51 protein-coding genes, 2 tRNA genes, 1 other RNA gene and 1 pseudogene are annotated in these 43,534 nt (G+C 54.6%); 29 read left to right on the top strand and 26 right to left on the bottom strand.

Going from position 1 to position 43,534, the window contains the following annotated elements; translation table 11 throughout:
- The first annotated feature begins 115 nt into the window (after positions 1–115).
- The 3 genes from OC597_RS26100 to pnuC all read left to right on the top strand — a co-directional run bounded on the left by OC597_RS26100 (position 116) and on the right by pnuC (position 2,292).
- A non-coding RNA gene (locus OC597_RS26100) (RtT sRNA) lies at positions 116–240 on the top strand.
- Between the two features lie 243 nt (positions 241–483).
- On the top strand, positions 484–1,545 hold the full coding sequence (gene nadA / locus OC597_RS26095; RefSeq protein WP_261251826.1) for a quinolinate synthase NadA: 1,062 nt from the start codon (positions 484–486) through the stop codon (positions 1,543–1,545).
- Positions 1,546–1,566: 21 nt separating this feature from the next.
- Positions 1,567–2,292 carry a nicotinamide riboside transporter PnuC gene (gene pnuC / locus OC597_RS26090; protein ID WP_135315570.1) on the top strand — a complete coding sequence of 242 codons (726 nt, stop codon included), beginning with the start codon at positions 1,567–1,569 and terminating at the stop codon, positions 2,290–2,292.
- Between the two features lie 38 nt (positions 2,293–2,330).
- Here the strand turns inward: pnuC and zitB are convergent, their stop codons facing one another.
- From zitB to OC597_RS26075, 3 genes are read right to left on the bottom strand one after another with little or no spacing between them, the layout of a single operon-like run.
- Entirely contained in the window at positions 2,331–3,281 is a 951-nt protein-coding gene (gene zitB / locus OC597_RS26085) for a CDF family zinc transporter ZitB (protein WP_261283879.1), read from the bottom strand.
- Entirely contained in the window at positions 3,281–6,496 is a 3,216-nt protein-coding gene (locus tag OC597_RS26080; RefSeq protein ID WP_262211118.1) for an ATP-binding protein, read from the bottom strand. The genes zitB and OC597_RS26080 overlap by 1 nt, the downstream gene beginning before the upstream one ends.
- On the bottom strand, positions 6,493–7,098 hold the full coding sequence (locus OC597_RS26075) for a response regulator (RefSeq protein ID WP_262211117.1): 606 nt from the start codon (positions 7,096–7,098) through the stop codon (positions 6,493–6,495). Before OC597_RS26075 ends, OC597_RS26080 begins: the two co-directional genes overlap by 4 nt.
- A gap of 205 nt (positions 7,099–7,303) precedes the next feature.
- Here OC597_RS26075 and aroG point away from each other — a divergent pair, with 205 nt between their 5' ends.
- Positions 7,304–8,359, top strand: a complete 1,056-nt coding sequence (aroG, locus tag OC597_RS26070; protein WP_112350076.1) for a 3-deoxy-7-phosphoheptulonate synthase AroG — start codon at positions 7,304–7,306, stop codon at positions 8,357–8,359.
- Between the two features lie 70 nt (positions 8,360–8,429).
- Here aroG and gpmA read toward each other — a convergent pair whose 3' ends face one another.
- The 9 genes from gpmA to modE form a co-directional block, all read right to left on the bottom strand.
- A complete protein-coding gene (gene gpmA / locus OC597_RS26065; RefSeq protein ID WP_085115640.1) occupies positions 8,430–9,182 on the bottom strand; it encodes a 2,3-diphosphoglycerate-dependent phosphoglycerate mutase in 753 nt (250 codons plus the stop codon).
- A gap of 214 nt (positions 9,183–9,396) precedes the next feature.
- The gene (locus OC597_RS26060) at positions 9,397–9,735 is read right to left on the bottom strand and encodes a PsiF family protein (RefSeq protein WP_261251831.1); all 339 of its coding nucleotides are present in this window, start codon (positions 9,733–9,735) and stop codon (positions 9,397–9,399) included.
- A 196-nt stretch (positions 9,736–9,931) separates the two neighbouring features.
- Entirely contained in the window at positions 9,932–10,975 is a 1,044-nt protein-coding gene (galM, locus tag OC597_RS26055) for a galactose-1-epimerase (protein ID WP_262211116.1), read from the bottom strand.
- Entirely contained in the window at positions 10,969–12,120 is a 1,152-nt protein-coding gene (galK, locus tag OC597_RS26050) for a galactokinase (protein WP_261463073.1), read from the bottom strand. The genes galM and galK overlap by 7 nt, the downstream gene beginning before the upstream one ends.
- On the bottom strand, positions 12,117–13,169 hold the full coding sequence (gene galT, locus OC597_RS26045; protein WP_262211115.1) for a galactose-1-phosphate uridylyltransferase: 1,053 nt from the start codon (positions 13,167–13,169) through the stop codon (positions 12,117–12,119). Before galT ends, galK begins: the two co-directional genes overlap by 4 nt.
- A 283-nt stretch (positions 13,170–13,452) precedes the next feature.
- Complete coding sequence (locus OC597_RS26040; protein ID WP_261463074.1) at positions 13,453–14,274, bottom strand: CPBP family intramembrane glutamic endopeptidase; 822 nt, start codon at positions 14,272–14,274, stop codon at positions 13,453–13,455.
- Between the two features lie 152 nt (positions 14,275–14,426).
- On the bottom strand, positions 14,427–14,999 hold the full coding sequence (locus OC597_RS26035) for a cysteine hydrolase family protein (protein ID WP_261463075.1): 573 nt from the start codon (positions 14,997–14,999) through the stop codon (positions 14,427–14,429).
- A gap of 130 nt (positions 15,000–15,129) precedes the next feature.
- The gene (gene modF, locus OC597_RS26030; RefSeq protein ID WP_262211114.1) at positions 15,130–16,602 is read right to left on the bottom strand and encodes a molybdate ABC transporter ATP-binding protein ModF; all 1,473 of its coding nucleotides are present in this window, start codon (positions 16,600–16,602) and stop codon (positions 15,130–15,132) included.
- Positions 16,603–16,692: 90 nt separating this feature from the next.
- Positions 16,693–17,484 carry a molybdenum-dependent transcriptional regulator gene (gene modE / locus OC597_RS26025; protein ID WP_261251838.1) on the bottom strand — a complete coding sequence of 264 codons (792 nt, stop codon included), beginning with the start codon at positions 17,482–17,484 and terminating at the stop codon, positions 16,693–16,695.
- A gap of 203 nt (positions 17,485–17,687) precedes the next feature.
- Between modE and OC597_RS26020 the strand changes: the two genes are divergently transcribed.
- The 9 genes from OC597_RS26020 to modC all read left to right on the top strand — a co-directional run bounded on the left by OC597_RS26020 (position 17,688) and on the right by modC (position 26,447).
- Entirely contained in the window at positions 17,688–19,853 is a 2,166-nt protein-coding gene (locus OC597_RS26020; RefSeq protein WP_262211113.1) for a TonB-dependent siderophore receptor, read from the top strand.
- A 7-nt stretch (positions 19,854–19,860) separates the two neighbouring features.
- Positions 19,861–20,862 carry an ABC transporter substrate-binding protein gene (locus tag OC597_RS26015; RefSeq protein ID WP_262211112.1) on the top strand — a complete coding sequence of 334 codons (1,002 nt, stop codon included), beginning with the start codon at positions 19,861–19,863 and terminating at the stop codon, positions 20,860–20,862.
- A gap of 1 nt (position 20,863) precedes the next feature.
- The gene (locus OC597_RS26010) at positions 20,864–21,619 is read left to right on the top strand and encodes a class I SAM-dependent methyltransferase (protein ID WP_261283889.1); all 756 of its coding nucleotides are present in this window, start codon (positions 20,864–20,866) and stop codon (positions 21,617–21,619) included.
- 1 nt (position 21,620) lies between these two features.
- Positions 21,621–22,667: a FecCD family ABC transporter permease gene (locus OC597_RS26005; RefSeq protein WP_262211111.1), complete on the top strand. Its 1,047-nt coding sequence runs from the start codon at positions 21,621–21,623 to the stop codon at positions 22,665–22,667.
- A gap of 14 nt (positions 22,668–22,681) precedes the next feature.
- Entirely contained in the window at positions 22,682–23,449 is a 768-nt protein-coding gene (locus OC597_RS26000; RefSeq protein WP_410071728.1) for an ABC transporter ATP-binding protein, read from the top strand.
- 169 nt (positions 23,450–23,618) lie between these two features.
- Positions 23,619–23,762 (top strand): AcrZ family multidrug efflux pump-associated protein, encoded by a 144-nt coding sequence (locus tag OC597_RS25995; protein ID WP_085115649.1) that lies wholly within the window; start codon positions 23,619–23,621, stop codon positions 23,760–23,762.
- Between the two features lie 157 nt (positions 23,763–23,919).
- Positions 23,920–24,693 (top strand): molybdate ABC transporter substrate-binding protein, encoded by a 774-nt coding sequence (gene modA, locus OC597_RS25990; RefSeq protein ID WP_099065155.1) that lies wholly within the window; start codon positions 23,920–23,922, stop codon positions 24,691–24,693.
- Complete coding sequence (modB, locus tag OC597_RS25985) at positions 24,690–25,379, top strand: molybdate ABC transporter permease subunit (RefSeq protein WP_099065156.1); 690 nt, start codon at positions 24,690–24,692, stop codon at positions 25,377–25,379. The genes modA and modB overlap by 4 nt, the downstream gene beginning before the upstream one ends.
- Entirely contained in the window at positions 25,380–26,447 is a 1,068-nt protein-coding gene (gene modC, locus OC597_RS25980; protein WP_207976031.1) for a molybdenum ABC transporter ATP-binding protein ModC, read from the top strand. It abuts the gene before it with no gap.
- A 33-nt stretch (positions 26,448–26,480) separates the two neighbouring features.
- Here modC and OC597_RS25975 read toward each other — a convergent pair whose 3' ends face one another.
- From OC597_RS25975 to OC597_RS25920, 12 genes and pseudogenes are all read right to left on the bottom strand, one after another.
- Complete coding sequence (locus tag OC597_RS25975; RefSeq protein WP_261251845.1) at positions 26,481–27,305, bottom strand: pyridoxal phosphatase; 825 nt, start codon at positions 27,303–27,305, stop codon at positions 26,481–26,483.
- A 128-nt stretch (positions 27,306–27,433) separates the two neighbouring features.
- The gene (locus tag OC597_RS25970; protein WP_062790486.1) at positions 27,434–27,685 is read right to left on the bottom strand and encodes a pyocin activator PrtN family protein; all 252 of its coding nucleotides are present in this window, start codon (positions 27,683–27,685) and stop codon (positions 27,434–27,436) included.
- Positions 27,686–27,741: 56 nt separating this feature from the next.
- Complete coding sequence (locus OC597_RS25965; protein ID WP_262211109.1) at positions 27,742–28,086, bottom strand: hypothetical protein; 345 nt, start codon at positions 28,084–28,086, stop codon at positions 27,742–27,744.
- Entirely contained in the window at positions 28,079–28,729 is a 651-nt protein-coding gene (locus OC597_RS25960; protein ID WP_262211108.1) for a hypothetical protein, read from the bottom strand. Before OC597_RS25960 ends, OC597_RS25965 begins: the two co-directional genes overlap by 8 nt.
- Positions 28,726–29,073: a hypothetical protein gene (locus tag OC597_RS25955; RefSeq protein ID WP_262211107.1), complete on the bottom strand. Its 348-nt coding sequence runs from the start codon at positions 29,071–29,073 to the stop codon at positions 28,726–28,728. Before OC597_RS25955 ends, OC597_RS25960 begins: the two co-directional genes overlap by 4 nt.
- A pseudogene (locus OC597_RS25950) lies at positions 29,070–29,483 on the bottom strand (hypothetical protein); the annotation flags it as partial. The pseudogene OC597_RS25950 and the gene OC597_RS25955, both read right to left, overlap by 4 nt.
- Positions 29,484–29,749: 266 nt before the next feature.
- Entirely contained in the window at positions 29,750–30,676 is a 927-nt protein-coding gene (locus tag OC597_RS25945; RefSeq protein ID WP_262211106.1) for a DNA cytosine methyltransferase, read from the bottom strand.
- On the bottom strand, positions 30,673–30,966 hold the full coding sequence (locus OC597_RS25940) for a hypothetical protein (RefSeq protein WP_262211105.1): 294 nt from the start codon (positions 30,964–30,966) through the stop codon (positions 30,673–30,675). The genes OC597_RS25945 and OC597_RS25940 overlap by 4 nt, the downstream gene beginning before the upstream one ends.
- A gap of 1 nt (position 30,967) precedes the next feature.
- Positions 30,968–31,300 carry a hypothetical protein gene (locus OC597_RS25935; protein WP_262211104.1) on the bottom strand — a complete coding sequence of 111 codons (333 nt, stop codon included), beginning with the start codon at positions 31,298–31,300 and terminating at the stop codon, positions 30,968–30,970.
- Positions 31,297–31,917 (bottom strand): 3'-5' exonuclease, encoded by a 621-nt coding sequence (locus OC597_RS25930; RefSeq protein ID WP_262211103.1) that lies wholly within the window; start codon positions 31,915–31,917, stop codon positions 31,297–31,299. Before OC597_RS25930 ends, OC597_RS25935 begins: the two co-directional genes overlap by 4 nt.
- Entirely contained in the window at positions 31,917–32,447 is a 531-nt protein-coding gene (locus tag OC597_RS25925) for an HD family hydrolase (RefSeq protein WP_262211102.1), read from the bottom strand. Before OC597_RS25925 ends, OC597_RS25930 begins: the two co-directional genes overlap by 1 nt.
- Before the next feature lie 1,181 nt (positions 32,448–33,628).
- Positions 33,629–34,294: a helix-turn-helix domain-containing protein gene (locus OC597_RS25920; protein ID WP_261159119.1), complete on the bottom strand. Its 666-nt coding sequence runs from the start codon at positions 34,292–34,294 to the stop codon at positions 33,629–33,631.
- Positions 34,295–34,323: 29 nt separating this feature from the next.
- On the opposite strand from OC597_RS25920, the gene OC597_RS25915 reads away from it, so the two are divergent.
- The 10 genes from OC597_RS25915 (at position 34,324) to OC597_RS25870 (ending at position 39,885) form a co-directional block, all read left to right on the top strand.
- Positions 34,324–34,581 (top strand): transcriptional regulator, encoded by a 258-nt coding sequence (locus OC597_RS25915; RefSeq protein ID WP_261286059.1) that lies wholly within the window; start codon positions 34,324–34,326, stop codon positions 34,579–34,581.
- A gap of 27 nt (positions 34,582–34,608) precedes the next feature.
- A complete protein-coding gene (locus OC597_RS25910; protein WP_262211101.1) occupies positions 34,609–35,142 on the top strand; it encodes a YmfL family putative regulatory protein in 534 nt (177 codons plus the stop codon).
- A 198-nt stretch (positions 35,143–35,340) separates the two neighbouring features.
- The gene (locus OC597_RS25905) at positions 35,341–36,261 is read left to right on the top strand and encodes a conserved phage C-terminal domain-containing protein (protein WP_262211100.1); all 921 of its coding nucleotides are present in this window, start codon (positions 35,341–35,343) and stop codon (positions 36,259–36,261) included.
- Positions 36,242–36,979, top strand: coding sequence for an ATP-binding protein (locus OC597_RS25900; protein ID WP_262211099.1), 738 nt, complete (start codon positions 36,242–36,244; stop codon positions 36,977–36,979). The genes OC597_RS25905 and OC597_RS25900 overlap by 20 nt, the downstream gene beginning before the upstream one ends.
- Positions 36,976–37,323 carry a hypothetical protein gene (locus OC597_RS25895; protein ID WP_262211098.1) on the top strand — a complete coding sequence of 116 codons (348 nt, stop codon included), beginning with the start codon at positions 36,976–36,978 and terminating at the stop codon, positions 37,321–37,323. Before OC597_RS25900 ends, OC597_RS25895 begins: the two co-directional genes overlap by 4 nt.
- Complete coding sequence (locus OC597_RS25890) at positions 37,320–37,547, top strand: hypothetical protein (protein WP_262211097.1); 228 nt, start codon at positions 37,320–37,322, stop codon at positions 37,545–37,547. Before OC597_RS25895 ends, OC597_RS25890 begins: the two co-directional genes overlap by 4 nt.
- Positions 37,544–38,113, top strand: coding sequence for an MT-A70 family methyltransferase (locus tag OC597_RS25885; protein ID WP_261162326.1), 570 nt, complete (start codon positions 37,544–37,546; stop codon positions 38,111–38,113). The genes OC597_RS25890 and OC597_RS25885 overlap by 4 nt, the downstream gene beginning before the upstream one ends.
- Positions 38,110–38,481, top strand: a complete 372-nt coding sequence (locus OC597_RS25880) for a RusA family crossover junction endodeoxyribonuclease (RefSeq protein ID WP_262211096.1) — start codon at positions 38,110–38,112, stop codon at positions 38,479–38,481. Before OC597_RS25885 ends, OC597_RS25880 begins: the two co-directional genes overlap by 4 nt.
- A complete protein-coding gene (locus OC597_RS25875) occupies positions 38,478–39,476 on the top strand; it encodes a DUF968 domain-containing protein (RefSeq protein WP_262211095.1) in 999 nt (332 codons plus the stop codon). Before OC597_RS25880 ends, OC597_RS25875 begins: the two co-directional genes overlap by 4 nt.
- 52 nt (positions 39,477–39,528) lie before the next feature.
- Positions 39,529–39,885 carry an antiterminator Q family protein gene (locus OC597_RS25870; RefSeq protein WP_262211094.1) on the top strand — a complete coding sequence of 119 codons (357 nt, stop codon included), beginning with the start codon at positions 39,529–39,531 and terminating at the stop codon, positions 39,883–39,885.
- A 29-nt stretch (positions 39,886–39,914) separates the two neighbouring features.
- Here the strand turns inward: OC597_RS25870 and OC597_RS25865 are convergent, their stop codons facing one another.
- Positions 39,915–40,745 carry a DUF3037 domain-containing protein gene (locus OC597_RS25865; protein WP_262211093.1) on the bottom strand — a complete coding sequence of 277 codons (831 nt, stop codon included), beginning with the start codon at positions 40,743–40,745 and terminating at the stop codon, positions 39,915–39,917.
- Complete coding sequence (locus tag OC597_RS25860) at positions 40,742–41,476, bottom strand: HipA family kinase (RefSeq protein ID WP_262211092.1); 735 nt, start codon at positions 41,474–41,476, stop codon at positions 40,742–40,744. Before OC597_RS25860 ends, OC597_RS25865 begins: the two co-directional genes overlap by 4 nt.
- 286 nt (positions 41,477–41,762) lie before the next feature.
- Here OC597_RS25860 and OC597_RS25855 point away from each other — a divergent pair.
- The 6 genes from OC597_RS25855 to OC597_RS25830 form a co-directional block, all read left to right on the top strand.
- A tRNA-Arg gene (locus tag OC597_RS25855) sits at positions 41,763–41,839 on the top strand.
- Positions 41,840–41,841: 2 nt separating this feature from the next.
- Positions 41,842–41,915 (top strand) — tRNA-Gln (locus OC597_RS25850).
- Between the two features lie 319 nt (positions 41,916–42,234).
- Positions 42,235–42,609: a putative holin gene (locus OC597_RS25845; protein ID WP_013813826.1), complete on the top strand. Its 375-nt coding sequence runs from the start codon at positions 42,235–42,237 to the stop codon at positions 42,607–42,609.
- A complete protein-coding gene (locus OC597_RS25840) occupies positions 42,599–42,877 on the top strand; it encodes a phage holin family protein (RefSeq protein WP_262211091.1) in 279 nt (92 codons plus the stop codon). The genes OC597_RS25845 and OC597_RS25840 overlap by 11 nt, the downstream gene beginning before the upstream one ends.
- Positions 42,878–42,883: 6 nt before the next feature.
- Positions 42,884–43,270 (top strand): M15 family metallopeptidase, encoded by a 387-nt coding sequence (locus OC597_RS25835; RefSeq protein ID WP_262211090.1) that lies wholly within the window; start codon positions 42,884–42,886, stop codon positions 43,268–43,270.
- A partial coding sequence (locus OC597_RS25830) for a DUF2570 family protein (RefSeq protein WP_262211089.1) occupies positions 43,267–43,534 on the top strand: 268 nt, incomplete at its 3' end. The genes OC597_RS25835 and OC597_RS25830, both read left to right, overlap by 4 nt.

The raw sequence follows: 43,534 nt of genomic DNA, 5'->3' as shown, positions 1-43,534 counted from the left end.
CGTTAGCTCAGTTGGTAGAGCAGTTGACTTTTAATCAATTGGTCGCAGGTTCGAATCCCGCACGGCCCACCATTTCACAGAGTACCTCAGCACTTTTCCCAAACTTGAATATCGCATAACGCACGAACCGTGTGGGTGAGATCCTGCGTTCAGGTTCGAGCATCGCGCAGCGATACGACAACGCGCAGCGTTGCCCGTAGGGTGAGGCCAAAGGCCGAATCAATCCCGTACGGTATCCCGGTTTGCCTCCAGCATCTTCAATCCGTTTTATCCGTTTATCCCTTTTAGTACCCAGCATCCTCCCTTTCTTTGCCCTTTACCCTTCCAAATTTTTAATGAATTAAACATCTTCCGCGCAAATATAAAATATCAGCGGACTTTTCGCACAAATGCAGGTATTTTGTTTAGTATATAAAACGAAGGGGGTTGCGATGGGGTGATACCCGGGCAGCAGACACCCAGCCTAGCACAGAGATTGCAGCGATGAGTGAAATGTTTGATGTTAATGCGGCGGTGTACCCGTTCCCGCCCAAACCGGTGCCACTGGACGATGCGCAGAAGGCGTTTTATCGCGAGAAGATTAAAATCCTGCTCAAGCAGCGCAATGCGGTGATGGTGGCCCACTACTATACCGATCCGGAAATCCAGGCATTGGCGGAAGAAACCGGTGGCTGCGTGGCGGACTCGCTGGAGATGGCGCGCTTTGGCAGCAACCATCCGGCCTCGACCCTGTTGGTTGCCGGCGTGCGCTTTATGGGGGAAACCGCCAAGATCCTCAGCCCGGAAAAGCGGGTGTTGATGCCCACCTTGAACGCAGAGTGCTCGCTGGATCTCGGTTGCCCGGAAGAAGAATTCAATGCCTTTTGTGACAGCCACCCGGATCGTACCGTGGTGGTCTACGCTAATACCTCGGCGGCGGTAAAAGCGCGAGCGGACTGGGTGGTCACTTCCAGTATTGCCGTTGAACTGATTGAACACCTCGATAGCCTGGGTGAAAAAATCATCTGGGCGCCGGATCGTCATCTGGGTAATTATGTGAAAAAGCAGACCGGTGCCGACGTACTGTGCTGGCAGGGCGCCTGTATCGTCCATGACGAGTTTAAAACCCAGGCCCTGATGCGTATGAAGGCCTTATACCCGAACGCGGCGATACTGGTGCATCCAGAGTCACCACAGGCGGTGGTCGATCTGGCCGATGCGGTAGGTTCAACCAGCCAATTGATTCAGGCGGCGAAAACCCTGCCCAATCCGCAGCTGATTGTTGCCACCGATCGCGGTATTTTTTATAAGATGCAACAGGCCTGTCCGGACAAAGAGCTGTTCGAAGCGCCAACCGCCGGGGAAGGGGCCACCTGTCGTAGCTGTGCGCACTGCCCGTGGATGGCGATGAACGGCCTGAAGGCTATCGCCGACGGACTGGAACACGGCGGTGTACTGCATGAGATCCACGTTGCTGCTGCGCTGCGCCAGAAGGCGCTGATCCCGCTGAACCGGATGTTGGATTTTGCTGCTGAGTTAAAAATGCAGGTAAAAGGGAACGCTTAACCGTTTAATAAGGATGATAAAATGAGCTTTTTCAGTACCAGTAATATCCTGGTGCATATCCCGCTGGGAGCGGGGGGCTACGATCTGTCATGGATTGAGGCTATCGGCACCCTGTTTGGCCTGCTGTGCATCTGGTATGCCAGCAAAGAGAAAATTATCAATTACCTATTCGGCCTGATTAACGTCACGCTGTTTGCGGTAATTTTCTTCCAAATTCAGCTGTACGCCAGCCTGCTACTGCAGCTGTTTTTCTTCGTCGCCAATATTTACGGCTGGTATGCCTGGAGCCGTCAGACTCAGGATAATCAGGCCGAGCTGAAAATACGTTGGCTGTCGTTGCCGAAGGCGCTGAGCTGGGCGGCGGTGTGTGTGATTGGTATCGCCTTGATGACGTTTAACATCGACCGCGTGTTTGCCTGGTTGACGCAGGCGGCGGTGACGGTGATGCAGGGGCTGGGCCTGAGCGTGCAAATGCCGCAGCTGCAGCCGGATGCCTTCCCATTCTGGGATTCGACCATGATGGTGTTGTCGATCGTGGCGATGATCCTGATGACGCGCAAGTATGTGGAAAACTGGCTGTTGTGGGTGGTGATTGACGTGATCAGCGTGGCGATATTTGCCTACCAGGGCGTTTACGCCATGGCGCTGGAATACGTGATCCTGACGCTGATTGCGTTGAACGGCTCCTGGCTGTGGATCAAAAGTGCCGGCAACAATCAATCGCGGCCATTATCTTCCGCACCATAATAACGCTGGGGGCGCCGAATAAGGCGCCCCGGTTGATTCTAGTGATGATGCCCGACATGCGAATGTGAGTGGTCACTTGGCTCGGGTGCCCGGTTAATCCCGCAGTCGGGTGTGTCGCAGTGCTGATATTCCATCTGGATTGTCACGTGACCAATCCGATAGTGCTCCAGCAGATAGGCCTGAATGCGATGCAGCAGGCCATCGTGGTCGTTCGGCGGTATCACCTGCGCATGTAGCGTCATCAACTTCTGCTCACCAATCTGCCAGACATGGACGTGATGAATATTGCGCACTTCCGGAATGTTCAGGCACAGGTCTTTTTGCAGTTTATTGATGTCTACCTCCTGCGGCGTACCTTCCAGCAGTTCGTGGAAGCTCTCTTTCAGCAGTCGCCAGGCGCTGCGTATCACCAGACAGGACACTAGCACCGACAGTATCGGGTCGATTGGCGTCCAGCCGGTGGTCAGGATCACAATGGCGGCGGCGATGGCACCCACTGACCCCAGTAAATCCCCCAGCACATGCAATGCGGCAGCGCGCACATTGATATTCTTCTCTTCGGTACCTCGGTGCAGCAGCCAAAAGGCGAACAGGTTAGCCAGCAGCCCCGCTATGGCGATAATCAGCATTGGCGCACCCATCACCGGCTGTGGCTCGAAGAAACGCCGTATAGCCTCCCACAGGATGAATACCACGATCACCAACAGTGCCGCAGCGTTGAGGAAGGCTGCCAGGGTAGTCAGGCGCAGATAACCGAAGGTGTGACGCGCATTGGGCTTACGTTGCGAGAAGTGTACCGCCATCAGGGCCACCAGCAGTGCGGCAGCGTCGGTGAGCATATGGCCGGCATCCGCCAGCAGCGCCAGTGAACCTGAAATCAACCCGCCGGCCACTTCGGCGACCATAAAGACCGCAGTGACTAAAAAAGCGGTCAGTAGGCGTTTACTATTACTGTCTTTTGGCTGGTGTACGTGTGGAGCGTCCGACATTATTCATCCTTATCATCCATAGCAAAATACGTTTCGTCAGTGCTGACCAGATCGTTCAGTTCTATCAGAATCTGTGCCACTAACGCACTCAATTCATTATAGGCAGCCTGCATCAATGTTCCTTCACGGCCGTTGTCCCCCAGTTGTTGGCACAGGCTGGCCGCCGCCGGCAACTGCAGCATCAGCAGGCTGCCCTTGATTCGGTGGGCAGCCTGGCTCAAGGCTACCCCGTCCTGGTTCTGTGCCGCCTGTTCGAGCCGCTGCTGGTCTTGCCGCAGCGTCGTCAGCAGGGTTGTTGCCAGACGCTGGACCATCGCTCGGTCATTACCCGCCATATCGGCCAGGGTTTGCTGCAGGTCAGTAAGGACTAACTGCTGCTTCATCCCCTGTGGTTGCTGCGGTAGCGCCTGAGCGATGGCCGCCAGTGAAATGGGTTTGGTTAAAAAGCGGTCTATCGCCACTAATCCCGGCGGGATGCGGGTAAATTCCTGCACGTCTGCCGAGCAGAGGATAATCTGGCAGGCCGGACGCTGCTGACGTTGCTCGTCGCGGCGTATTAGCCTTGCCAGCGTCAGACCGTCCGGGCGTGGCATATTGTAATCGATAAACAGCAGGTCAAACGGCTGCCGACGGTGGGCCTTCAACAGCGCATAACCCTGTTCGAATAACCTCGGCTGCAGGCCGAAGTGCCGTAGTTGCCGCTCCATCAACAGCAGGTTGGTGGGGTGATCGTCGATCAGCGCCACGCGCAGGCTGGGCGGCGGTAGAATGAGTGGCGTGTCGGCCTGTTGAGTCATGGGATCGACCGCAACCTGGGTTACCGTCACGGACACTGTCACCTGGGTACCCAGGCCGGGTTGCGAGTGCAACTCAATGCGGCCGCCCATCTGTTCGATAATCTCTTTACAGATAGACAGCCCCAGCCCGGTACCCTGCACGGATACACGCTGTGCGCCGCGTGCGCGGTAGAACGGCTGGAACAGTTTATCGATCTCATCGGCGGCGATACCACAGCCGCTGTCGGCCACCGTCAGCCACAGCTCCCCCTGTGGTGGAGCCTGTTCGCGCCAGCCGATACTTACCTCAATAGTGCCGCGTGGTGTGAACTTAATGGCATTATTTATCAGGTTGTTAGCCACCTGAAGTAAACGCTCACCATCAATGAGGACTGCGGCAGGCAGGTTGTCGGCTGCACTGATGTTTAACGTCACCGGACGTTCGCCGATCAGCGGCTGATACAGGGCGCTGATGTGGGCTATCCAGGGCTGCAGTGCCACAGATTTGGGCACCAGCGTCAGTGAACCGGTTTCCAGCCGCGCGTGATCTTGCAAATCATTGAGCAGGTTGAGCAATGACGACGCCGAGCTGTAAATCACCGGCAGCCCCTCCGGCGTCGGCTGGCGTTTGAGTTCCAGTTCCAGCAGGCCGAGGATCGCGTGCATCGGTGTTCGCAGTTCATGGCTGACGGTGGCCAGAAACTTGCTCTTCATCCGATTTTCGGCTTCGGCATGTTGACGAGCATGTTCGATCACTTCGCGCTCACGTTTTTCCCGGCGTTGCAGGATAAAGCGCCGCAGGGTCAGCCCCAGCAGCAGCAGGATCGCCGCCGCCAACAGCGCCAGCAGCCAGGTGGTTTGCGGCTGCATGCGGTTTTCATTCACTGCATCAATCAGGTTGCTGCGATCGACAATCCATTCATCACGCAACGATTGCAGCGTTTCGGACGGGATCTGCATCAGATTTTTATCGAGAATAGCCAACAGCAACGGCTGATCCTGCCGCACGCCGAATGCTACCGGGTAGGCGATATTGTTGGCAGCGAACGCCAGCTTTATCGCACCGGAATAACGTGACAGGGCGACAAAATTTGCCGAGATCACGTTATCCACCAACGCATCCAACTGGCCGTTAGCCAGGGCGTCATACATGCTCTTGCTGTCAGCAAAACGGATCAACTCTTCGCTGGGGGGCACCAACTCCTGCGCCAAATCACCCTGCAGGACGCCGATGCGCTTACCGGCCAAATCGCTCCAGGTGGAAATGCCGTTGGCCTGCTGGCCCACATAAACCCCCCACAGCGAACGGTGGATCGGCATACTGGCGCTATAGCGTGCCTTAACACCGCGCGCTAACGGCAGGGCGGTGCGGAAGCTGGCCTGGCCGGATTGCACCAGTTGGTCGGCCTGCTCGGCGTTGCGCGCCCAAAGCGGCATAAAGCGCAGTCCGGTGTTCTGCGCGATGATATTCAGAATGTCGATCGCGTAACCGCGCGCCTGCCCGCCGGAACCACGATAGGCGAACGGAAAATTATTCTCGATGGCAGCGTAATAAACGGTGGGATGGGTTGCCACCCAGTTTTTTTCCATCTGGGTCAGATCGGCGTTGCCGGTGTCGAGATAGCTGGGGATCTTTTTACTCCAGCGGCTCTGAATGGCGTTCATAAACTCCATCGGCGTATCGGCGATGGCCAGGTTGAGGGTGTCGATCAGCGTCGGGTTGGCGGAAGCGAAGACGAATGACAGGTTCCCGAGGTTGACGGTACTTTCAATCTGATAAAGCTGGCCGAGCTGTAACTGGTCAATGATAAAACTGGCGCTGGCTTCGTCGGCAATAAAGTAGTCGCTGCTGCCGTTCAGCAAGGCGTACACCGCCTGCAGGTTGTTGTCATAACGCTGCACGTGAGAGGACACTGCTTTCAGCGCGTTACCGGCCTGCATATCGGTCAGGGTACTGATCGCCACCCGTGCGTTGGTGGAGTTGAGCATCACCTGGCGGTCATTACTGCGATCCCGCAGCACGCGCAGATTACTGACGTAATAAGGCTGAGAAATCTTCAGGCTGTGCAGCGCTTCATTTTGCGGAATGCCATACAGCAGATCGATAGTTCCGTCATGCAGTGCCTGCTCAAGCTGGGCCAGATCGGCAAAGCCGTATATCTGAAAGTGAATGCCGGTAACCTGCTGGACATAGCCGAGGTAGTCGGCGTTTAAACCGTACAGGTCGTCATCCACGATGATGTTATAGGGGCTGGTATTCTCACTGATGATGCCGACACGCAAGGTGGTATCGCGCCAGGGGTTTTTCTCGCTGGCGATCAGCATATCGAGCGGGATATTCAGGTTGCTGACCAACTGATAGCGTACCGGCTGTGCCGCCTGCGCAAGGTTACCGAGGCTCAGTAGCAGTGCTAACAGCAGCAGCGCGCCACGCATCATGGCGTCAGCTCTTTAAATACCGCCACCAGTTCCAGCAGGTTGCTGGCACCGGTCTTGCGCAGAATGTTCTTTTTGTGGGTGCTGACGGTTTTGTTACTGATGCTCAGCATCTCGGCAATTTGCAGGTTGGATAACCCTTTGCTGAGCAGCCCGAGAACCTGCAGTTCTTTTGGCGTCAGCAGCGAACCCTCTGCTGGCTGGGTATCTTCCGCCATCGCGGCGGCAGGGAAGCTCAACTCGCCACCCAGCACGGTTTCAATCGCCAGCACCAACTGTTCCAGTCGGCTGCCCTTGTGCACAAAGCCGTTGGCCCCGGCCACATAGGCCATACGGGCGTAAATCTCTTCTTCCTGGGCGGTATAAATCAGGATTGGTTGCTGTGGATAGTTGCGGCGAATTTTTTTCAGCAGTTGCAGGCCATCCACCTGCGGCAGACCGATATCGAGGATCACCAGTGCAAAGTCGGCTGCGGCCAACTGAGCCAGTGCCTGTTGGTCATCCTGTACCGCTTGCAGGCGGTAGGGGCGGGAGGATTTGATTAGCGCCGCTTCCAGTGCGACATGAACCACCGGGTGGTCATCAACTAATAACAATGAGGGCATGGCTTGGCTCGAGTTACGGATCCTGGCCGTTAGCATAACCAAAAAGGAGCCACTGCGCTCTCCCGATGAAACAGCACAATCTACTGTTAATTCGGACGTTCATTCTGCAGGCGGCAAAGGTGATTTACAGCGTTACCCTCACAGGCTAAATTGGTGGGATCTACGCTCTGCGAAATACCGCCTCTCGATACCGAATGGAAAAGTTATGAATTACCTAAATGACGATTTACGCATTAAAGAAATTAAGGAACTCCTGCCACCGGTGGCCCTGTTAGAAAAGTTTCCGGCCACTGAACGTGCAGCAGAGACGGTGTCACAGGCACGCAATGCTATTCATCAGATCCTTCGCGGCAGTGACGATCGCCTGCTGGTGGTGATCGGCCCTTGCTCGATCCACGACACCAAAGCTGCCAAAGAATACGCCGGCCGTCTGCTGGCGCTGCGCCAGGAACTGAGCGGCGAGCTGGAAGTGGTGATGCGCGTTTATTTTGAAAAACCACGTACCACCGTGGGCTGGAAAGGCTTGATTAACGATCCGCAGATGGATAACAGCTTCCAGATCAACGACGGTCTGCGTCTGGCACGTAAGCTACTGCTGGATATCAACGATTCCGGCCTGCCGGCTGCCGGCGAATTCCTCGACATGATCACCCCGCAGTATCTGGCGGATCTGATGAGTTGGGGCGCGATCGGCGCACGTACTACAGAATCCCAGGTGCATCGCGAACTGTCTTCCGGCCTGTCTTGCCCGGTCGGCTTCAAGAACGGCACCGACGGCACCATCAAGGTGGCGATTGACGCCATCAATGCCGCCAGCGCACCGCACTGTTTCCTGTCGGTGACCAAATGGGGCCATTCGGCGATCGTTAACACCAGCGGCAACGGCGACTGTCACATTATTCTGCGTGGCGGCAAAGAGCCGAACTACAGCGCAGCGCACGTGAAAGAAGTCAAAGAAGGCCTGGTCAAAGCGGGTCTGCCTGCACAGGTGATGATCGATTTCAGCCACGCCAACAGCAGCAAGCAGTTCAAGAAGCAGTTGGAAGTGAACGCAGACGTCTGCCAACAGATTGCCGGCGGTGATAAGGCGATTATGGGCGTGATGATCGAAAGCCATTTGGTGGAAGGCAACCAGAATCTGGAAAGCGGCGAACCGCTGGTTTACGGCAAGAGCGTCACCGACGCCTGCATTGGTTGGGCAGATACCGAAACAGTTCTGCGGGAACTGGCAGTAGCAGTGAAAGCACGCCGCGTTAAATAAAGCCCCGTTTTGCGCCATAAAAAAAAGCCCCCGGCCAAAACCGGGGGCTTTTTAGATCAACGGGCGAAAATTACTTCGCTTTACCCTGGTTTGCCACGGCGGCCGCTTTAGCAGCGATCTCGTCGGCATTGCCCAGATAGTAACGTTTGATTGGTTTGAAGTTCTCGTCAAACTCATACACCAACGGCACGCCGGTTGGGATGTTCAGTTCGAGGATCTCATCTTCGCTCAGGTTATCCAGGTATTTCACCAGCGCACGCAGGGAGTTGCCGTGTGCAGCAACGATAACGCGCTCGCCGCTTTTGATACGTGGCAGGATTTCTTCGTCCCAGTAAGGGATAACGCGATCGATGGTCAGCGCCAGGCTTTCGGTCAGCGGCAGCTCTTGCTCGGTCAGCGCGGAGTAACGCGGGTCGTGGCCCGGGTAGCGTTCGTCATCTTTGGTCAGCTCTGGTGGAGTAACGGCAAAGCCGCGACGCCATTGCTTAACTTGCTCATCACCGTATTTTTCTGCGGTTTCAGCTTTGTTCAGACCCTGCAACGCGCCGTAATGACGTTCGTTCAGTTTCCAGGATTTTTCAGTCGGCAGCCAAGCCTGATCCAGTTCGTCCAGAATGTTCCACAGGGTGTGGATAGCGCGCTTGAGTACGGAAGTGTAAGCAAAGTCAAAAGCGAAACCTTCGTTTTTCAACAGTTCGCCTGCAGCTTTCGCTTCGGTGCGGCCTTTATCGGACAAATCAACATCATACCAACCGGTGAAGCGGTTTTCGTTGTTCCACTGGCTTTCGCCGTGACGCACCAGAACCAGCTTAGTTACAGCCATAGCTTAACTCCTTAATAATCTGACATTTCAATGATAACGAAAATCATTATATTGCCGCGGCCAGTGGCTCGGCAATCGATAGTGTTTAACCATAGCCAATTTCTTGCCGCAAAGTAAGTGCTGAACTGAGGAAAAGCTGAATCGATCAGGCGGGCGCAGGCAGGGAGTGCGGCACGGTGAAAGGGGATCCCGCCGTGCCGCTGAATGAGGACAATCAGGCTGATTTTTTCAGGCAATTGCTCATAAAGGTTTTACGTTCGTCGCCTTTCAGGCTTTTGGTCTTGGCGTCGGCGTTACAGGTTTTCATTTTCTGCTGCTGCGGAGTCAGGGTTTTCGTCGCAGTGGCTCCCTCAGATTTCAGGCAGGTGCTCATAAAGGTGGAGCGATCCGCGCCTTTCAGCGTTTTGCTGGATGCCTGTTGATTACAATCGGTCATGCGTTTTTGCTGTGCAGCCTGCGCCGGTGAGGGTGTTTTTGCTGCAGTTTCGGCAGCCATCAGGTTGGTGCTCAGCAGTAAACCCGCCAGTAATGGAAGTGCAGTAATCAGACGCATAGGTGTTCCTTCAGCTATTGACCGGCCGGGGTGGCCGAAAATTGTGACTTTGCACAAGGTGTTGTGCTTATCACCGTAGCCTGATTCTAGTGCCCGCTTTGGAATAAGGAAAGGCAGCGGCCTGCGGGGCAGAGAAGTAAAAAGGTAAGCATTTATAACAAACGGCCCCTTGCCGCATGGCAAGGGGCATGGCGGGTCAGATAGGATAAAACTGATAATGCGTGGCGCTGAGATAGTGCTGCCCCGGCTGCAACCAACAGTCGGGCTGCGGCCATTGTGGGTGGTTAGGGCTGTCGGGCAAAAACTCGCTTTCCAGCGCCACCCCGGCGTAATTGGCATAGCTGCCGCCGTCACGCGCCGGAGTGCCGCCCAGATAATTGCCGCTGTAGAGTTGCAACGCCGGTGCGCTGGTGAACACGCTCATTTGCACCTGGCCATCGGCCGACCACAGGTGGGCCGCCGGGCAATCCAGTGCGCCGCAGGTGCGGTGCAGTAAAAAGGCATGATCGTAGCCTTTTACCCGTTGCTGATCGCGGTCGCTTAAAAAATCCTGCAGCAGGGTTTTCGGGCGACGAAAGTCCATGCCGCTGCCTTCCACCGGGGTAAGATCCGCGCTGGGGATACCCTCGCTGTCGACCGGCAGATAGCGGTCGGCAAACAGTTGCAGCCGTTGGCGACGGGCATCGGTGCCGGCACCGTCCAGATTGAAGTAGGCGTGGTTGGTCAAATTGACCGGGCAAGCACTGTCGGTCTGCGCCTGATAACTGATTTCCAGCCGATTATCGGCGGTGAGCTGATAGTTGACCTGCACGTCGAGGTTACCGGGAAACCCCTGGTCACCGTCTGGCGAATGCAGCGCGTAGCTCACCTGCTGTTCATCTTGCTGGATAATCTGCCAGCGACGGCTGTTGAAGCCTTCCGGCCCGCCGTGCAACTGATGTTCCCCTTGATTGGCTACCAGCGGATGCGGTTTGCCATCCATCAAGAGGCTGGCGTGAGCAATACGGTTGGCATAGCGGCCAACGGTAGCCCCCAGATAGGCCGCCTGCTGCAAGTAGTCCGCCGGTGTTTGGCAGCCCAGCAGCAGCTCACGGGTTTTGCCTGATTTCAGCGGCAGCACGGCGGAAAGCCAGGTCGCGCCCCAATCCATCAGCGTGACCGTCATCCCACCGGCGTTTTTTAACTGGGTTAACTGATAGGGCTGCCCGTCCGGGGCCAGCTCCGGGCTGTCGTTCAGCATATCCCGGCCCCCTCTGAAGCTTTACAGACGTAGAAAGTTTCTTTCAACCCGTTGGTCTGTAACGGGTATTCACGTGCCACGGCTTCGCGAACCGGCTCCACCAGTGCCAGTGGCATCAGGGCAACAATACAGCCGCCGAAGCCACCGCCGGTCATGCGCACACCGCCGCGATCGCCGATAACGGTTTTGACAATCTCCACCAACCGGTCAATCGGTGGCACGGTAATTTCAAAATCATCGCGCATTGAGGCGTGTGACTCTGCCATCAATTTACCCATCAGTTTCATATCACCGGCGGCAAGCGCATCGGCAGCGGCCAGGGTTCGATCGTTCTCGCTGATCACATGACGCGCTCGTTTGGCGACGATCGGATCCAATTCATGCTGGATCGGGAAAAACAGATCCGGGCTGACGTCGCGTAGCGCCTTGACGCCGAAGAAGCGCGCGGCTTCTTCACATTGCTTGCGGCGGGTGTTGTATTCGCTGTCCACCAATCCACGCTTCACGTTGGAATTGATGATCACCACGGCAATATCTTCCGGCACCGACACCGCCCGGGTCTCCAGTGAGCGGCAATCGATCAGCAAGGCATGGTCGCGTTCACCGAGGGCGGAAATCAGTTGATCCATAATCCCGCAATTACAGCCGACGAACTGGTTCTCGGCTTCCTGACCGTTCAACGCCAGCGCTACGCCATCCAGCGGCAAGGCATACAGCGCCTGCATGGCCTGACCCACGGCGACTTCCAGTGAGGCGGATGAACTGAGACCGGCGCCCTGCGGCACGTTACCGGAAATCACCAGGTCCGCGCCGCCAAAATCGGCGTTACGCTGCTGCAGGTGTTTGATCACGCCGCGCACATAATCGGACCAACGTTGGTTCGGGTGGCTGACGATCGGGCTGTCGAGCGAGAATTGATCCTGCTGACCTTGGTAATCGGCGGCGATCACCCGGATCTGACGATCGTCGCGCTTGGCGCAGGCGATCACCGTCTGGTAGTCAATGGCACACGGCAGCACAAACCCGTCGTTATAGTCGGTGTGTTCGCCAATCAAATTTACCCGGCCCGGGGCCTGAATAGTCAGTGCGGGCGCGTAGCCAAAACGTTCGGTAAAAAGGGTGTGGGTAAGATTTTTCAAACTCATTTTTTGGCTCCGGCTTCACGGTAATGAACATCGCTAACGGCGCGCAGACGTTCTGCGGCCTGTTCTGCAGTCAGGTCACGCTGGGTTTCCGCCAGCAACTCATAACCCACCATAAATTTACGCACCGTGGCGGAACGCAGCAGTGGTGGATAGAAATGGGCATGCAGCTGCCAGTGGCGATTATCCGCCTCATTGAACGGCGCACCGTGCCAACCCATGGAGTAGGGGAAGGAACATTGGAAAAGGTTGTCGTAACGGCTGGTGAGCTTTTTCAGCGCCAGGGCCAAATCGCTGCTCTGAGCGGCGTTAAGATCGGTAATGCGTTGCACTGCGGTTTTCGGCAGCAACAGCGTTTCAAACGGCCAGGCAGCCCAGTATGGCACTACCGCCAGCCAGTGCTCGGTTTCAACGACGGTGCGGCTGCTGTCGGCCAATTCGCGCTGTACGTAGTCCAGCAGCATCGGGGATGAGTGCTGCTGGAAATATTCACGCTGCAGGCGATCCTCATGCTCAACTTCGTTCGGCAGAAAACTGTTGGCCCAAACCTGTCCGTGCGGATGCGGGTTGGAGCAGCCCATCGCCGCGCCTTTATTTTCAAATACCTGAACCCACGGATAACTGCGCCCCAGATCGGCGGTCTGCTCCTGCCAGGCGGCAATCACGCTTTCCAGTGCCGGCAACGTTAGCTCCGGCAGGGTTTTACTGTGATCGGGGGAGAAGCAAATCACCCGGCTGGTGCCGCGCGCACTCTGGCAACGCATTAATGGATCCTGGCTTTCCGGTGCCAGCGGGGTGTCCGTCATCAGCGCGGCAAAGTCATTGGTGAACACATAGGTGTTCTGATAGTCCGGGTTTTTATCGCCGGTGACGCGGGTATTCCCCGGGCAGAGGAAGCAGTCCGGATCATGCTGCGGCAGCGCTTCAGGCTGTGCGGATTCCTGCTGTCCTTGCCACGGTCGTTTGGCGCGGTGCGGTGATACCAATACCCATTGGCCGGTCAGCGGGTTGTAGCGGCGATGGGGATGATCGATGGGATTAAAATCCGTCATGACGGTTCCTTTTTCTGGGTCGTTGCGGTCGTGTGTAATCGCTTTCATTTGCCGCTAGCGTACCTTTGACTCATGTAAATGGATAACTATGGCCAAAAATATAGCATGTCATCCAGAGTGAAAAGGTGATCCAGAGCGAATAATGGAATCGTTTACACGGCATGGAACAACCAGGAGTACCGTTAATACAGCAGGAACACTAAGGGTGGGAAATAACCGTCAGAAGGAAGTGATAGCGTTTTCACTACCAAGCCGGCAGGTAGATACCTGCCGGCTCAGAAGATCAGGAGTGCTGGTACAGCGGGTAGGTGAACAGCAGCAGATGGGTCAGATTAAGCCCGAAATGGAACAGGATGGGCACCCAAAGACGGCCGCTCCACATCCACGCCAGACCGTAAATCACCCCGGCTAGCGTGGCGAAAGCCACCATCAGCATACCGCCGGCCAGGTGTGCAGCACCAAAGATCAGCGCGGCGATAATCAATGCCGGCCAGGCGCCCAGCCATTGGCTGAGACGTTGCTGCAGATAACCCCGGAACAAGGCCTCTTCGGCCATACAGACAAAGAACAGATTGGCCATGATAAACAGCATGATCCACCAGGGGGTATGCAGTTCAATCTTCAGGCCGCCGAGCGCCACCGCCAGTAACAGCAAGGCCGGGACGCTGATAATCAGCGCGATCCAGGCGGGTGTACCAACGTTTTTATCCGGTTTATTGAGTTTAAATAACGTTGGCAGACAGGCAAACAGCAGGAAGGGCACCAGCGCCTTATCGAAATTATAATACATGGTGAACGGCGCACTTAATGGGCCAGCTTTATCACCATCCACAACTTTGAGATTGTTAATGCCGGGGATCAAATGCAAAAACAGCGCAAGGGAACTGGCAACCAGTAAAACTTCCAGCAGCAAGGCCAGTGGACGTTTGTCACGATAGTAATGCCGCAATCCCGCGAGGGCGGCAATCGCCAATAAACACGCCAGGCTGAGCGGAGTCAGTACCCCGTGGTACATCCCCATTCCTGCCGATGCGGCCAAAATCAACCAGGCAATAAGCCGGTTAAATGGCAAAAAGAATAACGCCGTAGCCAGTACGCCCCACATAACTATGTCCCTTTAAAATATGCACACGGTACCCATTACCGAAGGCAATCATTGCTTTATCGGTGTGCGAAAGATCGGTGAATTGGGCACTATGCCGGATAGTAGCACAGTGAAATGACAGTAAAGGTCGGTGCAGTGGGTAAATAGTGCTTTCAGCCCTTCATCCAGGCCGCTGAACGGGTGATTTCCGCCAGATTCTGCAGAATATCCAGGCTTTGCTGGTGAATCTCCAGGGTCGGTGCGGCGCACAGATCCTGTAATACCGTGACCTGGAAACCGGCATCGTGCGCCTGTCTGGCTGTGCTCTCAATCGCCAGCGGGGTGCTGACGCCGCCCAGCAACAAATGGTGGCAACGATGCTGCTGCAGCCAGGCTAACAAATTGTTACCGGCAAAGGCACAAACTCCATTCTTTTCGAACTGAAAATCCGCCGGCAAGACCTGTAAATCCTTATCCCACTGACAACCGGGACTGCTTAAACGCAGCGCACCAATCTGTTTCAGGTGGTTGAAGAGCGGAGAGTGGGCGGGAATATCGTGGTAGTCGTCGGCAAAACCGACGCGTACCCAAATCACCGGAATTTTGCGTACCCGGGCGTAAGCCGCGGCGGCATTGGTGTTGGCGATCAGATTTTGCGCTATCACCTGTTCACGGCAATGATTTGCACGCCCTTTGGGGCCAATCAAATCGTCGATAAGATCGATAATAATCAGTGCGGCGGACATAGTGTCTCCAGAAACGAATCCTTTACCCCTTATGATAAAAGGCCAAATGTGATGTGTTACCGAGGAAGTGTTGCCGGATATGTCATCGGATGAGTGGCGGGGCCACCCATCCGCGGGATTAGCGACGTTTTTAGACCAGCGTATCGAGCTGATAACGGTAGCCGTCGCCCTCAGGGACAAAGCTCAGGCGGTGGGTAATACTCTGCGGGGCGTCTTCCGCATGGTGCGAAACAAACAGCAACTGGGTTGTACCCTGGCCGATCAACACGTCGACAAAGCGGCGCACCAGTTGGCGATTGAGCGGATCCAGCCCCTGCAACGGTTCGTCGAGGATCAGCAATGCCGGGTGCTTGACCAGTGCACGGGCAATCAATGCCAGCCGTTGCTGGCCCCAGGACAGGCTGTGAAACGGTGCCTCGCTGTTTGAACCACCCAGCCCCAGCAGTGCCAACCATTGGTCGGCCAATTGCCGCTGGCGATCGGATACTGCCTGATAAATGCCGATCGAGTCGAAGAAGCCGGAAAGGATGACCGTGCGTACGCTGGCGCTGACACGGTAGTCCAGGTGCAGGCTGCTACTGACGTAGCCGATATGGCGTTTGATATCCCAGATGGTTTCCCCGCTGCCACGGCGGCGGCCGAACAGGGTGAGATCGTTACTGTACCCCTGAGGATGATCGCCGGTGATCAGGCTGAGCAGGGTGGATTTACCGGCACCGTTCGGGCCGACGATTTGCCAGTGCTCACCGGGATTAACCTGCCAGTCGAGATGATTGAGGATCGGCCGATCGTTATAACTGACCACCCCATCGCGCAGGATAATCAGTGGCTGGTCTGCCGGTAGCGTGGTTTTTTGCGCCGGGTCTTCGGTTTCCGGCAGCGACAGGCCATCCAGATTTTCACTGTGCGCCAGTTGTGCCACCAGCGCGTCCGCCATCACTTGCTGCCGCGTTCCCTGGCTGGCCAGCGTGCAGTCTGCCAACACGCCCACCTGACGGATAAAGTTCGGCACTTCGTCAAACCGGTTGAGGACCAGTACCAGGGTATAGCCATGTCCAGAGAGGTTGCTCAGCAGCGCAGCCAATTGCGCGCGTGAATTGACGTCCAGTCCATCAAAAGGCTCATCGAGGATCAGCAAGTCGGGTTGCGGCATCAGCGCCCGGCACAGCAGGGTTTTACGTGTTTCGCCGGTAGAAAGGTATTTGAAACGACGTGACAGCAGCGGAGTAATACCGAATTGCTCTGCCAGTTGCGCGCAGCGGGCGGGGTCCCTGACTTCTTCCTGAATGATTTCGGCTACCGTGCGGCCGGTGTCTTCTTCGCCCGGGCTGAGCAGGTCGGTATTGTTGCGTTGCCATTCGTCGCTGACCAGTTTTTGCAACTGTTCGAAAGAGATACGCACCGCATGGCTGAAATCGCTGCGACGCTCGCCGCTCAACAGCACCAGTTCATCGGCCAGTGCCCGTGCCAGCGCAGATTTGCCGCTGCCGTTAGCGCCGACAAAAGCCCAACTGTCGCCGGCCTGAATATCCAGCGCATCCAGCGTCAGGGTACGGGTATCGCTTAAGCGAAATGAACCTTGCGAAATGTGCAACGACGACATCACCTGTTCCTTTTTATGCAATTATTTTGTTTAGAAATAGGCGCATTGCGGGGGGATGTCAATCGGCAAAAATGCAACGTAACGTTGCGTTTAACACAACGTGGCGACAATCACCCGGTCGGCGTTAAACATGGCGTACACCGCGCTGCCGGGGCGCAGTTTCAGTTGCTGCAACTCCGGATTGGCCACGGTGGCGCACAGGGTTTCGCCCCCGGTCAGTGTGACCAGCACTTCGCTGTGATCGGCACCTGGCTGGATGCTGGCCACCACACCGGCCAGCGAGTTATCCGCAGCCCCGGCCAAAGACGGGTCGGTATTCAGCTTCACCCAGGGCGCTTTAATCAATGCCAGCACTTCCTTGCCGGGCGAGAGCTGCAGCCGATCGGCACTCTGTTGGGTCAGGGCCGCACTGAGACGGGTTTTGCCGTCGTTAAGTAAAATATCCAGGTGTTGCTGCACCTGCTGGTGATCGCGTTCGATCACGGTGCCGAAGAACTGGTTACGGGCACTGGTTTGCAGCGAAAAGCGGGAGATGGCCGCCAGCAGGCTGTCGAGCGGCAGGTTGTCCTGTTGCAACACGTCGAAGGCTTTTTGCTGGATTTGCCCCAGCAGATCGTAAAGCTGGATCAGCCGCTCACCGTAGTGGGTCACCTGAGCACCGCCACCGCCTTTGCCACCGGTGGCGCGTTCCACCACCGTTTGCTCCGCCAACTGGTTCATTTCGTTAATCGCATCCCAGGCGCTCTTATAGCTGATGCCTGCCAGTTTGGCCCCCTGACTGATGGAGCCGGTGTGCCGGACCTGTTTAAGCAGCGCGATGCGGCGTGGATCGGCGAACAGTTTTTGCTGGAGTTTTAAGGTGAGAAGGATTTCGGCCTGCATAACGCGTCCTGTCGGCTGCAAAAGCCTTATTGTCGCTGATTTGCGGGCAAAGCGCCAAATGATGCGTCGCCAACCGTGATGGGCGCGGTGACACAGGGATAATAAAAACTGGCCCTGTCTGATGGTATGTTATAACATAACAAAAAATATAATAACGGTCTTCGGCCGTACCGGGTTTTTATTTCACCACAGGGATGCTGTAAATGAGTGCTGCACGTCGGCGTTTCGTCACGCCCAAAAAACCACCTTATTATCTGGCCACGGCTTTGTTTTTCAGCCTGTCGGGTACCGTACAGGCCGCCGCGGACTGCAATAAAACCGAAAGCTCACCGCGCTGTGAAGACAGCATGACCGTTGAAGCATCAGCCCAGGCGCAAAGCCCCTATGGCGGGTTAAATACCGTTACCCAGACGGCTTCACGCCTGGGCCTGACTAGCCAGGAAACGCCGCGCAGTGTCGATGTTATCAGTCAGCAGGCTATTGAGCAGCGTGGCGATCGGACGCTGGCAGAGGTGGTTGAACACGCGCCCGGTATGTCAGGCGTGGCCTCGCCGACGCTCAGCAATAACTTTTCGCTCCGCGGTTTCCGGCCGGTATCCTGGCTGTATAACGGTGTCGAAACTCCCGGCAGTACCCTCCAGTTAGCGGACCCTTCCCACTACGGCAGCGTAGAAGTTCTGCGCGGCCCCGGCTCGGTGTTGAATGGTCTGAGCGCCGCCGGTGGCAGCGTCAATCTGATCTCGCGCCAGCCGACCTTCAGCCGCCAGCCCGTTGAGCTCGACTACGGGCTGTCGAGTTATAACAGCCAGCGCCTGCATCTCGGTTCCGGGGGAACGTTGTTGGATGACGTGGCGGCGTATCGGCTGGACGTCAGCGGCAGCGACAGCGGCACCAACGTGCAATATGAGCGTGACAAACAGAAACGGGTGTCGGGCTCCTTGCTATTTAAGCTGACAGAGAATGCTCTGCTGACGTTGAGCCTGGATCGTATGCTTAACCGCACCACCAATCCTTACTACGGCACGCCGCTGGTGGAAGGGCAGATTGCCCGCGAACTGCGCGATATTAACTACAACAACCTGACCGACAGCCGGATCCAGAGCAATGCGACCTCGTTCCAGGCCAGTCTGGACTGGTTCACCACGCCGGAAATCGAGCTGCATAACCAGTTTTACTACTACAGCGGCTTTCGCGAGTGGCGTAATGTAGAACGCTTTCGTACCTCGGCGGCGACTCAGCCCGGTTACGTCAACCGTGATTCTTTCGGTGCGCTGGCCCATGACGACAGTCTGATCGGTAACCGCAGTTCACTGGTGTTCGATCGGCCACTGGGCGGTTTTGACAACCGGCTGGTGATGGGTGTTGATGTGAGCAAACGGCGCTTTCAGTACTACTCCAACGGCTTTCCCGGCTCTGAAGATGTGCCACTGCGGGCACCGGTCAGAGAAGATTTTTCACAGGGAACGGACCGTCAGCGCACCCCGGTTCGCCACGTCACGCAAAACCAGTACGCCGGATTTCTCGAAGACCGTTTCAACCTGACCGACCGCTTAACCCTGCTGGGGCAGTTACGGTACAACCATATGCAGATGGATTGGCATTTCCAGAGTCCGCAAGAGGAAACCCATCAGCACACCTACGTCTTTAGCATCTGGAGCCTGGGCCCCAGCTATGCGTTAACTGACAATCTTAATATCTATGCCAACTTCACCACCGGCCAGGAGCCTGGCAACGATCTGTTCTTTTTAAGCCCGGCGCAAACCGGCTTGCCGCTCACCCGGGCGCGCCAGTGGGAAATCGGTGCCAAGGGGCAGTTTTGGGATAGCAAGGGCGAAGCCACGTTGGCGCTGTACGAACTGCGCAAGGACAACCTGTTCGTGCCGAATGCGCAACAGCCGGATACGCTGAATGCGGTCGGGCGGCAAACTTCGCGTGGCGTAGAGTTAAGCCTGATGCTGCGTCCCAGCTGGCAATGGGAGCTGGCTGCCAACGCGGCCTATACTCACGCCCGCTATGATGAATATCGCGGTGGTAGCCCGTTGCGCAGTTATAACGGCAATCGCCCGGCTTACATCCCCGACTGGACCGCCAACCTCACAGCACGTTACAAGCCGACTCAGCAACTGGGGCTCACGTCATCGCTGCGCTACGTGGGCAGCAGTTATAACGACGATGCCAACCAACGCAAAATGCCGGCCTATACCACGCTCGATCTGGCGGCAGACTATCAGCTCACGCCGGTGGTCGACGTGGGGGTACGCATTAGAAACGCCACCAATCAACTGTATGCCTACCAGCGAACCTACCCGGATCAGGTGCTGATTGCGCCGTCGCGAACTTATGAAAGCTTTATTTCGGTGAGGTTCTGATAGCGTCATGCAGCCGATAATTCGCCTGTTGCTCGCGCTGGGGCTGCTGTTGAGTACGTTGGTGCAGGCCGGGCCTGTTGCGCTCAACAACTGTGGCCAACAGTACCGTTACCCGGTGGTGCCGGAACGCGTGCTGGTGTACGCCAACCCCGCGCTGGAAAACCTGCTGGCACTGGGGTTGGCTCAGCGCATTGTCGGGATTATTGGCTATGACTATGCGCGGGATACGGCTCCTTCTCCGGCGCCTGCCAGATGGGGCAAGGTACTGAGCCAACTGTCGGCCACTGCGCCACCGGCGGGGGAATCTTTGCTGCTGTTGAACCCGGATTTTATCTATTCGGCCAGCTATTACTGGTTCAACAGCCCGGAAACAGCCAATCGCGACCGGCTGGCAGAGTGGGGGATCGCCACCTATCTCTCGCCCAATGTCTGCGGAGGTCAGCAAAGCGCGGCCAGCTCATCGGCCAGCTTTGACGGCATTTTTGCCGAACTGCGGGATATCGCCCGCATTTTTGCTGTTTCCCGCGACGCCGAAACCTTAATTCAGCATCTGCAAACTCAGCTGCGTGATCTGGGGCTGCAGGCGGCAGCGCTCCCTCATCGACGGATACTCTGGTGGTATGCCGGCACCCAAACCCCTTATGTGGCTGGCTGCTGCGGCGCACCGGCACTGCTAACCCGGCAGGTCGGCAGCGAAAATCTGTTTGGCGATCTGCCCGAACTTTGGCCCACCGTCTCCTGGGAAACTATCGCCGCCCGCGATCCCGATCTGATCGTACTTGGCGATCTGCCCCGTGGCGGCCTTGGCGATAGCGCCAAAGATAAAATCCATTTTTTAGAGCACCACCCCCTGACCGCCAGCCTGCGTGCCGTGCGGCAAAAACGCTATGTGATTTTGCCCGGCTATGACCTGGATCCTTCGGTCCGCACGGTTGCGGCTTTGCACCGCTTAATAACGGGCCTGCAGCAGCAGGCCTTACGCTTAGCCACATCCAATAAGGAACCCTGATATGTCCTCGTTTTCATTCTCTTCACTGCTGGCCTCGTGGGATCAACAACAGAGCGCTTACATCGCCGAGCGGGAAGCACGTTTTAATGCCCAGCTGGACGTGCTGGAGCTCTCGGTGGGCCAGGATTTTCAGGTGCTGGATCTGGCCTGTGGCCCAGGATCGCTTAGCCTGCGCATTCTTCAGCGCTTTCCTCGAGCCAGGGTGACGGCGGTGGATCTCGATCCGTTATTACTGGCTATTGCCCGTGGGGCATTGGCGACATACGGCGATCGGATCCGCATCATTCAGGCCGATCTTGCCGATCCGGAGTGTTTTGCATCTCTCGATGGCCTGGCACCGCAGGCGGTGGTTTCCAGCACTGCGCTGCACTGGCTGATGCCGGAGCATCAGGGGGTTTTGTACCGCAATATCGCGGGACTGTTGCCTGACGGTGGCGTTTTTCTGAACGCCGATCATCAGCGCTTTGATCATCGGCACCCGCGGGTTAAAGCGCTGGCCGAACAGCATGATGAACAGACGCAACAACAGGCCTGGCAGGACGGCGTTGAGGATTGGGATCGGTGGTTTGCCAAAGTGCAGGAGCTGCCGGAACTGGCGCAATATCGACAAGCGCGCGAAAGCCTGTTTGCCGGGCGGCCGGTTCCCCCGGCGACCGCGCTGGACTTTCAGGTTGCCAGCCTGAGGCAGGCGGGTTTCACCGAGGCTGGGCCTGTCTGGCAGTTGCTGGATGACTACGTGATTGCAGGCTGGAAATAGCATGGACGGGTCTGTACGCCGCCGTTTCACTCTGCTGCCGGGGCGCTCAGGGGGCTGGTTGTTAATACTGGCTCTGGCGTTGCCGCTGTTTTTGCTGGGCGCTTCGCTGTACGGACCGGCACCGATATCGCTGTATGACGCATGGCAGATTTTATCTGATCCCGGTGGCGCTAATGCTCAGGGCAACACCGAAGTGTATCAACGAATAATTTGGTCACTGAGAATGCCGAGAGCCTTGCTGGCGGCAGCGGCAGGCGCCGGGCTGGCGCTGGCGGGCACTATTCTGCAGTCACTGACGCGTAACCCGTTGGCCGATCCCTGGGTGCTGGGGATCTCCTCCGGCGCCGGGGTGGATGCGGTTTTGGTGCTGGTGTTGGGGCTGGGCGGTGGCCTGTTGTCGGTATCCGGTGGGGCGTTTATCGGCGCGGCCGGGGCATTTTCGTTGGTTTTACTGCTTGCCGGGCGTTCTCTCCACGCGGAGTCAACGTTGTTTATTCTGGCCGGGGTGGCAGTCACGCAGTTGCTTTCAGCCCTGACCTCGCTGATTACCCTGTGGCAGGCGGATGCCAATGCCACCCGCGGTGTGATGTTCTGGTTGCTGGGATCCTTCAGTGACGCTCGCTGGCCACAGGTCGGTTTGGTCGCGCTGCTGCTGGCGCTGGCGTTGCTGGTTTGCTGGATGAGGGCGGGGGAACTGGATGCCCTGGCCTTCGGCGGTCTGACGGCGGCCTCTTTGGGGGTGGCGGTGGCGCCGCTGAAACTGTTGCTGTATGTCATCACTATGGCGCTGACCGCCGTTATCGTCGCGTTCAGCGGCGCGGTGGGGTTTATCGGCCTGACGGTGCCGCATGTCGCCAGGCTGCTGGTTGGGCCGCGTCACCGGGTACTGCTGCCGGCCAGCGTATTGTGCGGTGCGCTATTTGCCGTGGCGGCAGATACCCTGGCCAGAACCCTGTTCGCGCCGCGTGAGCTGCCGGTGGGGGTATTGACTGCCCTGTTGGGCGTGCCGGTGTTTCTGGCGCTGCTGTATCGGAAAATAAACGCATGACGGCTGCAAAGGATTTGCCGGGACTGCGTGCCGAACGCTTGGGTTGGTCAACGCCGGAGAGAAGGGTATTGGATAACCTTAGCTTCCATGCCCGCCCCGGCGAAATTACCGGGGTGCTTGGCGTCAACGGGAGCGGAAAGTCCACCTTGCTCAAGCTGTTGGCAGGGTTGATTCCGCCGAAGCTTGGGCGGGTTTATCTGCAAGATACCGACATCGCCAGCCTGTCAGGACGTGAACGCGCCAAAAGTATGACTTTCCTCGAACAGTCCGGGTCCGGGGCCTTTGCCATACCGGTAAAAGACGTGGTGCTGCTCGGGCGCCTGGTTTACGCCAGCCGCTGGGCAGGGTTTAGCGCAGAAGACTACCGCATTGCCGGGCTGGCGATGGAGCAAGTGGGCATTTCGCGGCTTGCCGAACGGGAATGGCATCAGTTGTCCGGTGGCGAGCAACAGCGGGTTCATTTGGCACGGGCACTGGCACAGCAAACCCCGTGGTTGCTGCTGGATGAGCCTGCCAATCATCTCGATATTGCCCACCAGCAACAGTTTATGGCTTTACTGCGACGTCTGGGTATCAGCGTGGTGGTGTCACTGCATGACCTGAATTTGGCGGCCTGTTACTGCGACCGTCTGATGTTGCTAAAGCAGGGGAATATGCACGCATTTGGCTCACCGGGGGAGGTGTTGACGCCGGAAATTATTGACCAGGTGTATGGTGTGGAAGCTCGACTGGCGACGGTTGGCGATTATGCCGCACCGCTGATCTATTACCCGGCCCAGTAGTGCCCATTGGTTGTAGGGATTATGTATTGCGGCACAAATGGCACGTTTGGCCGGTTACAAATTTCACCCAGTCTTTAAAATAACCACGTTTTAGCGAGTATTTTGGTTTAAAGTAAAGATTACGTGGCGGTGTTCATTACCGCTCAATGGGCAGTTAAGTGAGGCTACCATGTTGGAATTATTGGAAAGTTTGCTGTTCGCCGTAGTGATGGTGCCGATCGTCATGGCCATCATTCTCGGTTTGATCTACGGTTTGGGGGAAGTGTTCAACGTCTTTTCCAAAGTGGGTCATTCTAAAGAGAACCGCACCTAGTACCACCCCTTCTCTATACCCGCCGGCGTCTTTCGGCGGGTGTTTCTCAAGTTATCTCCCACTGTGCCGATAAACCGCATGACAAGCTTCTGCGCGACGTTATATTATTTTTTATATAACGAAGAGTGATAATGCACGTTAACTTGCGGAGAAAACAATGAAACAGCAATGGACCAAGTGGGTCGGCGGTATTGTATTGGCGTCAGGTATGATCATGCAGGCTTCTGCGGCGGAGAAAGTCACCGTTTTTGCGGCGGCGTCGCTGACTAACGCGTTGCAGGACATCGCGACCCAGTATCAGAAAGGCAAGGATGTTCAGGTGGTTTCGTCCTTCGCCTCCTCTTCTACGCTGGCACGCCAGATTGAGCAGGGTGCTCCGGCCGATTTGTTTATCTCCGCCGATCAACAGTGGATGGATTATGCCATCGACAAACAGCAGATAGTTAAAGACACCCGCTATACCTTGCTGGGTAACGAGCTGGTGCTGATCGCGGCCAAAGATGCCAAACTGGCTAAAATCACGCTCGATAAGCAGACCGACTGGGCGAAATTGCTGAATGGCGGCCGTCTGTCGGTGGGCGACCCGGACCACGTGCCGGCCGGTATTTATGCCAAGGAAGCACTGCAAAACCTCGGAGCCTGGACTGCACTGGAGCCAAAATTGGCGCGGGCCAACAACGTACGCAGCGCGATGGCGCTGGTGGAACGTGGCGAAGCTCCGCTGGGCATTGTTTATGGCTCGGACGCGGTGGCCAGTGATAAAGTTAGCGTGGTGGCGATCTTCCCGGAAGACAGTCACAAACCGGTTGAATACCCGATGGCCATCGTTAAAGGCCATCAAACGCCGGCCGTCAGCGCGTTCTACAGCTACCTGAAGAGCCCGGAAGCGGCTGCCATTTTCAAACAGTATGGATTCTCCCCCCGTAAATGATTTTGAGTGAGTACGAGTGGCAGGCGGTTGAGCTGAGCCTGAAAGTGTCCGCCCTGGCGGTGGTGTGCAGCTTACCCTTTGGCATTCTGATGGCCTGGGTATTGGTGCGCTGCCGCTTCCCCGGCAAGTCGCTGCTGGACAGCATTATCCACCTGCCGCTGGTACTGCCGCCGGTGGTGGTCGGCTATATATTGCTGATCGCCATGGGGCGGCGCGGCGTGATCGGCGAATGGCTGTATGACTGGTTCGGTTTCAGCTTCAGTTTTAGCTGGCGCGGCGCGGCACTGGCTTCCGCGGTGGTGGCCTTCCCGCTGATGGTACGTGCCATCCGGCTGGCGCTGGAGGCGGTAGATACCCGTCTGGAGCAGGCCGCCCGTACGCTGGGTGCCAACCCGTGGCGGGTGTTTTTCACCATCACGCTGCCGCTGTCGTTACCCGGTGTGATTGTCGGTGTGGTGCTGGCCTTTGCCCGTTCATTGGGCGAGTTCGGTGCCACCATTACCTTTGTTTCCAATATTCCTGGCGAGACGCGCACCATCCCGCTGGCGATGTATACCCTGATTGAAACGCCGGGGGCAGAAGCTGCTGCAGCGCGCCTGTGCGTGATTGCCATTGTGCTGTCTCTGGTTTCACTGATGGTTTCCGAGTGGCTGGCCCGCTGGGGCCGTAAACGGATGGGCGTGTAAATGCTGGAGCTGGATTTTAGCCAACGCCTTGGCGATCTTAACCTTAAGGTGTGCGCCGATCTGCCCGCTCAGGGCATCACCGCTATCTTCGGTCTGTCCGGGGCCGGTAAAACTTCATTAATCAACGCTATCGGCGGCCTGACGCGCTTGCAACAGGGCCGAATCGTTCTCAACGGCCGCACGCTGGTGGATACCGATCGCGGCCTGTGCTTGCCGCCGGAAAAACGCCGCATTGGTTATGTGTTTCAGGATGCGCGCCTGTTCCCGCATTACCGGGTACGCGGCAACCTGCAGTACGGCATGGCCGCCGGTATGCGAGCCCAATTCGACAACATTGTTGAACTGCTGGGCATCGGCCCGTTGCTTAATCGCCTGCCGTTGACGCTGTCTGGCGGTGAAAAACAGCGGGTGGCGATTGGCCGTGCCTTGTTGACCGCGCCGGAACTGTTGTTGATGGACGAACCTCTGGCGTCGCTGGACTTGCCGCGCAAGCGCGAGCTGTTGCCTTACCTGGAGCGGCTGGCACAGGACGTCAACACGCCGATCCTCTACGTTAGCCACAGCATGGATGAAATTCTGCGCCTGGCGGAGCAGGTTATGGTGCTGGATAACGGCCAGGTGCGGGCCTTCGGTGGGCTGGAAGAAGTGTGGGCCAGTAGTGCGCTGCGGCCCTGGTTGCAGCGTGAGGATCAGAGCAGCGTGTTACGTGTCAGCGTGATTGAACACCATACGCGCTATGCGATGACGGCGCTGGCGTTGGGCGACCAACGGCTGTGGGTCAGCGGTGTCGATGCCCCACTGGGCGCTCAACTGCGTATCCGCATCAACGCCGCCGATGTCTCGCTGATATTACAGCCGCCGGTCAACAGCAGTATCCGTAACGTTTTGCCGGCCAAGGTGAGCGAGTGCCTGGAGGTTGACGGGCAGGTAGAGGTGAAACTGGCGGTGGGAGAAAGCATACTCTGGGCGCGTATTACGCCGTGGGCGCGTGACGAACTGGCAATCCGACCGGGGCAGTGGTTGTATGCGCAGGTCAAAAGCGTGTCGATCAGCCGCGAGGCGCGTTGAATAGCGCCCTCCCAGCGGGGGAGGGCAATAGTATTACTGGCCCAGCACGCGGGTGCGGATCACCTCGGCAATGCCTGGCTGTAGGTGATCGGCGATCACCAAATCGGCGCGTTGCTTGATGGCGTCATCGGCGTTGCCCATCGCCACACCCAGACCTACCGCTTCCAGCATGCTGAGATCGTTGTAGTTATCCCCGAAGGCCACCACCTGATCCATACTCAAGCCCTGAGACTCCACCCATTGTTGCAGGCGTTTCCCCTTGCTGTTACCGCCTTTGGCGATGTCGACCTGATCGTGCCACGACCATTCACAGGCCAGCCCGAGTTCTTTTTCCACCGTTTCGGCGAAGCTGCGTAACGCAGGAATATCGGCGTGCGAGGTGGCGAACTTCCAGATCGACTTTGCCTCGTCGGCGGCCTGAACCAGGCTGTTGACCTGCAGCAAGGTTGGGCGCTGTGCCGGCGGCAGGCTTTCTGCCCAGGCCAATGAACGGGTGACGTGGCCGCTCAAGTCCTGATACAGCATGGCGTCGTCTACGTACATCAGGCCATGAATATCGCTTTGTTTCAGCATCTGCAGCACCAGCTTGGCCTGATCTTTTTCCAGCGGATCGGCGGCCAGCACTTTCTTCTGCTGGAAGTCATACAGATAGGTACCGTTACAGCAGATTGCCGGGGTGTCTATCTCTAGCGCCTGATAGAACGGGTGGATCGCCACATGATGGCGACCGGTGACTACCACCACTTTGATACCGGCGGCGCGTGCCTGGGCCAGGGCAGCCAGCGACTGCGGTAAAATGCGTTTTTGGTTGTCCAGCAAGGTGCCATCCAAATCGAGGGCAATGACGCGGTAGCTCATAGGGTTCTCATTATTGTTAGCATCAAAATTAACCTGATGGTACATCTTGTTTATGGTGTTTATAAATCAATGCATTACATGTTTGTGGGGTGCCATAGGGGTGCTGGTGGGGCGAACCCCACACAGCATTATCTGCAGCGTTCCAGCTCTTCTTTTGCCGCCTTTCGGCGCTGATCTATTAACGTGGCCAAGTCTTCAACATGCACCAGGCGTGGCGCTTTTTGGGTATTCCCCACACGAAACGTCGCGATAGGAAGCTTTCCTTCTGCCGCTTTCTGTTCAGCGGTAGCTGGTTTAAGCCCGAGGTAACGCTCTGCAATTTCTGATAGAGGAATATTGGACTTTTCATATTCAGCCATCAACAAAAACATTGTATTCATGATTGTCTCCACACGTTAAGCCCGCCGCATACGGGCATTAATTCAATCGTGACATGTCACACTATTAATTTAGTTTCGTGCCAACCGTAGGTTTGCCAGCACTCAGAATCACCGAGGAAGTAACAACCCTCAGGATCCCCTGGTAGCTTGTCCTTGCACTTACCACAGCACCGGTTATCGCGTGCCGCCAACAGCTTTTTTAATTCGGCGTTATCCTTCCTGATCAGCATGGTGATATATTCATCCATGTCATAAGGTTCACGTTGCGGCCGGCGAGCCGCACAGTTCTCCCGTAGCATATCGATTTCCTGCTGATCCAGCTTAAGTTCGAAAGGGACAACACCTGCTTTACGCTGCCGCTCCCGTTGTGCTGCTTTACGTTCAGCATCAGTCTTAGCCATTGCCGCCCTCCGGTGCTGCTGCCAGCATTGCGCGGTAGATGTTGTCGAAGTTAACGCAGAATGTTTCATCTGAATTGAACTCCACATCGTCGCAGTTCATTGCAGCGGCTATCATTTCCTCTGTCGGCTCAACCGGCACCAACTTGTAACCCTGTTTTACAGGTTTGTTGCTACCCTCACCGATGAGGGCACCATTGAGCATATCGGCGCGGCAGGCGTTATAACCATTTACCGTTGCGTTAAGCTCTTCTTCTGTCATCAAATAGTTGAATAGTTCCTTGGCTTCCTGAACACCAATCGCATCCGGCACTGCTGGCGCTGGCGCTGGCGGGGCGGTGTACAGAATGCGCCGACAGTATGGGTCGTATTGGCCATAGAACCCTTTATCCATATCCTGCCACTCTCCGATTTGCTTGCCGTCAACATCGGTAGTGAAGAATCGGCATTGATACACCGGCTGCGCCTCCCGGTTAGCCGCCCTAACCATGTCGATCAGCTTGCGGATTGTTGAACCAGTGCCGCCAACATCTTCCAGCTTGCAGAGCAATTCGAAGCATGCATCCTGTTCATCCCCAACAGCCTCTACATGCACTGCGGCCTCATAAATTTCCTGCAACATCTCAGTCGTTAGTGTCTGTGTCATGCATCCTCCCGCGGCTCATCTGGTATCGCTAACCAATGGGTAATATTCACGTCTTCATGGCTCAGTCCGTCGATTTGTAATGACCACTGCCAAGCCCCCGTCTCTTTGCCACCCATGCTGCGCCACGGTGACCGCCAGCCGAGTAGCCAGCCTTCACCATTGGCATCAAACAACAGCACAGTGGTGTTTGGTGGGGGAAGGATATCCGCAGCCAAATTAAGATGCTCATTGACTGCATCCCGCCAGGCCACGGAAACCAGCTTGCCGCCATGCACCTGGGTAGCTGCACCAACCATTGGCTCTTTTCCGTCTTCATATTCAACAACGAAAGTTACTTTGCTCACTGCTTATCCCCCTCTACGGTGAAGGTCATTAACCATTTACGAAGAGCGATATATTCAGCGTTCCTGAAGCCGCTTTTAACATAGATAAATGGCAGTCTCAGATTGTGTCCATTACATGCCAGATAGTCTTTACAGCCCTGTTCGGTAAAGCAGCAGGTAACGAATTCATCAATCTCTTTCACTGCAACCCTGCGCCATTTCGCGGGCGCTTCACGGCAATTATCATGGAGCAGTTCCAAGCGCATTCTCTGGCGTTCATTGGCCTCAAGACCATCCTCATCAACCCACACAATGCGATCATGGTCGTATTCAGCATCAGCAACGATTTCTCGCTTCTGATAGACACAGAACATCGGTTCGGAGGTAATGCGGTTGTCCTGTGTGCGTAGGTTTTCACCTATTCCGGCAAGCTCATCAGGCAACCGCGCCGGCGTAGCCAGCTTGGCTTCAAGTGACATGGCATAGTCACTGATACCTTTTGCAGTCCAGCCGCCAGCGATGGCCTCTTGGGTTACACCTTCGATCAGGCGCTCAAGCTCTGCGATACGCTTCATTGCGGCTTCGGCAGTCCAGATTGTGAAGTCGATGTCATTCGGGCTTGGTGCCGGTAGTTCGCCGGATTTCACTTTGCGCCAGTAGTCGGCAACGTCTTTAAGTGCATTCTGCTTGTTGTACATCAGCCTTGCTCCTTCAGTGCTTTCACCATCTGATACATCGCCTCTGGCGGCACCGCGTTACCGGCCATGTGAACGGTTAGCTTGTGCGATGGTGGTTTGATGTAGTCGGCAGGGAATGACATGGCCAGCATGTTCTCTTCCTTGGTCAGAATGCGCATGCGGTCACCGTCAACTACTGCCCAGCGATCACGTGTCGTGATAGTGCCGATCGGACGCTGCAGGGAGCGGCCTGATTTGGTGTTGCCGTAATACGACATCAGGAACCGATCGCCGAATTGGGCTCGTCCATTTGCTACCCGATCGAGTGTGGCCGATGCGCGACCTGGTTTGTTGACCAGTGACCAGCGGCCAGAGTCGAAATCGATGAACGACTCAGCCGAGACATGCGGAAGCTTTGGCAACTTCAACATCAGCGGATTTTTGCTCTTGGTGCAGACGATGAACATGCGCTTACGGTTCTGAGGTACGCCAAGGTCGGCGCAATCAACGATGTGTGACGCCAGTGTATATCCCAGCTTCTGCATGGCATGCTCCCACGCAGGGAACAGTAACCACTGCAGGAACTCCGGCACGTTCTCAACGATAATTTGCTCAGGATTTAGCACCTCAGCCGCCGCTGTAACCGCCCACGCCGTTGAGCGACTAGCATCGTGCTGTGGGTTTCCGTTGGCTTTCCCTCGGGCCTTGCTGTGGCCCTGACAGCACGGAGAGGCAAGCAGCAGATCCAGTCTTGGGGCCAATTCCAAAACGGATGCGAAATTAGCCTGATGCAAGTCCTGGCATGCATGAACGGTGTTAGGGTGATTCAGCGTGTGAGCGTCAACAGCTGCTTGCCAATGGTTTGCAGCCCAGACGATTTCCACACCTGCTTTTGTGGCGCCAGTAGATGAGCCACCGAGGCCAGCGAATAAGTCGATACCTTTCATTTGGCCTCCCGCAGCTCGTCGCCTTCGAATTTAGTCCCACAGAGAGGGCAGTAACTCATCATGCATAGGTGATCTGCTTTGGTCTGGTTAGTAGCGAGTCCGCCGCCCTTGCGCTTGCGGTAGTATCGGAATTTAAAATTCATCGCCACCGGGGAATGATCGCTACCGTTTAAGCTGTAGAGCGAGTTTTCGAATCCAGCATCTTCAATCTCACCAAGCGCATAGCCGACCTTCTCAGAAATGCGTTGCTTGAACAGCGCGGCTGTTTTTTCAAAGCAATTACAGGCCATGTTATTTACCCTCCCGCAGCTCGTTGGCGAATCGGCAAGACAGGAACACGATGTGCTTAAGTGCCTTTGCTCTAGCAGTGGCTCCTTTCTCGCATTGATATTTTTTGCCGAGGAAGTCAGCAAACTTCTCCACTCCCCGCGCTTCGATAGCTGCAAGGGCGGCGTCAGTGGCTGGGGTTTTGATGTGTCTGGCCCTGTCGATTTCGAATCCTGCTGGCTCACCTTCGGTATAGGCAGAAGCAATAAGATCAACCGAGGACTTCAACGCCGCATTCTCAACAGCCAGCGCGTCGCGCTCAGCTTTCAGGGCTTCGTAGGTCAATACTTCGGTCATGCCGCACCTACCTGTTGGCTATTCAGTTGATAGGCAATGGCCATCTGCTCTGCGTCGTTCATAGCGTCATGCAGGGAGTTATGCTTAACCATCGCGAAGCATGGCTGGTGGGTTTTAGGCAGGTAACCTTTGGTGCCTTTGATCATGGCATCGATATAGGTGCGCACGTCGCGCTTGCCGCCCCAGTGCCACGGGCATTCGATCTCATACATGCGGTAGGCATGCTCAAGGATAGAGCCGTCGAAGTCGGTACCACGGAAGAAGATCCGCGCGTTAGGGTGTTGCTTAATCCAGTTGGACAGTAGCCCAAGAGATTGGCACAGAGGTTCACGTTCACCGACCAAAGCTTCCTGCGCGTCTTCTCCTTGCTTGCGCCAGAAGTCCTGGGTTGCTGCGCTGACGGTACGGCCTTTCATCAACTGATCGAAGGTGTCAGCCAGGCAGTAAAATGCGTTGGTTGAGTAGTCGGCCAACTCACCCTCACGGGCCACTTTGATGATGCTTTGCTGGGTCTGGTGAACGTCGTCAATATTGAAAGCAAACGCGCCGATAGAGAGAAGCACTGCCGACGGCAACACGTCCAGGGTTTCGGTATCGATCGTGATTGTGTTAATCATCACAGCACTCCCCATTCAGTCAGCTCATTGAAGCGTGCAACGAACATTGCCCGCGCCTGCACTGGCATCACCGGATTAATCACGATGTCAGTTGGGAAAATGCCTTCCAGCATTGGCCATACTTTTCCATCGTCGATATCGAGATCCCGGCGTTCGGTTGCCAGCATCACCAGGTCTGCATACTTCACTGCGATATCCATCTGCAGAGGAAGGCCGAAGCGCTGGCGGATCACTGCGTCCAGTTGGTCTTCGATACGCTGGTAATCCGGCAGCAGGCGCTTAAGTGGGGCAGGGATATCTTTGCAATAGGCTTCGGTGGCATCGTGCATCAGCGCCTCAAGAGCGAACTCTGGCGCCACAATTTGACTGCACAGCACTGAGTGTTGCGCCACGCTGTAGAAGTTCGGCAGATGGCCGGCAAACCGGCACTCATGGGAAAGCGCCTGTGCGATATCTTCGATGCAAATACTTTCGACTGCCGGCGCCGCAAAGTCCAAGTGACGGCCTGTAAAAGTGGTAATCCAGCTCATACGTTAATTCCCACACGCTGATTTTCGGCAAAGCGAAACCCTGCCAGAATTGGCAACTTTTCGCAGAGAGAAAATCGGGTTTTAAGAATGGAGGCCAGACACCCGCATAGCGCTGGCTCCCGGTTAATTACTCACACATCAGGTGGCGCACCGCGCCGGGGCTTTATACTGTGTAAAGGGATAAGGGGAACCCGGAACAGTACGCCACCAGATATGTGAAAAAATGCGGCTGACACCAACCCAAATCAGAGCAGCCGCAAAGGCTTCACTACACACAGCAAAATTCTTGCCGGATATCTGCGCTTGCTTTCGCTGCAGTGCCGCCGGCGCGGCGCATAATGTGTGGTGATGGGAGTCGAACCCACAGACGGAGAGGGAGCCCGCCTATCACCGGATACCACATCGAGATGCTCACTCATGAGTTAGGATCCTCCACCGATCCCAGAACTAAGGGAAAGGGCGAGTGAGCATTCCGATGTGCGCCGGTCACCCGGCGACGAACATCACTATCCAAGTACCTAACAACAGCCAAACAACCAAACCAACAACCGCGCTATAAACCAAAGCCTTCCAACCTTTTGCGCTCATGATTGCCTCGATGCGCCCCGTAGAGCGCTTGGTTAGTTCAACCGAACGCGACGACTGAGTAACACCCATATTTCATGTCGTTCGGTGACAGGGCGCTCGGGGTGTAGCGTTTAGCGCAGGTGATGTCGGTACTTGATACCCGGCGACCGATATGGAAGCGGCCATAACATCCAGCCTTATTGGTTGCGCCAGAAACTACCTTGCCGAAGATTGTTTTTGCCATCGTGTAACCCTCTGCTGTGAACGCTGGTATGCGAATCATCCCGATCTTCGTGTGCCTCGGGCGGCTACTTCGTGGGCGTCCTGCCTGTTCGCTTTTGATAGACTAACTATGACTTGAGTAATATTTAAAGTCAAGCATGAGAGAATAAATTATATTACTTAGGTAATAGTTGTGGTGGAGCGGGGACAAAAAAAACTGTTATCTTTAATACGTAGCTTATTATACTGTATGGATAAACAGTATTCATGTCCATGTACGGGCTATAGTGCCCGTAGTGGCATAAGGTAGGTTAATTTATGGGTATTTTGTTTAGAAAACAAAAAACTGGGGAATACGAAGAGGCAAAAGTTGATGATGACGAAATAGTTTACTACCGCAATTTTCTTATGAGGATTTGTTCAACAACTCCAATTATGCAGGAAGAATCAACAACCTCAAAAAGCGGTACCCGGTCATCATCAACTGCTAAAAAACCATAACCGGAACCACCTTCTAAAAACTTAAATGTAGAAATCTCACCTCTGATGCAGGTTACAACAAGATCTTCATTACCCGGAGTAATCGCTGGATCTACTAAGGTTATTGCTCCAACAGGAACTCTTTCTATTCCTGTGTTTTTCGGCATCACATAAGCGCGAAAACGGTCGGGCACACTTTCATGCCAGGAGATAACATCATTAGTAATACCTGTAGCATCCCAGACTGAAACTAGTCGAGATACATCAACTTTTTGAATTGGGCCATCCTCACCATCAATGCTTCCAGAGCCGTTTATCAGCCAATCAGCACTAACACCTAAGGCAGCCGCAATCCTACCGGAATATTTAGAAGTCTCATTTTTTCCGGCAAGGATCTTGGAGATTATGGATTGGTTTACGCCAGACAGCCTCGAGAGTTCACTTTGAGAAGTAACCCCGCTTTTCTGCATGGCAATTTGAAGTCGTTCACATAGTGTTTTCATGACTTGAAAAATATTCCCTAAGTAATCATTCGTCAAATGACCGGTGTAATTGACTTTATCTATTACTTGGGTCATATTTTACATTCCAAAGGTAATAGGAGCTAATGATGAACGGCGTCAATGGCGTTATCCAAAAAGCAATCTCACTCGCCGGCTCCCAGAAGGAGCTCGCCACGAAGGTGGGGGTAGATCAGTCAGCGGTAAGCAAATGGTTAAACGGGGGAGGGATTCGCTCACAATACATCCCTGCAATTGTCGCTGCCACTAATGGTCAACTGACAACTACGGAAATTCTCGCTTCCCTTCAAGACAAATCCCCTGATGACCTCGGCGCTAACCATGTTAATGCCCCCGCGGCTTAACCAAAACCACAGAATCGGAGAAACCTTGTGGACAACAAAGACTTTCCCACCCAGGACGATATCAGCGACGCGATACACAAGCTGATCACTCAGTTCCCAGGCAAGTACAGTGCGATGGCGAAGGAGTTGGATCCGGTAGCCGGCACTGAAAACGCACTACGTAACCGCGTCCGCCAGGTATCAGGGCAGGTAGTACCGCTGGGTATGGCTGTAGAAATGGAATCAATCTCAGGCCGTAGCGATATCACTGAGGCGATGTGTAAGCACGCTGGTGGCGTATTCGTGAAGCTGCCGGAAATCGAGCAGATGGGCAATGAGGAGCTGCTTTACAAATTTAACGATCTGCTGGCGTCTCTGGGCCAGTTCGCACGCTTCCATAACGAGTCAACATCAGACGGCATTCTGGATCGCGAAGAAAGCAAACGCATGAAGGCAAAAGGCTATCGGGTGCAGTGTTTGGTAGCGGAAATCATGGTCGTTACAGAGATGTTATTTGGAGAGGGTGACGCCACAGATATGCGGTCTGTGGCGTCGGGCGCATTAACTAAACGTGTGGAGTAATTAACGCATGAACAGAGTAACAGAATCTCGTTTGCGTGGGCAATTTCGTTGTGTAGCTGCGAGCTGTGCTAAACCGCCAGTGCCGTTGCGTTATGTGATGAGAATACCGGGCGGCTGGTTGCCTGTCACCCACAGCACGTTGCAGGAAGTTGTGGATCGTTGCAAATATTTGGCACTACCGGCGCCAGGAGTTGTGGCATGAGCGTAAAAGTCTCCAGCTATGTATGGGACGGCTGCGCTGCGCACGGTGTGAAGGGTACCAAGCTGCTTGTAATGCTTCGTCTGGCTGACTTCTCGAACGATGAGGGGATCTGCTATCCGGGGATTGAGAAAATCGCCCGTGAGATTGGTGCTGGCCGGAGTACGGTCACGACTGCGATCGGCGAACTTGAAAGTGATGGATGGCTGACACGCAAGGAACGCCGTAGAGGGCAGCGTAACGACAGCAATATTTACACCCTGAATGTGCCAAAGCTGAAAGCAGCGGCGTTAAGCGTCGAGTCTCACCGTCCAGATTCTGACACGTCAGAATCTGACCATTCAAAATCTGACATGTCAGGATCTGAACGTTCAGAATCCGACCGTTCAGAAAACACGAAAAAGGGCAGTTCTCACCCGCCAGAATCTGGGGGGGATCCGTCAGTAAATTCAAAACAAGATCCATCAGGTAAAAAACCTAATTGTCAGCCTGCTGCGCAGACCGACCCTGAAGTGTTAATCACTGACCAGGCCAAGGCAGTTTTAAAACACCTGAACCTGGTAACTGGCTCACGCTACCAGACCTCGAAAAGCTCACTGGAGAACATCCGGGCACGTTTGCATGACGGGTTTACCCCTGAGCAGCTTGTTTTGACGGTCGATTACTTAACGGCGAAGTGGGGTAATGATCTGGCAATGTCCGATTACCTTCGGCCCTCGACGCTCTTCGGTCCGACCAAATTCCCTGGGTACCAGCAGTCCAGTAATGCCTGGGCGAAAAAAGGGCGTCCGGCCTACGTCAACGGGAAATGGCAGACCAGCACCAACCACCGAGTAACACCAGCCACTGGCGCAATACCGCCGGGCTTCAGCAATGGCTTACCAAACACTGGAGGTGATCATGATGGCATCGTCAACTGATGTGATGGCCCGCTTGCTGGCGCTTAAACCGGCACATGTGCAGCCACGTTTTACCACTGTCGAAGGCTGGAAGCAGTTTCAGACAGAAGAGGCGCAAAAATCCAATCAGCAGATCACGGATCGGAACCGCCAAGCCCGAATGGAAAAGATTATTGGTCGTTCAGGCATCCAGCCTTTGCACCAGAAATGTTCCTTCAGCAATTACGTTGTGGAATGTCCGGAACAGCAGGCGGCACTGGATGCAGCCAAGGGATATGTGGCGTCATTTGGCAATACACATGGCGGGTTCATCTTCTCTGGTAATACCGGTACCGGCAAAAACCACCTGGCCAGCGCTATGGCAAGGAACCTGATTAAGCTTGGACACTCCGCGATGGTCATGACGGTAGCTGAGCTGTTTGAAAACCACCGAGCCACGTTCAGCAAAGACAGCCCAGTGAAAGAAGCTGATCTGCTGCGCGACCTGTGCCGGTTAGACCTTCTGGTACTGGATGAGGTTGGGCTACAGAAGGGCAGTGATTACGAGGTTAATTTACTGACCAACATCGTAGACCGTCGGCAGTTGCAGTTGAAGCCAACCGGTATGTTAACAAACAAAACATACGACGAAATGGTGAAGATGGTCGGTGAGCGGATCATGGATCGCCAGACCGATGGCGGCATTTGGGTGCCATTCACATGGGCCAGCATGCGCAGCCGCAAAGGGGGCAAGGTATGAAAAAGTTATCGATCCCAGTGGACGTATTCGAAAGCGAACGCGTTAACAGCGGCATCCGTCGGCTAATCCTTGCTGGTGTGTTGAAGGACAACCCAGAAAACCAAATGGGCCGAGTTATTCAGGCGGCGGCTGGTGCCAAGTGGATGACGTTACGCGAATTGGAAAGAACCGTGTTCATGATGTTTTTCGTGGCTGATACCCAGGCGGCCATAAGCGCTCGATTGCGTGAAGTTAACCCTAAGGTGCATGGCCTGGTTAAGGAAAAGCGCACGTTGAAGGATCCGGACACAGGCAAGCAGGTTTATTTCTACCGCCTGGTCGCCGTAGAGGAGCAAGCCGCATGAAGTGTGTATCTGGCATTGAGGTTTTGCCTTTGATGGCTGTGGCGCACCGGGTGTATCGCTGGTGGATGTTACGTGAGGACTGGCGCACCTGGCAGGAGCGCGGCGATTTTCGGAAATATGCAATCTCGCAGGGATGGCTAACAGACTGGCAGCGCCAGCACTTTGGCTGGGATTACTACGGCGTTCGGTATTTGGTTCGCAAGGCTATCGGAGACTTTGCATGAAATACTCACTGATTTACGCGGATCCACCATGGACGTACAAAGACAAATGCGCAGATGGCAAGCGTGGAGCAGGGTTCAAGTATCCGACCATGAGCGTAGCGGACATCTGTCGGTTACCGGTGTGGGAACTGGCTGCTGATTCTTGTCTGCTGGCAATGTGGTGGGTACCGACTCAGCCGGTGGAGGCACTAAAGGTCATGGAGGGGTGGGGATTCCGGTTGATGACCATGAAGGGGTTTACCTGGCACAAGACGAACAAGCACAAGGGAAACAACGCGCTGGGCATGGGGTGGATGACCCGAGCCAACAGCGAAGACTGTCTGTTTGCGGTCAAGGGTAAGCTGCCACCGCGCCTGGATGCATCGATTTGCCAACATGTCACAGCACCACGAATGGAGCACAGCGCTAAGCCTGAAGCGTTTCGCGAGAAGCTGGTTCAGTTGTTGGGGGATGTGCCTCGTATAGAATTGTTCGCGCGTCAACAGGCCGAAGGCTGGGACAGTTGGGGCAACCAGTGTGATCAGTCGGTGATATTGGTGCCGGGTAAGGCAGAGGTGGCTGTATGAATTTGACGTTGCCATTCCCGCCTAGCGTTAACGGCTACTGGCGTTCGCCAAACAAAGGGGCATCCAGAGGCCGTACTCTGGTCAGTGAGCGTGGCAGGGCATTCCAGGCAGAGGCTATCGCTCAGGTAATGGAGCAATTGCGCCGCCGTCCAAAGCCAATCAGCGCAGACATATCTGTAGCGGTGGTGTTCTACCCGCCGACTAAAGCCCGTCGTGACCTGGATAACTTCTTCAAGGCACTGTTTGATGCGATGACGCAGGCTGGTGTGTGGCTCGATGACAGCCAGATTAAGCATATCGATGCCAAGTGGGGGCCAGTGACCAAGGGCGGCAAGGTAGAACTACGGATCAGCGAGGTGCAGGCATGAGAGGGATACTGAAGCCGATCGTTGTCCGCGAACTGGGACAGGTCATCTTAAAGCCAGGCAATGACTTGCTGACGATGTTCGGTGACCGGGTGATGGTGGCCACGGTACCGGCTGAGTTTCGTGAAATGCCGTCAGGTGCATTACCGGCAACAGAACAGCAGCTGGCCATTGACCCGCGCTTCCGTCCGTTCTTCCAGCATGAGCGCGTTCTTTCTGCCGCTGGTGGCATTAACAGCCTGGAGAGTTGGCTGGATCGCCGTCATGACTGTCAGCGCCAGTGTGCCGAGGACGATTATCACGACAAGAACATGGAGACCATGCGTTATGGCACCGGTGCTATTCGTCTGTGCTGGCACCATTCGCATATGTACCGTGATAAGACGATGGATGAGCTATCAGTCACAGCAGAACAAAATATTGCTGATTTTGTGGTATATCGGGCCAGAGTTCACTTCATGTTTGAAGAGAGTCATCAACTGACTTTGCCGGAGCTGTGCTGGTGGGCCTGGGTGAATGAGGTCATTGATCTGTTGCCTGAGAATGTCGCGGCGGCATCACTGCGTATCAAGCCGACCACAATCCCATCAGGTACCCGGAAAGAGGCCGATATAACCCCCAGTCTGGCACCACGTCAGATGATCGCCGAGATAGCCAAGAGGGCTGCAAAGGTGTTGGTAATTGATCCGGAGCCGCCAAAGGCATTATTCAAGATACCGAAGCGTGAGCGCTGGACAAGCGAGAAATTTACCAAGTGGGTGAAGTCTCAGCCGTGCGCATGTTGTGGCGGATCGTCTGACGACCCTCATCACATCATTGGTCATGGCCAGGGCGGCATGGCAACAAAGGCCCATGATTTTTTTACTATCCCGCTATGCCGGAAACATCACGATGAGTTACATCGTGACCTGTCACGGTGGGAAGAAGAGTACGGCAGTCAGATTGAGGTGTGGTTCAGGTTCATCGACTACTCGTTATCGGTCGGTGCAATTTCATAGTGTGGAGTAATAGGCGAGCTGGCATGCGGGCCAGACGCCTGGAGATTAAAGCATGAGAGATATGTACGAAATTTTGGAACGGTGGGGCGTGTGGGCGCGTGAGGACAGTGGGATTGATTACTCACCAATTGCAGCGGGATTTAAAGGGTTGTTACCACCGACATCGAGTGGAAAGCTATCATGCTGTGATGATGATGGTTTGGTGATAGATGGGTGTGTTAGCAGGCTGAAGAAGTACAAGCCTGAAGAGTACGACCTCGTGATTGCACACCATGTTTACGGTATGTCTCTGCGCAAAATAGCCAGAAAACGTAAGTGCTCTGATGGCACTATCCGGAAGGAAATGCAGACGGCTGAAGGCTTCATCGGTGGGTGTCTAGCTATGTTGGAAGCAGATTTGGAAATGTAGGAAAAAGCCCAGCATTTGCTGGGCCTTTGCTAGTTAGTTGTTATATAACAATGTCTTGCAAAATCAATTATGCTGTCTTGTTTTTCATGCTCGATTGTAGAAATATCATTTTTATCAAATGTTTCTCTAATTACACGCATGGCATGAGTTTGCTTGCTATCCGGACTAATTGGGGGGGCAAGTGGCAGCAGAACTTTGCTTAAGTCAAGTATACCCTCACTTGCAGCGCGGGTTATTCTTGCAACCCAAGTATCACAATGTTCTACCATTTTACCTGGTTCATCTTGATCGAAGGCTAATGGTTTTATTGCACAGTCAACAACCCCATCTCGGTTTAGCACAAGAGGCATTGAAAACTTAGACAGCTCTTTCCCCAAAGATTCTTGTTTAAAAAATCTTGCCCAATCGCCTTGCTGCCGGAAGCGTTCTTTAAGCTCCCTTGCAAGAATTTCTTCGCGGCGCTCCTTTGTAACTTCAGAAGCGTTCACGAATTTTTGATAGAGCCTATCGAGTTCATTAATAGGGCTTTTGGCCATAGATACACGCACATCACTGAATTGGAAGATTGACTCTCTTTTTTCCACATAACGGATGAAAAAATTCGCCAAAGCAACATCATCAGAAAATGCTGAAGCATTCCCATTGATGAACTTCAATTCATTGTTAAATGAGTCTCGAGCAATAGGATAAATGCTGGTGTCATTGAAAAAAGTCCTTACACGACCATTATTTTTCGGTGCTAATTTGTATGATAAATAACCAGTCTTGGGCGCGCAGAGAATCACGCCAATGTTGGCGAATTCCTCCGTATCCGTGTACGGGAGGTAACGTATTATGCTGTACATGCAAGGTGTACTCATACTACATCTCTCCAGAAGAGATCATCATTTACGCGCAAAAGAGTTTGTTTCATAAATTCAATGTGTTGCTGATGTTCATCCCCATCTAGACGCCACTCATCAGGTATTGCGTCACAAGCATTATCAAATGCTATGAGGGTGCTAGATAACAAATCTTCGTTGTGCTGTCTATCAGCCAGATCATGTATCCATTTACGGTAGTCGGACGAGAATACATGAGTCCTAAACTCCATAATGGCACAATCGTGAGCGAAGGATTGGTTATGGTCAATCAGAAAAAATCTACTATTGCCTACATCATAGATGATGTTGACATTACCTTCCCCTTTGGGTGAAAGGGTTCTGTCGGAATTTTTAGTCCATATATCAAAAAGATAAATTAGTTTTTGGCTAATTTCATCGATTTTCGTGTGGGCTTGAGTGAAGGTGATTGGCATAGCATGCTCGATAAATTCGCATCCAAATGCCCAACCTTCTTTTAAATCTGCGTTCCAATCAGGTCGATATTTAACCAACCCGTCATCAACCCAGATCTTAGCAAAGCTAGGAAAAGGTAGTTGCAATGCATGAGTAAGGTGAGCACAGACCCATTCGGCAATAAGTTCTTTTCTTGGTAAGTGTGGAAGTCCTTTTACTACGTACTTTTTACCATCATCACATCCGCACAAAAATGGTCTTGTTATACCGCCATCAAGCCGTTTTACAATTTCAACTGCTGACAGCTCAACCATAATTAAATTCATCCATAAAAATATTGACAGTAATCATCAATTTAGTAGAAGCCAAGAGAGAAACGATAGAAGAAATCTCATAGGCGTAAGATTTAATGACACAACATTACACACGTTAGCGAAAGAAATCATTAACGCGTACGCAAAAACCCATGTAACGTGATAAGAGTGGTTACGCAGTCACGTAGCTTACCCAATCAAAAACCTCGCTTCGGTGGTTTTTTTTGTTTACGAATGTGAGTGGTGGTTGAGTCTGGGTAGCTACGTCGCTAAAATTATACTTTGACCGCCATTAGCTCATCAGGATAGAGCAGAAGCTTTCTAAGCTCCTGGTGCGGGGTTCAAGTCCTCGATGGCGGACCAACGCGGCCATCGTATAATGGTATTACCTCAGCCTTTGAAGTTGATGACGTGGGTTCGATTCCCGCTGGCCGCGCCAGAACAACCGCATGAGCACTTGCCCGTTTTATAGGGAATGATGTCGGGTCAAACTCAGGGGTGAGTGTTCAGTCGGATGTTCTGGTCTACACTAATTTTGGTACATCAGAAGGGCGCATTTAGTTTTGATACGCACTATCGATCCCTTTGGTGGGGAGTTGCTAAGTGCGCCCCTCGATGTGAAGTGACAGCCGGGAAAGACCGGCGCCAATTCTAACCCTGGCATCTGCCGGGGTTTTTCTATTTAAGGGCTGCGCTAATGCGTGGCCTTTTTTATGTCTTACGCCCGGCGTTCGCTGAGCGAGCAAAGGAGCAAACAAATGACTGAGCCGGTAGGTACTGGGGCAGCGACTACCGCATTAACCGGCGTGACTGTAGCGGGGCTGTTATCAGGGGTAGATTCTGGCGTGTTGATCGGGGCATTCGCCGGCGCAGTAATTTTTGTTATGTCAGCCAGTGATTTTACTTGGCTAAAAAAGCTGGCGTTGTTCGTTGCTTCTTTACTCGTGGGAATTCTGGCAGCGCCTTTTGCTGCTGACATCATCACTTGGGCAACACCTGGTGACATCAAAGCCAGTAATCCAGTCGGTGCGTTGGTGGCCTCCGCAATCGCAGTTCGGCTACTCATGTCAGCTAGTCAAAATCCAACGGGTTTTTTTGACCGGTTCCGGCGAGGGGGGAGCGATGCTAAATGAATACCTCTTAATCGTGAATGCCATCACATGTGCAGTGATAGCAGCCCGCATGATGTTGTATCGCCGGAACGGGGCAACTCACCGGTTCTTTGCTTCTTTCTGCGCCTGGCTGCTGATCGTCGCCAGTGCCTCAGTGACGATCCGTATTCTTACCGGTGATTATCACTATGCAAACTGGTCGGAAACATTAATCAACTTGTCGTTCTGCGTGGCGGTAATTGCGTCGCGCGGCAATGTTATGAGACTGGCAAAACCCGCCCAAAGGTAATTCACCATGACTTATAAATTCAGCCAACGCAGTGAGAAAAATCTCGTTGGCGTCAACCCCGCTTTGGTAGCGGTTGCACGCCGGGCACTTGAGCTATCACCCGTAGATTTCGGTATCACGGAAGGGCTTCGTAGCCGAGAACGTCAAAAACAGATGGTTGCTGCCGGCGCCAGCCAGACGATGAACAGCCGCCATCTGACCGGGCATGCTGTAGACGTAGTGGCATATCTCGGCAGCAATATTAGCTGGGAGTGGAAATACTATGAGCAGATCGCCATAGCCTTTAAGCAGGCGGGCGCGGAGTTGGACACGCCGATCGAGTGGGGTGGTGATTGGAAAACCCTGAAGGACGGGCCGCACTTCCAGTTACCACATCGGGATTATCCGGCATGAATAGCTGTCTGGCGACGGTAAAGAACGGTGGATTAGTGGCGCTGCTGCTTACCGCTATTTGCCTTGGTGCCTATAGCTCGTTGTTATCACATCGTTTGGATCTGGCACGGCAACAGTCTGCCGAGCAGCAAAAGACCTTGGCACTGCAGGCCGGGTTGATAGCCATTCTGCAAACACAGGATGCTCAGAACCGTGCACTGATGGCCGCCCAGCAACAGCAAGAACAGCAGTTGCGCCAACAGGCTGACATCTATCAAAGGAAAT

Origin of the sequence: Serratia proteamaculans, from assembly GCF_946227095.1 — a bacterium.
Taxonomy (GTDB): Bacteria; Pseudomonadota; Gammaproteobacteria; order Enterobacterales; family Enterobacteriaceae; genus Serratia; species Serratia proteamaculans_E.
The sequence above is the reverse complement of the archived record's forward strand: the minus strand, read 5'-3'. Positions and strand labels throughout refer to the sequence as shown.

What these genes read in the sequence shown, in the direction of transcription:
- nadA (WP_261251826.1), top strand. Translation starts at nt 484, where the DNA reads ATGAGTGAAATGTTTGATGTTAATGCGGCGGTGTACCCGTTCCCGCCC.
- pnuC (WP_135315570.1), top strand. Translation starts at nt 1,567, where the DNA reads ATGAGCTTTTTCAGTACCAGTAATATCCTGGTGCATATCCCGCTGGGA.
- zitB (WP_261283879.1), bottom strand. Translation starts at nt 3,281, where the DNA reads ATGTCGGACGCTCCACACGTACACCAGCCAAAAGACAGTAATAGTAAA.
- OC597_RS26080 (WP_262211118.1), bottom strand. Translation starts at nt 6,496, where the DNA reads ATGATGCGTGGCGCGCTGCTGCTGTTAGCACTGCTACTGAGCCTCGGT.
- OC597_RS26075 (WP_262211117.1), bottom strand. Translation starts at nt 7,098, where the DNA reads ATGCCCTCATTGTTATTAGTTGATGACCACCCGGTGGTTCATGTCGCA.
- aroG (WP_112350076.1), top strand. Translation starts at nt 7,304, where the DNA reads ATGAATTACCTAAATGACGATTTACGCATTAAAGAAATTAAGGAACTC.
- gpmA (WP_085115640.1), bottom strand. Translation starts at nt 9,182, where the DNA reads ATGGCTGTAACTAAGCTGGTTCTGGTGCGTCACGGCGAAAGCCAGTGG.
- OC597_RS26060 (WP_261251831.1), bottom strand. Translation starts at nt 9,735, where the DNA reads ATGCGTCTGATTACTGCACTTCCATTACTGGCGGGTTTACTGCTGAGC.
- galM (WP_262211116.1), bottom strand. Translation starts at nt 10,975, where the DNA reads ATGCTGAACGACAGCCCGGAGCTGGCCCCGGACGGGCAGCCCTATCAG.
- galK (WP_261463073.1), bottom strand. Translation starts at nt 12,120, where the DNA reads ATGAGTTTGAAAAATCTTACCCACACCCTTTTTACCGAACGTTTTGGC.
- galT (WP_262211115.1), bottom strand. Translation starts at nt 13,169, where the DNA reads ATGACGGATTTTAATCCCATCGATCATCCCCATCGCCGCTACAACCCG.
- OC597_RS26040 (WP_261463074.1), bottom strand. Translation starts at nt 14,274, where the DNA reads ATGTGGGGCGTACTGGCTACGGCGTTATTCTTTTTGCCATTTAACCGG.
- OC597_RS26035 (WP_261463075.1), bottom strand. Translation starts at nt 14,999, where the DNA reads ATGTCCGCCGCACTGATTATTATCGATCTTATCGACGATTTGATTGGC.
- modF (WP_262211114.1), bottom strand. Translation starts at nt 16,602, where the DNA reads ATGTCGTCGTTGCACATTTCGCAAGGTTCATTTCGCTTAAGCGATACC.
- modE (WP_261251838.1), bottom strand. Translation starts at nt 17,484, where the DNA reads ATGCAGGCCGAAATCCTTCTCACCTTAAAACTCCAGCAAAAACTGTTC.
- OC597_RS26020 (WP_262211113.1), top strand. Translation starts at nt 17,688, where the DNA reads ATGAGTGCTGCACGTCGGCGTTTCGTCACGCCCAAAAAACCACCTTAT.
- OC597_RS26015 (WP_262211112.1), top strand. Translation starts at nt 19,861, where the DNA reads ATGCAGCCGATAATTCGCCTGTTGCTCGCGCTGGGGCTGCTGTTGAGT.
- OC597_RS26010 (WP_261283889.1), top strand. Translation starts at nt 20,864, where the DNA reads ATGTCCTCGTTTTCATTCTCTTCACTGCTGGCCTCGTGGGATCAACAA.
- OC597_RS26005 (WP_262211111.1), top strand. Translation starts at nt 21,621, where the DNA reads ATGGACGGGTCTGTACGCCGCCGTTTCACTCTGCTGCCGGGGCGCTCA.
- OC597_RS25995 (WP_085115649.1), top strand. Translation starts at nt 23,619, where the DNA reads ATGTTGGAATTATTGGAAAGTTTGCTGTTCGCCGTAGTGATGGTGCCG.
- modA (WP_099065155.1), top strand. Translation starts at nt 23,920, where the DNA reads ATGAAACAGCAATGGACCAAGTGGGTCGGCGGTATTGTATTGGCGTCA.
- modB (WP_099065156.1), top strand. Translation starts at nt 24,690, where the DNA reads ATGATTTTGAGTGAGTACGAGTGGCAGGCGGTTGAGCTGAGCCTGAAA.
- modC (WP_207976031.1), top strand. Translation starts at nt 25,380, where the DNA reads ATGCTGGAGCTGGATTTTAGCCAACGCCTTGGCGATCTTAACCTTAAG.
- OC597_RS25975 (WP_261251845.1), bottom strand. Translation starts at nt 27,305, where the DNA reads ATGAGCTACCGCGTCATTGCCCTCGATTTGGATGGCACCTTGCTGGAC.
- OC597_RS25970 (WP_062790486.1), bottom strand. Translation starts at nt 27,685, where the DNA reads ATGAATACAATGTTTTTGTTGATGGCTGAATATGAAAAGTCCAATATT.
- OC597_RS25965 (WP_262211109.1), bottom strand. Translation starts at nt 28,086, where the DNA reads ATGGCTAAGACTGATGCTGAACGTAAAGCAGCACAACGGGAGCGGCAG.
- OC597_RS25960 (WP_262211108.1), bottom strand. Translation starts at nt 28,729, where the DNA reads ATGACACAGACACTAACGACTGAGATGTTGCAGGAAATTTATGAGGCC.
- OC597_RS25945 (WP_262211106.1), bottom strand. Translation starts at nt 30,676, where the DNA reads ATGAAAGGTATCGACTTATTCGCTGGCCTCGGTGGCTCATCTACTGGC.
- OC597_RS25940 (WP_262211105.1), bottom strand. Translation starts at nt 30,966, where the DNA reads ATGGCCTGTAATTGCTTTGAAAAAACAGCCGCGCTGTTCAAGCAACGC.
- OC597_RS25935 (WP_262211104.1), bottom strand. Translation starts at nt 31,300, where the DNA reads ATGACCGAAGTATTGACCTACGAAGCCCTGAAAGCTGAGCGCGACGCG.
- OC597_RS25930 (WP_262211103.1), bottom strand. Translation starts at nt 31,917, where the DNA reads ATGATTAACACAATCACGATCGATACCGAAACCCTGGACGTGTTGCCG.
- OC597_RS25925 (WP_262211102.1), bottom strand. Translation starts at nt 32,447, where the DNA reads ATGAGCTGGATTACCACTTTTACAGGCCGTCACTTGGACTTTGCGGCG.
- OC597_RS25920 (WP_261159119.1), bottom strand. Translation starts at nt 34,294, where the DNA reads ATGACCCAAGTAATAGATAAAGTCAATTACACCGGTCATTTGACGAAT.
- OC597_RS25915 (WP_261286059.1), top strand. Translation starts at nt 34,324, where the DNA reads ATGATGAACGGCGTCAATGGCGTTATCCAAAAAGCAATCTCACTCGCC.
- OC597_RS25905 (WP_262211100.1), top strand. Translation starts at nt 35,341, where the DNA reads ATGAGCGTAAAAGTCTCCAGCTATGTATGGGACGGCTGCGCTGCGCAC.
- OC597_RS25900 (WP_262211099.1), top strand. Translation starts at nt 36,242, where the DNA reads ATGATGGCATCGTCAACTGATGTGATGGCCCGCTTGCTGGCGCTTAAA.
- OC597_RS25895 (WP_262211098.1), top strand. Translation starts at nt 36,976, where the DNA reads ATGAAAAAGTTATCGATCCCAGTGGACGTATTCGAAAGCGAACGCGTT.
- OC597_RS25890 (WP_262211097.1), top strand. Translation starts at nt 37,320, where the DNA reads ATGAAGTGTGTATCTGGCATTGAGGTTTTGCCTTTGATGGCTGTGGCG.
- OC597_RS25885 (WP_261162326.1), top strand. Translation starts at nt 37,544, where the DNA reads ATGAAATACTCACTGATTTACGCGGATCCACCATGGACGTACAAAGAC.
- OC597_RS25880 (WP_262211096.1), top strand. Translation starts at nt 38,110, where the DNA reads ATGAATTTGACGTTGCCATTCCCGCCTAGCGTTAACGGCTACTGGCGT.
- OC597_RS25875 (WP_262211095.1), top strand. Translation starts at nt 38,478, where the DNA reads ATGAGAGGGATACTGAAGCCGATCGTTGTCCGCGAACTGGGACAGGTC.
- OC597_RS25870 (WP_262211094.1), top strand. Translation starts at nt 39,529, where the DNA reads ATGAGAGATATGTACGAAATTTTGGAACGGTGGGGCGTGTGGGCGCGT.
- OC597_RS25865 (WP_262211093.1), bottom strand. Translation starts at nt 40,745, where the DNA reads ATGAGTACACCTTGCATGTACAGCATAATACGTTACCTCCCGTACACG.
- OC597_RS25860 (WP_262211092.1), bottom strand. Translation starts at nt 41,476, where the DNA reads ATGGTTGAGCTGTCAGCAGTTGAAATTGTAAAACGGCTTGATGGCGGT.
- OC597_RS25845 (WP_013813826.1), top strand. Translation starts at nt 42,235, where the DNA reads ATGACTGAGCCGGTAGGTACTGGGGCAGCGACTACCGCATTAACCGGC.
- OC597_RS25840 (WP_262211091.1), top strand. Translation starts at nt 42,599, where the DNA reads ATGCTAAATGAATACCTCTTAATCGTGAATGCCATCACATGTGCAGTG.
- OC597_RS25835 (WP_262211090.1), top strand. Translation starts at nt 42,884, where the DNA reads ATGACTTATAAATTCAGCCAACGCAGTGAGAAAAATCTCGTTGGCGTC.